Source organism: Streptomyces sp. NPDC050564, assembly GCF_044457265.1.
Lineage (GTDB): Bacteria > Actinomycetota > Actinomycetes > Streptomycetales > Streptomycetaceae > Streptomyces.
Map to the genome: position 1 here is coordinate 112,737 of NZ_JBITGS010000028.1, position 43,161 is coordinate 155,897.

General features: G+C 70.0%; 45 protein-coding genes and 2 pseudogenes (1 of these 47 cut by a window edge). 21 read left to right on the plus strand and 26 right to left on the minus strand.

Annotated features, from left to right (window positions below):
- A protein-coding gene (gene ilvA, locus ACIBK0_RS36050; protein ID WP_399089128.1) for a threonine ammonia-lyase crosses the window boundary here: on the minus strand, positions 1 to 1,053 show its 5' portion. Its footprint begins 177 nt before the window's first position; only the first 1,053 of its 1,230 coding nucleotides appear in the window; the start codon lies at positions 1,051 to 1,053; its stop codon lies off the left edge, out of view.
- Positions 1,054 to 1,217: 164 nt separating this feature from the next.
- Here ilvA and ACIBK0_RS36055 point away from each other — a divergent pair, with 164 nt between their 5' ends.
- The 3 genes from ACIBK0_RS36055 (at position 1,218) to ACIBK0_RS36065 (ending at position 2,680) form a co-directional block, all read left to right on the plus strand.
- Positions 1,218 to 1,724 (plus strand): MarR family winged helix-turn-helix transcriptional regulator, encoded by a 507-nt coding sequence (locus ACIBK0_RS36055; protein WP_399089255.1) that lies wholly within the window; start codon positions 1,218 to 1,220, stop codon positions 1,722 to 1,724.
- A 213-nt stretch (positions 1,725 to 1,937) separates the two neighbouring features.
- Entirely contained in the window at positions 1,938 to 2,435 is a 498-nt protein-coding gene (locus ACIBK0_RS36060) for a sigma factor-like helix-turn-helix DNA-binding protein (RefSeq protein WP_399089131.1), read from the plus strand.
- Positions 2,432 to 2,680: a hypothetical protein gene (locus ACIBK0_RS36065; protein ID WP_399089134.1), complete on the plus strand. Its 249-nt coding sequence runs from the start codon at positions 2,432 to 2,434 to the stop codon at positions 2,678 to 2,680. Before ACIBK0_RS36060 ends, ACIBK0_RS36065 begins: the two co-directional genes overlap by 4 nt.
- A gap of 5 nt (positions 2,681 to 2,685) precedes the next feature.
- Here ACIBK0_RS36065 and ACIBK0_RS36070 read toward each other — a convergent pair whose 3' ends face one another.
- Positions 2,686 to 3,840 carry a cystathionine gamma-synthase gene (locus ACIBK0_RS36070; RefSeq protein WP_399089137.1) on the minus strand — a complete coding sequence of 385 codons (1,155 nt, stop codon included), beginning with the start codon at positions 3,838 to 3,840 and terminating at the stop codon, positions 2,686 to 2,688.
- 278 nt (positions 3,841 to 4,118) lie between these two features.
- On the opposite strand from ACIBK0_RS36070, the gene ACIBK0_RS36075 reads away from it, so the two are divergent.
- From ACIBK0_RS36075 to ACIBK0_RS36100, 6 genes are all read left to right on the plus strand, one after another.
- Positions 4,119 to 5,237 carry a hypothetical protein gene (locus tag ACIBK0_RS36075; RefSeq protein WP_399089140.1) on the plus strand — a complete coding sequence of 373 codons (1,119 nt, stop codon included), beginning with the start codon at positions 4,119 to 4,121 and terminating at the stop codon, positions 5,235 to 5,237.
- A 147-nt stretch (positions 5,238 to 5,384) separates the two neighbouring features.
- The gene (msrA, locus tag ACIBK0_RS36080) at positions 5,385 to 6,053 is read left to right on the plus strand and encodes a peptide-methionine (S)-S-oxide reductase MsrA (RefSeq protein WP_399089143.1); all 669 of its coding nucleotides are present in this window, start codon (positions 5,385 to 5,387) and stop codon (positions 6,051 to 6,053) included.
- Positions 6,046 to 6,384 (plus strand): hypothetical protein, encoded by a 339-nt coding sequence (locus tag ACIBK0_RS36085; protein WP_399089146.1) that lies wholly within the window; start codon positions 6,046 to 6,048, stop codon positions 6,382 to 6,384. The genes msrA and ACIBK0_RS36085 overlap by 8 nt, the downstream gene beginning before the upstream one ends.
- Before the next feature lie 69 nt (positions 6,385 to 6,453).
- On the plus strand, positions 6,454 to 6,681 hold the full coding sequence (locus tag ACIBK0_RS36090; RefSeq protein ID WP_399089149.1) for a hypothetical protein: 228 nt from the start codon (positions 6,454 to 6,456) through the stop codon (positions 6,679 to 6,681).
- Between the two features lie 68 nt (positions 6,682 to 6,749).
- Entirely contained in the window at positions 6,750 to 6,881 is a 132-nt protein-coding gene (locus ACIBK0_RS36095) for a hypothetical protein (RefSeq protein ID WP_399089152.1), read from the plus strand.
- Entirely contained in the window at positions 6,878 to 7,297 is a 420-nt protein-coding gene (locus ACIBK0_RS36100; RefSeq protein WP_399089155.1) for a hypothetical protein, read from the plus strand. The genes ACIBK0_RS36095 and ACIBK0_RS36100 overlap by 4 nt, the downstream gene beginning before the upstream one ends.
- Here the strand turns inward: ACIBK0_RS36100 and ACIBK0_RS36105 are convergent.
- Positions 7,294 to 8,001 carry a CBS domain-containing protein gene (locus ACIBK0_RS36105; protein ID WP_399089158.1) on the minus strand — a complete coding sequence of 236 codons (708 nt, stop codon included), beginning with the start codon at positions 7,999 to 8,001 and terminating at the stop codon, positions 7,294 to 7,296. The genes ACIBK0_RS36100 and ACIBK0_RS36105 overlap by 4 nt on opposite strands.
- A 179-nt stretch (positions 8,002 to 8,180) precedes the next feature.
- Between ACIBK0_RS36105 and ACIBK0_RS36110 the strand changes: the two are divergent.
- Positions 8,181 to 8,285 (plus strand): annotated as a pseudogene (locus ACIBK0_RS36110) (peptide-methionine (S)-S-oxide reductase); the annotation flags it as partial.
- Between the two features lie 62 nt (positions 8,286 to 8,347).
- Here ACIBK0_RS36110 and ACIBK0_RS36115 read toward each other — a convergent pair.
- From ACIBK0_RS36115 to ACIBK0_RS36140, 6 genes and pseudogenes are all read right to left on the minus strand, one after another.
- Positions 8,348 to 9,562 (minus strand): cytochrome P450, encoded by a 1,215-nt coding sequence (locus ACIBK0_RS36115; protein WP_399089161.1) that lies wholly within the window; start codon positions 9,560 to 9,562, stop codon positions 8,348 to 8,350.
- Positions 9,563 to 9,574: 12 nt separating this feature from the next.
- The gene (locus ACIBK0_RS36120) at positions 9,575 to 10,966 is read right to left on the minus strand and encodes an NAD(P)/FAD-dependent oxidoreductase (RefSeq protein ID WP_399089164.1); all 1,392 of its coding nucleotides are present in this window, start codon (positions 10,964 to 10,966) and stop codon (positions 9,575 to 9,577) included.
- Entirely contained in the window at positions 10,963 to 11,190 is a 228-nt protein-coding gene (locus ACIBK0_RS36125) for a ferredoxin (protein ID WP_399089167.1), read from the minus strand. The genes ACIBK0_RS36120 and ACIBK0_RS36125 overlap by 4 nt, the downstream gene beginning before the upstream one ends.
- Before the next feature lie 349 nt (positions 11,191 to 11,539).
- Positions 11,540 to 12,217 (minus strand): GAP family protein, encoded by a 678-nt coding sequence (locus ACIBK0_RS36130; RefSeq protein WP_399089257.1) that lies wholly within the window; start codon positions 12,215 to 12,217, stop codon positions 11,540 to 11,542.
- A gap of 336 nt (positions 12,218 to 12,553) precedes the next feature.
- Positions 12,554 to 12,937, minus strand: a pseudogene (locus ACIBK0_RS36135) (nitrilase-related carbon-nitrogen hydrolase); the annotation flags it as partial.
- 24 nt (positions 12,938 to 12,961) lie between these two features.
- The gene (locus tag ACIBK0_RS36140; RefSeq protein ID WP_399089170.1) at positions 12,962 to 13,807 is read right to left on the minus strand and encodes a hypothetical protein; all 846 of its coding nucleotides are present in this window, start codon (positions 13,805 to 13,807) and stop codon (positions 12,962 to 12,964) included.
- 428 nt (positions 13,808 to 14,235) lie between these two features.
- Between ACIBK0_RS36140 and ACIBK0_RS36145 the strand changes: the two genes are divergently transcribed.
- Positions 14,236 to 15,057, plus strand: a complete 822-nt coding sequence (locus ACIBK0_RS36145) for a hypothetical protein (RefSeq protein WP_399089173.1) — start codon at positions 14,236 to 14,238, stop codon at positions 15,055 to 15,057.
- Positions 15,058 to 15,061: 4 nt separating this feature from the next.
- On the opposite strand, the gene ACIBK0_RS36150 is transcribed toward ACIBK0_RS36145, so the two are convergent.
- A complete protein-coding gene (locus ACIBK0_RS36150) occupies positions 15,062 to 15,448 on the minus strand; it encodes a VOC family protein (protein ID WP_399089176.1) in 387 nt (128 codons plus the stop codon).
- Positions 15,449 to 15,652: 204 nt separating this feature from the next.
- Between ACIBK0_RS36150 and ACIBK0_RS36155 the strand changes: the two genes are divergently transcribed.
- Positions 15,653 to 15,811 carry a hypothetical protein gene (locus ACIBK0_RS36155; RefSeq protein WP_399089179.1) on the plus strand — a complete coding sequence of 53 codons (159 nt, stop codon included), beginning with the start codon at positions 15,653 to 15,655 and terminating at the stop codon, positions 15,809 to 15,811.
- 226 nt (positions 15,812 to 16,037) lie between these two features.
- Here ACIBK0_RS36155 and ACIBK0_RS36160 read toward each other — a convergent pair whose 3' ends face one another.
- Positions 16,038 to 17,078 (minus strand): NAD(P)-dependent alcohol dehydrogenase, encoded by a 1,041-nt coding sequence (locus ACIBK0_RS36160; RefSeq protein WP_399089182.1) that lies wholly within the window; start codon positions 17,076 to 17,078, stop codon positions 16,038 to 16,040.
- Between the two features lie 174 nt (positions 17,079 to 17,252).
- On the opposite strand from ACIBK0_RS36160, the gene ACIBK0_RS36165 reads away from it, so the two are divergent.
- Positions 17,253 to 18,167: a helix-turn-helix transcriptional regulator gene (locus tag ACIBK0_RS36165; RefSeq protein WP_399089185.1), complete on the plus strand. Its 915-nt coding sequence runs from the start codon at positions 17,253 to 17,255 to the stop codon at positions 18,165 to 18,167.
- Between the two features lie 113 nt (positions 18,168 to 18,280).
- Here ACIBK0_RS36165 and ACIBK0_RS36170 read toward each other — a convergent pair whose 3' ends face one another.
- The 6 genes from ACIBK0_RS36170 to ACIBK0_RS36195 form a co-directional block, all read right to left on the minus strand.
- Positions 18,281 to 19,051 carry a group II truncated hemoglobin gene (locus tag ACIBK0_RS36170; RefSeq protein ID WP_399089188.1) on the minus strand — a complete coding sequence of 257 codons (771 nt, stop codon included), beginning with the start codon at positions 19,049 to 19,051 and terminating at the stop codon, positions 18,281 to 18,283.
- 101 nt (positions 19,052 to 19,152) lie between these two features.
- Positions 19,153 to 22,446: a S8 family peptidase gene (locus ACIBK0_RS36175; RefSeq protein WP_399089191.1), complete on the minus strand. Its 3,294-nt coding sequence runs from the start codon at positions 22,444 to 22,446 to the stop codon at positions 19,153 to 19,155.
- A gap of 205 nt (positions 22,447 to 22,651) precedes the next feature.
- Complete coding sequence (locus ACIBK0_RS36180) at positions 22,652 to 23,335, minus strand: ABC transporter ATP-binding protein (RefSeq protein WP_399089194.1); 684 nt, start codon at positions 23,333 to 23,335, stop codon at positions 22,652 to 22,654.
- 53 nt (positions 23,336 to 23,388) lie between these two features.
- On the minus strand, positions 23,389 to 24,852 hold the full coding sequence (locus tag ACIBK0_RS36185) for an ABC transporter permease (RefSeq protein ID WP_399089197.1): 1,464 nt from the start codon (positions 24,850 to 24,852) through the stop codon (positions 23,389 to 23,391).
- Positions 24,853 to 25,026: 174 nt separating this feature from the next.
- On the minus strand, positions 25,027 to 26,280 hold the full coding sequence (locus ACIBK0_RS36190) for an Ig-like domain-containing protein (protein WP_399089200.1): 1,254 nt from the start codon (positions 26,278 to 26,280) through the stop codon (positions 25,027 to 25,029).
- Positions 26,281 to 26,502: 222 nt separating this feature from the next.
- Positions 26,503 to 26,847, minus strand: a complete 345-nt coding sequence (locus ACIBK0_RS36195) for a hypothetical protein (RefSeq protein ID WP_399089203.1) — start codon at positions 26,845 to 26,847, stop codon at positions 26,503 to 26,505.
- Positions 26,848 to 26,957: 110 nt separating this feature from the next.
- On the opposite strand from ACIBK0_RS36195, the gene ACIBK0_RS36200 reads away from it, so the two are divergent.
- Together ACIBK0_RS36200 and ACIBK0_RS36205 are read left to right on the plus strand one after the other, a co-directional pair.
- Positions 26,958 to 27,266, plus strand: coding sequence for a hypothetical protein (locus ACIBK0_RS36200; protein ID WP_399089206.1), 309 nt, complete (start codon positions 26,958 to 26,960; stop codon positions 27,264 to 27,266).
- A gap of 37 nt (positions 27,267 to 27,303) precedes the next feature.
- The gene (locus ACIBK0_RS36205; protein WP_399089209.1) at positions 27,304 to 28,053 is read left to right on the plus strand and encodes a DUF2625 family protein; all 750 of its coding nucleotides are present in this window, start codon (positions 27,304 to 27,306) and stop codon (positions 28,051 to 28,053) included.
- Positions 28,054 to 28,199: 146 nt separating this feature from the next.
- On the opposite strand, the gene ACIBK0_RS36210 is transcribed toward ACIBK0_RS36205, so the two are convergent.
- The 5 genes from ACIBK0_RS36210 to ACIBK0_RS36230 all read right to left on the minus strand — a co-directional run bounded on the left by ACIBK0_RS36210 (position 28,200) and on the right by ACIBK0_RS36230 (position 34,130).
- Entirely contained in the window at positions 28,200 to 29,858 is a 1,659-nt protein-coding gene (locus tag ACIBK0_RS36210; RefSeq protein WP_399089212.1) for a DEAD/DEAH box helicase, read from the minus strand.
- A gap of 134 nt (positions 29,859 to 29,992) precedes the next feature.
- Entirely contained in the window at positions 29,993 to 30,196 is a 204-nt protein-coding gene (locus tag ACIBK0_RS36215; protein WP_168510673.1) for a cold-shock protein, read from the minus strand.
- A 239-nt stretch (positions 30,197 to 30,435) separates the two neighbouring features.
- Positions 30,436 to 31,974 carry a histidine ammonia-lyase gene (gene hutH, locus ACIBK0_RS36220; RefSeq protein ID WP_399089260.1) on the minus strand — a complete coding sequence of 513 codons (1,539 nt, stop codon included), beginning with the start codon at positions 31,972 to 31,974 and terminating at the stop codon, positions 30,436 to 30,438.
- Between the two features lie 116 nt (positions 31,975 to 32,090).
- Positions 32,091 to 33,242, minus strand: a complete 1,152-nt coding sequence (locus ACIBK0_RS36225; protein ID WP_399089216.1) for a diguanylate cyclase domain-containing protein — start codon at positions 33,240 to 33,242, stop codon at positions 32,091 to 32,093.
- An 81-nt stretch (positions 33,243 to 33,323) separates the two neighbouring features.
- Positions 33,324 to 34,130 carry an enoyl-CoA hydratase/isomerase family protein gene (locus tag ACIBK0_RS36230; protein WP_399089218.1) on the minus strand — a complete coding sequence of 269 codons (807 nt, stop codon included), beginning with the start codon at positions 34,128 to 34,130 and terminating at the stop codon, positions 33,324 to 33,326.
- A 212-nt stretch (positions 34,131 to 34,342) separates the two neighbouring features.
- On the opposite strand from ACIBK0_RS36230, the gene ACIBK0_RS36235 reads away from it, so the two are divergent.
- Positions 34,343 to 35,032, plus strand: a complete 690-nt coding sequence (locus ACIBK0_RS36235) for a hypothetical protein (protein ID WP_399089220.1) — start codon at positions 34,343 to 34,345, stop codon at positions 35,030 to 35,032.
- On the opposite strand, the gene ACIBK0_RS36240 is transcribed toward ACIBK0_RS36235, so the two are convergent.
- Together ACIBK0_RS36240 and ACIBK0_RS36245 are read right to left on the minus strand one after the other, a co-directional pair.
- Complete coding sequence (locus ACIBK0_RS36240; RefSeq protein WP_399089223.1) at positions 35,029 to 36,267, minus strand: adenylate/guanylate cyclase domain-containing protein; 1,239 nt, start codon at positions 36,265 to 36,267, stop codon at positions 35,029 to 35,031. The two genes, ACIBK0_RS36235 and ACIBK0_RS36240, sit on opposite strands and share 4 nt — an antisense overlap.
- A 241-nt stretch (positions 36,268 to 36,508) precedes the next feature.
- On the minus strand, positions 36,509 to 37,387 hold the full coding sequence (locus ACIBK0_RS36245; protein WP_399089226.1) for a biotin--[acetyl-CoA-carboxylase] ligase: 879 nt from the start codon (positions 37,385 to 37,387) through the stop codon (positions 36,509 to 36,511).
- A gap of 136 nt (positions 37,388 to 37,523) precedes the next feature.
- Here ACIBK0_RS36245 and ACIBK0_RS36250 point away from each other — a divergent pair, with 136 nt between their 5' ends.
- Both ACIBK0_RS36250 and ACIBK0_RS36255 read left to right on the plus strand, forming a co-directional pair.
- Positions 37,524 to 39,122 (plus strand): acyl-CoA carboxylase subunit beta, encoded by a 1,599-nt coding sequence (locus tag ACIBK0_RS36250; RefSeq protein WP_399089229.1) that lies wholly within the window; start codon positions 37,524 to 37,526, stop codon positions 39,120 to 39,122.
- A 36-nt stretch (positions 39,123 to 39,158) separates the two neighbouring features.
- Positions 39,159 to 39,368, plus strand: coding sequence for an acyl-CoA carboxylase epsilon subunit (locus ACIBK0_RS36255; protein ID WP_399089232.1), 210 nt, complete (start codon positions 39,159 to 39,161; stop codon positions 39,366 to 39,368).
- A 218-nt stretch (positions 39,369 to 39,586) separates the two neighbouring features.
- Here the strand turns inward: ACIBK0_RS36255 and ACIBK0_RS36260 are convergent, their stop codons facing one another.
- The gene (locus tag ACIBK0_RS36260; RefSeq protein ID WP_399089235.1) at positions 39,587 to 40,726 is read right to left on the minus strand and encodes an SGNH/GDSL hydrolase family protein; all 1,140 of its coding nucleotides are present in this window, start codon (positions 40,724 to 40,726) and stop codon (positions 39,587 to 39,589) included.
- 175 nt (positions 40,727 to 40,901) lie between these two features.
- Between ACIBK0_RS36260 and mmpB the strand changes: the two genes are divergently transcribed.
- The gene (gene mmpB, locus ACIBK0_RS36265; protein ID WP_399089238.1) at positions 40,902 to 41,030 is read left to right on the plus strand and encodes a morphogenic membrane protein MmpB; all 129 of its coding nucleotides are present in this window, start codon (positions 40,902 to 40,904) and stop codon (positions 41,028 to 41,030) included.
- Positions 41,031 to 41,052: 22 nt separating this feature from the next.
- Entirely contained in the window at positions 41,053 to 41,673 is a 621-nt protein-coding gene (locus tag ACIBK0_RS36270; RefSeq protein ID WP_399089240.1) for a Maf family protein, read from the plus strand.
- Here ACIBK0_RS36270 and ACIBK0_RS36275 read toward each other — a convergent pair whose 3' ends face one another.
- Positions 41,674 to 42,168, minus strand: a complete 495-nt coding sequence (locus ACIBK0_RS36275) for a hypothetical protein (protein ID WP_399089243.1) — start codon at positions 42,166 to 42,168, stop codon at positions 41,674 to 41,676. It abuts the gene before it with no gap.
- Between the two features lie 355 nt (positions 42,169 to 42,523).
- On the opposite strand from ACIBK0_RS36275, the gene ACIBK0_RS36280 reads away from it, so the two are divergent.
- Positions 42,524 to 43,161 (plus strand): biotin carboxylase N-terminal domain-containing protein (locus ACIBK0_RS36280; protein WP_399089246.1); only part of this gene is annotated, 638 nt, incomplete at its 3' end.

Here is a 43,161-nt window from a genome sequence, read left to right on the forward strand (position 1 = left end):
AAGTGTGGCCAGGGCCCCGGGACGATCGGTCAACCGCAGCGTGACCGCCAGGTAACGGCCACCCGCAGCCATGCCGTGGCGCAGGATGCGCTGCATCAGCAGCGGGTCCACGTTTCCGCCGGACAGCAGGGCCACGACCGGGCCCTCGAAGGCTCCGGGCTCGCGCAGCAGCGCCGCGACGGGGCTCGCGCCGGCCGGCTCGACGACCAGCTTGGCCCGCTCCAGGCAGAGCAGCAGAGCGCTGGAGAGATTGTTCTCCGAGACCGTGCGGACCTCGTCGACCAGTTCCTCGACCAGGCGGAACGGTACGTCGCCCGGCCGTCCGACCTTGATGCCGTCAGCCATCGTCGCCGGGTTCTCGATCGACACCGGGCGCCCGGCCGCCAGCGAGGGCGGGTACGCCGCGGCGCCCTCCGCCTGCACACCGACGACCCGTACGTCCGGACGAATGGACTTCACCGCGAGCGCGACGCCCGCGGCCAGCCCACCGCCGCCGATCCCGACGACGATCGTGCGCACCTCGGGGCACTGCTCCAGGATCTCCAGGCCGACCGTGCCCTGGCCCGCGATGATGTCGGGGTGGTCGAAGGGGTGGATGAACACGGCGCCCGTCTCGGCCGCGTACTCCTGCGCGGCCGCCAGCGTCTCGTCCACCACCTGTCCGTGCAGCCTCACCTCGGCGCCGTAGTCGCGCGTGGCCGCGACCTTCGGCAGCGGGGCGCCGGTCGGCATGAAGACCGTGGAACGCACGCCGAGCAGCGTGGAGGCCAGCGCGACGCCCTGGGCGTGGTTGCCCGCGCTGGCGGCGACGACACCCGCCGCACGCTCCTCGGGAAGCAGCCCCGCGATCCGCACATACGCGCCGCGCAGCTTGAACGACCCCGTGCGCTGGAGGTTCTCGCACTTGAAGTGGACCGGTGCGCCCACCAGCTGGGACAGGTACCTGCTGCCCTCCATCGCGGTCACCCGAGCCACTCCCGTGAGCATCTTCTGCGCACCACGTACGTCGTCGAGAGTCACGCTGGGCAAGGAGTCAGCCGTGCTGTAGCTCATGACCACCAGTCTCGCAGTTCACGCGGGCGCACTCCCGCCATGACCACGCTCCGAGACTGGTTTGCGCAGCGCCGGTACGGCCCGCGTCCCGGCCGCGTACCCTGTCCCCCAACCCAGCTCCCCACGCATGAATTGAGCCCCCGGCCATGCCCACAACACCTGAAATGTCGATGGACATGACGACCGTCGGTGACACCGGTCTTCTCGACACGCTGCAGCACGAGGTCGCGGTCTTCGCGCGCCGTGCCGAACAGACCCGGCTCGGCGGGGTGGGGCAGGTGCGCAACTCGATGGACCGCGCCGCGTACCTGCTGCTCAACCGCCTCGACAAGGAGGGCCCCATGGGCGTCAAGGCGCTCGCCGCGAGCATGGGCATCGACTCCTCGACGGTCACCCGGCAGGTGGCGCCGCTGGTCGACACCGGGCTCGTCAAGCGCACCTCGCACCCCGAGGACGGGCGTGCGGTGGTGCTCCAGCTGTCGCCGCGCGGGCAGTCCCGCCTCGACGAAGTGCGCGCCTCCAGGCGTCAGTTGATGGCCGAGCTGACACACGACTGGGCGCCGGAGGAGCGCGAGGCGTTCTGCACGCTCCTCACGCGCTTCAACAGCGCGCTCTCCGCGCGCCAGGCGGCACAGGGCCTGCCCGGCGCGGAGTCGCAGCCGACCTCCTGACCGCCCCGGGCGCTTCACCGCGTCCCCGGTCGACGCGCGCGTAGGCCGTTCTCGGGTCTCCCCGCTCTGCACGCGCGCGCATGTGCGTCGGACTCTTGACCGGAAGGCGGCGCCTGGCCTCATATGAGACCGGGTCCTTGTCGTACGCGGTGCGGCCTGTCGTACGCGGCCGGGGCCCCGTTTCCCTCAGGGTTGCCCTCAGGCGGAGGCGTGGTGCGAGAACGGCATGCGTCCCAAGGCGCCCGCCGGGCCCGGGAGTTCGAGGCGTTCGTCGCGGGCGCGGCAGGGCGGCTGCTGCATGCCGCCACGCTGCTGACGGCGGAGCCCCGGGACGCCAACCCGCGCGCCCGGCGCCTGCTGACGCTGGCCCTCGCCCACACGTACGCCTCCTGGGACCGGCTGCGCGGCGAGGACCCGTACGACCGTGCGCGCCAGCAGCTGGCCGTGCGCTTCGCGCGCTCGGCATGGCATCAGTACGGGAGCTTCGGGCGGCCGCGCCCCTCCGCCGACAACGTGCTGGCCCGGCTCACGCCCCAGGAGCGGCTGATTCTGGTCCTCAGGCTGTACGAGGGGGTCGCCGAGGAACAGACGGCGGCCCTGCTCGGGCTCCCCACGGAACGCGTACACACGATCTGCGCCCGCGCGATGGCGACGCTGCTGCACCCGCCGCGAGGTCCGGCACCGACCAGGGTGGAGGTGGCGCCGTCATGAACCTGCCCGAGCGCGAGGCGGCCGTACGGCGGATGCTGGAGCAGGCGCCGCCCCCGGTGCCACCCGACCTGTACGCGGACGCCGTACGCCGTGGCGGGCGCATGCTGCGCCGCTGGACGGCGGCCCGGCGCCTGATGTGGCTGGTGCTGTTCGCGGCAGCCGTCGCCTTCATCGTCTGGGCGAGCATGGCCCGCCCGTGGGTGGAGCCGCCGTCGGAGACGACTCCACCGCTGACGGGCTGGTGACTGGCCTAGCCGAGGGCCTGCTGGAGGTCCTGGAGCAGGTCGTCGACGTTCTCGATGCCCACGGAGAGGCGTACGAGATCGGCGGGAACCTCGAGCGCCGAACCGGCCGCCGAGGCGTGCGTCATGCGCCCCGGGTGCTCGATCAGGGACTCGACGCCGCCCAGGGACTCGCCGAGCGTGAACACCTTGGCGCGGTTGCAGACCTCGACGGCCGCCTCCTCGCCGCCCTCGACCTGGAAGGAGACCATGCCGCCGAACGCTCTCATCTGCTTGGCGGCGATCTCGTGACCGGGGTGCTCCGGAAGGCCCGGGTACAGCACACGCGTCACGCGCGCGTGCCGGGTGAGCATCTCGGCGACCTTGCCGGCGTTCTCGCTGTGCCGGTCCATGCGCACCGAGAGCGTCTTGGTGCCGCGCAGCACCAGCCAGGAGTCGAAGGGCCCGGCGACCGCGCCCATCGCGTTCTGGTGGTACGCCAGCTCCTCTCCGAGCTCCTGGTCGCTGACGATCAGGGCGCCGCCCACGACGTCCGAGTGGCCGCCCATGTACTTGGTCAGGGAGTGCACGACGACGTCCGCGCCGAGCGCGAGCGGCTGCTGGAGGTAGGGGGTCGCGAAGGTGTTGTCGACGACGAGCTTGGCGCCCGCCTCGCGCGCGATCTGCGCGACCGCGGCGATGTCGGTGATGCCGAGGAGGGGGTTGGAGGGCGTCTCGACCCAGACCGCCTTGGTCTTCGGGGTGAGAGCGGCTCGTACGGAGTCGGGGTCGCTGGTGTCGGCCACGGACCACTCCACGCCCCACCGGGAGACGACCTTCGCGAAGAGGCGGAACGTACCGCCGTACGCGTCGTTGGGGATGACCACGTGGTCGCCGGGGCTGAGCAGCGTACGCAACAGGCAGTCCTCGGCCGCCAGTCCGGACGCGAACGCGAGGCCGCGGCGACCGCCTTCGAGGGCGGCGAGGTTCTCTTCCAGGGCGGTCCTGGTGGGGTTGGCGCTGCGGCTGTACTCGTAACCGCCGCGCAGCCCGCCGACGCCGTCCTGCTTGTAGGTCGAGACCTGGTAGATCGGCGGGACGACCGCGCCGGTGAGGGGATCGGCGGTGTTGCCCGCGTGGATCGCGAGGGTCTCGAAGTGCTGACTGATGTGCCTGTCGCTCATGGGTCCCGAGCGTAGTGCGCCCGCGGGGCCCGTGACGGCCTTCGCCCCCCGAAGCGGAGCCGGAACGACTGCGTCGCGGCCGCCGCGACGGGTCTGTCCCGACCGGATCGGGGCCTCCGCGCGGGGTCCTGACCGGCCGGGTCAGGGTCACCGCGCGGGATCCTGACCGACCGGATCGGAGCCTCCGCGGGATCCCGACCGACCGGATCGGAGCCTCCGCGAACGGTCCGACCCGACCAGGTTGGCCAATTGTCGGACCCGTCTGGTTCGCTTGAGGCATGGAGATTCTCTGGGTCCTGATGGCGCTGGCCATGTTCAGCCTGGTCCTGCTGCCGGTATTCAGGCGCCGGCGCGCCGGTATTCAGCTGGTGTCGCCCGGCGACCCGGACGCGGCGGACCCGGCGAACTACGGGTTCCTGCGCCAAGAGGAGCTGGACATCCGCATGCCCGGCCCGGACCAGGACCTGCTGGACGTGCTGGACCTGGTCCAGCGCACGCAGGACTACCGCTCCGCCTCGCAGCTGCTCGCGGGCACCGAGGTGGACGGCGAGCGGCGCTGGCAGCGGGTGCAGGCCTTCGCGGGTGCCGCGTCGCTGGAGCTGCAGCAGCGCCCCGGCGGAGTCAGCGAGACGCCCGGCGGACAGTGGCTGCGGGTGTGGCGGGCCGAGCAGCCCAAGGACGCGGGCGGCGCGGTGGTGCACGCGGAGTTCCTGGTGCAGCAGGCGTGGCGTACGTCGACGCCGGGGACGGACGAGTTCCGGATCATCATGGAGGAGGCGAAGGCGGCCTGCGGCGAGGCGGCCCTCCTCTCCCCCGGTGACCCGGTCCCGTACATCATCGAGCTGTCGGTGGCCCGCGGACTCGGATACCCCCAGCCGGAGTTCGAGAAGCTCTGGCTGAAGATCCTGGACCGCGCGCCCTCCCACATGGGAGCGCACCTGGCGGCCCTGCACTACTGGTGCGAGAAGTGGCACGGCTCGCGCGAGGTGGCGTACTCGTTCGCGGAGGCCGCGGCCGCGCGTGCCCCGCAGGGGTCGCTGCTCGCCGCCATGCCGCTCTTCGCCGTCTTCGAGCACCTCCCCGAGGTGAATCTGGTCCGCAGCTTCTATCAGAGCGACGTCGTGACCAAGGCGGTCCACGGCGCGCTCTTCGCGGTGCACGCGGCCCGCTCGGACGACCCGATGCTGGCCCACGTACGCCACCTGCTGGTGCTCTTCCTGGTCCGCAGCGAGCGCTGGTCCGAGGCCATGGACCAGCTGGTGCACGTGGACGGCCACGTCGGCGCGCTCCCCTGGACGCTGACCTCCGATCCGGCGGCGGACTACGCGATATACCGGGCGCTGGCGGTGGCGGGGTACGAGGCGAACGGCGGGAGCCCGGCCACACTGCCCCACTGAGGCTCCGGACGGCTGCCGCACCGAGGCTCCGGACGGCTGCCGCCCTGTGGCGCCCGAGGGCTGCCGCACCGAGGCGTCGGAATGCCGGAGGCGGTTCACGCGTTGAGCAACACGTCCCCCCGGAACCCGTAACACCGTGGAGAGCGCATGTTCCTGCACAGCCGTACACCGCAGCTCCCGACCCGTGAGCAGGCCCTGCGCGGCCGCCCGGAGCCGATCTTCACGGTCCCCGAGCGCCACACGGTTCTCGGCACCCCGCTCCTTGGCCCCTACCCCGAGGGCCTGGAGATCGCCGACTTCGGCCTGGGCTGCTTCTGGGGCGCCGAGCGCAAGTTCTGGGAGCTCCCCGAGGGCGTGTACACGACCCTGGTCGGCTACCAGGGCGGCTCCACCGAGCACCCCACGTACGAAGAGGTCTGCTCGGGGCTGACCGGCCACACGGAGGCCGTCCGCGTGGTCTACGACCCCACGAAGATCACGTACGAGCGTCTGCTCCAGGTCTTCTGGGAGTCCCACAACCCGACCCAGGGCTTCCGCCAAGGCAACGACGTGGGCACCCAGTACCGCTCCGCCGTCTACACCCACACCCCGGCCCAGGCCGCCACCGCGGCCGCCTCCCGCGAGGCCTACCAGAAGGTCCTCACGGGCTCGGGCTACGGCACGATCACCACGGAGCTGCTCCCCGCGGAGGGGCGCACCTTCTACCCGGCCGAGGCCTACCACCAGCAGTATCTTGACCGCAACATTAACGGCTACTGCGGGATCGGCGGGACGGGCGTTTCGTGCCCGATCGGCGTGGCCAAGGCGGATGGCTGAGGCCCTCCCGCTGGAAGTCGCGGCGACGTTGAACGCGCTGCTGACCGGCTCCGATCCGGTGAGCAGCGCGCTGCGTGCTCAGCTTCCGTACACCCGGGTCGTCGGCAGGTGTGGTTGCGGCTGCGCCACGGTCGACCTGGCGGTGAACCACGCAGCGGTCCCACCGGCTCCCGCTCACGGCAATCCGGCCGCGGACGCCTGGTACGCCGAACCGGAGGACGCCGGAGCGATGGTCTTCACGAAGGACGGCTACCTCTCACTGCTGGAGATCTACTCGGCGTCCAGCGAGTCGATCACTGCGTGGCCAGAGTCCCGCTTCGTCGAACGCTGATCACCGAAGAGCTCAGGCGCGAACTGCTACGCCGAACGAGAGCAGCCAACGCCACTAGTAACCCGCGCGGTGAACCGGGGGAACCCGTCGTTCCCGGGCGACATCTGGCCAGATACCCCGGCCACCGACATACGCCAACACCGGTGGCAGAAGCTCAAGATGCTCCTGGTGCGGCGCCGCTTCCGAGAGTTCTGCTCCGGGCTGTTCTCTGACGGCAAAGCCACCATCGTCACCCTGGCCGGCATCGGCAACCTGCTCTCCGGACTAGTCGCCTTCATCCCCGGCCTCGCCGTATAACCGCACAGCACACGACGGCCCCCGTGGAGCACTCCACCAGAACCTGTTGGCAGGGGTAGCGGTGTCTGATGCGCAACGTCACAGGCGAGCGCAGACACCAGCAGTACCTTTCGGGCAGCAAAAACCCGGACGCGTACTGCGGGCTGGGCGGGACCGGCGTGTCGTGCTCGATCGGGGTCGCGGAGTTCACCGAAGAGTGAGTGACTCGCTTCCGGGAGATCAGGCGGTACGGCTTGATCTCCCGGATCTGCTGGCGGACATCCGGCGGCGCCCCGGCTCCTACGGCCTGGACGGCACCTTCTGGTGCTACGCGGCCTACCTCAACGGGTACCACGAGGGCAGCGGACGAACGGCGCTCGCCGGTTTCCGCGAGTGGCTGGCCGAAGAGCTGGGCCATGGCACCAACCTCAGCTGGGAAGCACTCGCCCTCCGCCTCGTACTGCCGGCGTTCGACGCATCGCGCTTCCGGTCGCTGACCGCAGACGACGACGCTGCCGCGGTGACCGGGCTCTTCAACCTGCTTGGGCAGTTCCGTGAGTCCAGGAGGTCGAGCGATCAAACAGGGACGTACAGCTCGACGCGCATCGCTCCGGCCCGCGAAGTCACCAACGACTAGTCCGCCCGGCCGGCCGCGAGGTGGGCTTCCACGGCGACGACACCGTCGACGCCCTGGCACAGGCCCACGACCACCGGGACGAGACGCGGTTCCGGGACGTGACCCCGCAGGGTAACGTCCCCGTCCCGGACCTCGACCGCGACGGTGCCCTCTTCCAGGCCGAGGATGCGCCCCAGGACGTCCCGCTCGACCTCGCCGCGGATCTCAACGTCGGAGCGGATGAAAGTGTCCAACAGGTCGCTGCGGCTGACGATGCCGGCGAGGAGCCCGTGGTCGCCGACCACCGGCAGCTGCTTGACGTGCCGCCTGCGGAGTTCCCGCGCGGCCCGGGGGATTGTCCAATCGGCACGGGCGGTGAAGACGGGGCTGCTCATGAGCGCGCTCGCGGTCCTGGCCCGGGCCTTGCCCCAGGCACGCTCGTCGTTCCCGTCCTGCCCCTGCGGATCGGGCATGCCGGTCTCGCGCCGTAGCACGTCGGACGCGGACACGACGCCGATGGGGGCGCCCTCGTCGTCGATGACCGGGGCCGCGACGATGTCGTTCGCGTCCAGCAGGGCGGCGATCTCGTGGAACGGTGTGTCGGGGCGGAGGGTGATGACCTCCTCGGTCATCACGTCACCGACCGTGCGGCGGTGCAGCATGGCATCGGCCTCCTCCGCTTCTCGACGGGGCGGCGCCCCGGCCTCCCGTGGCCGCTCGTCCACGCCCGTCTCCCTACCCATGACAGCACCGCGCCGCTCCGGCGGCCAGTGACGTTCGGCCTGACGGGAAGGGCCGGTGGTCCCACGGCGGCGTCCAGCGAGCCGATCACCGCATGGCCGACTCGCTTCGTCGAGCGCTGAGCAGCCGACAGCGCGGGCCAAAACACCCATCCTGGTCAAGCGAGAGCAGTCACCAGCAGTACCTGGACAAGAATCCGGCCGGGTACTGCGGAATCGGGGGCACGGGCGTGAGCTGCCCCATCGGCGTCGCCAAGGCCGACGGCTGAGCCTTCGGGCACTGCTCCACCCCATCGAGCCTTCGGGCCCTGCTTCAGTCTTCGACGGGCAGTCAGCTCTGCTCGACGGGGAGATGGATGGGACCTCGCAGGACGGGGCTGGGCCGGTACGGCGGCGGGTCGGCGACCAGCCGGGGCCGGTCCAGGCGACGTACCAGTTCGTTCAACGCGATCTGGGTCTCCAGCCGGGCCATCGGTCCACCGAAGCACAGGTGGATGCCGCGGCCGAACCCCAGATGCTGGTTGTCCTGCCGGTCGGGGTCGAAGCGGTCCGGATCGTCGAAGCGGTCCGGATCCCGGCTGCCTGAGGCGAGCATGAGCATGATCTGCGAGCCCTTGGGGATGACGGTGTCGGCGACGGTGATGTCGCTGTACGCCGCCCGCCACGGAATGATGTGCACAGGGGGCTCGTAGCGCAGTAGTTCCTCGACCAGCGGCACGACGAGGTCCGGATCGTCGCGCAGCCGCTGCAGCACCTGTGGGTGGCGCAGCAGCGTCAGCATGCCGTTGGTGATGAGGTTGACGGTGGTCTCGTGGCCGGCGATGAGCAGCAGGTTGGCGGTGCTGACGATCTCGTCGTCGGTCATCCGTCCGTCGGGCCCGTCATCGTTGGCCAGCCGTGTCAGCAGGTCGTCGCCCGGCCGGCCGTGGCGTTGTTCCAGCAACCCGCCGAGGTACTGGCGCAGGTCCTTGGTGGCCTGCACACCGTGTTCCAGTTTCTCCTTCGGATCGGTCTTGGGGTTGTAGGCGATCGACTCGATGATGGCGTTCACCCACAGGCGGAAGCGCGGTTCGTCCTCGCGTGGCACGCCGAGCAGGTGGCAGATCACGGTGACGGGGAACGGGTAGGCGAAGTCGTCGACGATGTCGATCTGCTGCTTGCCCGCGAAGTCGTCGATGAGGCTGCTGACGATGGTCGTCAGGTCGGGTTCCATACCGGTCACCAGCCCCGGGGTGTGCGGGGGGCCGAAGTGGCGCATGGCCAGGCGCCGCAGGCGGTCGTGCTCGGGCGGGTCGACGTTGATGAACGACGGCGTGGCCCGTGCCTCGGCCCCGGGCATCGGCTGCGACAGGTTGCGGACGTCGGAGCTCAGGTGCGGGTTGTGCAGGATGTCGGTGAGCTCGCGATAGGTGCTGATGACGTAGCTGCCGTCCTCCTGCAGGGCCACCGGCGTCTTGCGCAGCTCGGCGTACAGCGGGTACGGGTCGGCCCGGGAGGAGTAGTCGAGGATCCGGGGCAGGATGTCGGACGTCTCGGTCGTGGTCATGTCGCTTCCCTCCTACCGGTGTTGCCACATGGCGGTGACGCGCCGCTCGCCCGGGTCATGGCCGGTGACGACCACGGTGGCGCCCTGCGAGAGCAGAGCCGGGCCGGGGAAGTCGACGGGCACCGGTTTGGCGTCGGCGGGCTCGTCGGGCGTGGGGCAGGGGGGCGGGAAGGGCGCGGCCGTCTCGATCAGCCGCCGGTAGTGGTCCAGCCACTTCGCGTTGTTGAAGCTGACAGCCGCGGTGACGCGACCCTGGTAGCCATATGCGGCGACGAAGCGGTGGTCGGCAACGGATCCCTGGGTGACGACGACCTCGTCGGCGTAGGTCGGTACACCGACGGACTTGATGTTGACTCCGAACTGGATCGACCAGAACGTCGGGATGGACAGGTGCGGCCAACGGTCCGCCTGGGCGCTGACCATGTTGTGCGCCACGATCTCGGCCTGCTCCACGGCGTTGGCCCAGTGTTCCAGCGAGATGAACCGGTATTCGTAGATCGGGTTCGGGCAGCGTGCCACGTCTCCGGCGACGAAGATGTCGTCGGTGACCAGGCCGTTGAGGTCGAAGGCGCGGCAGCCCGCGTCGCAGGCGACTCCCCATACACCCACCGCCAGTCCCGAGTCGCGCAGCCACTCGGTGTTGCGGATGCCCCCGAGCGCCACCACCGTCACGTCGGCGTCGACCGTGCTGCCGTCGGAGAAGTGGGCACGGCGCAACCGCCCCTGCGCGTCGCCCTCCAGCTGGGTGACTTTGACACCGCAGCGCAGGTCGACGCCGTGGGCGCGCTGCATGTCCGCCGCGACCTCGCCGATCATGGCGCCGAGTCCCCCGACCAGCGGGGCCGGCGCGAGCTCGGCGACGGTCACCGGGATGTCCCGCTCGCGGCAGATGGAGGCGATCTCGGAGCCGGTGAAGCCCGCGCCGATGATCAGTACGCGGGAGGGCCCGGCGGCCATCGCCCGCTGCAGTCCGTCGGCGTCCTCGCGGGTGCGTACGACGAACACTCCTTCCAGGGCCGCCTCGGCCTCGATGGGCCAGGGCCGGGCCCGTACCCCGGTGGAGATCAGCATTCGGTCGAAGGGAACCCGGCGGCCATCGGCGAGTTGCACGTGGTTGGCCGCCAGGTCCAGCCCGTCGGCAGGGACGCCCAGAAGCCACTCCGCATCGACGTCACGACGCCGCGGCAGCGTGGTGCCGTCGGCCGGCACCCATCCGGTCAGCACCTGCTTGGACAGCGGAGGGCGGTCATAGGGCTCGCCCAGTTCGTCACCGATCATGGTCAATGACCCGGTGAAACCCTCGTCGCGCAGAGCCTCCGCGGTGCGCAGTCCCGCAAGTGAGGCACCGACGATGACGATGCGGCCGTCGCGCTTGAATCCCTGCAGGGTGTCGGCGCTGCTCATGACTGCGACGCCCCCAGCGGCGCGTCCCGCTCGTCCAACTGGTCGACCAGAATGGCCTGGAGCGGGCAGGCTGCCGCGGCGCGCAGCACCTGCTCGCGCTGCGCGTCGTCGGGCTTCGGGTTGTACATCAGCGCTTCCTCGCCGTGCATCCGGAAAGCGTCCGGAGCCAGGAACGCACACTGCGCATACCCCTGACACCGGGAAAGATCAACGACAACTTTCATCCCGAGCTCCATTTCAGGGATGCAAGGGTGCGGGCCCTTAGGCAGCACCACTACGGCGCCCAAAGCGTGAGGCACGCCCTCGAAGAGGGGAATCGGCTGTTGCTCACCCCTGCAGAATGTGAAAGGGGTGCACCAAGCACGTCAAAGGTCTCCGCAGGAAGAAAAAGGTCTCCGCAGGAAGAGTTGATCATCGCGAATGCGGCCTGGGCCTCTGCAAAACCGCCCGGCGACCTGACCTTGCCGTCAAAAGCCTATCCCGCGCGCACGTCGTCCGCACCCGGGGAAAGGGACATGCGGACGTCGGTCAGCCCAGCAAGAGGCGAGGTTGATGAAGTTGTTGTGGTCGCTTTCAGGGGGTGAGGATGCCGATGCCATCACCGATCAGTTTCAAGCCCAGGACGAAGAACAGGACTGCCATCACGGCGACGTTGTGCTGCGCGGCCCAGTCTTTCCAGTTGCCGAGCGTGGTCTTCGCTCGATCGCCCCCCATCAGGAAGACTCCCAGCGGGACCAGCAGTCCGAGCGAGCCGATCACTACGAAGACCGCCAGTGACGCGATCTGCTGCCCGACCGGAAGCCCGGCCGAAGCGATCGAGGCGCCTGCGGCGATGGTCAGCGGGGCGTTCTTGGCATTGAGCGCGGCCAGTGCCACTGCAAGCGCGAAGACCTTCAGCGGCGTGAGCCGGTCGAGCGTGGCCATCCACTTCGGCAGCTGCGCCTGCGAGGCATCCTTCGGGCGCCGACGCCACTGCCAAAGGCCGAAGAGGGCGAGCAGCACTCCCAGGGCAAGCTTGAGGCCGCCCACCCAACTGGCCGGCTGACTGTTGGCGGAGGTGCCGCCCGGACCGACGATCGCCAGCACTACCCCGCCCAGCGCCGAGAGCCCGAGAACCCAGCCGGCGGCGAACAGTAACCCGTTGAGCCGTCCCCGAGGTGTGGCGAGTACGAGAATCATCGCGATGATCGGGAGCGGGCTGACGGCGACGGCGGCCGCGAAACCCAGGACATCACCGAGAACTTGACCCATGGCGGCCTCCAGTAGGGGATCAGTGCGATCGGACTGGACAGGGCTCGGCAGGAGTCGACCCGGCAGCCCGTACGGAGAGCCGCCTGACTGCCCTGGCCGGAGCACGGGGCCACAGAACCTTCGGACATCTCCACACACATCGTCGACCGAACATCGCCCAGCCGCGCGATGCGGGCGCCCAAGGGGTGAGCCGCGCCGGACCACCGCGCGGCGGTCGGCCTCGCCCGCGGCGCTGCCGTCCAGGGCCTGCCGCCGGATGCACCGCCCTGCGGGGGCCTCGATGGTGAGGACACGATGGCGCAAGACGGGGAGGACGGAGTGGATCCGGGCAACTTGGGCCATGTCGAAATCCACCGTCACCGTCTCCTGTGCGGTGCGGGCCTCGCCCAGGACGGTTCCCCAGGGGGCGATGACCATGCTGTGTCCGGCCTGCCGCATCCCGCCATGGGCACCCGCCGCGCAACAGGCCAGGAGGAAGACCTGCTCCTCCAGGGCCCTCGTGCGAGTGAGGAGCTGCCCATGGCTGAGACGAGCCGCGGGCCATGCGGCGGGCACCACGATCAGCTCCGCGCCCGCATGGAGCGGGCCCCGGAAATGGAGCGGGCCCCGGAAAAGGACCCGCGCTCCCCCATAGGCTTCACCGAGGCCGATGGGGGAGCCCTCACGCCCGAGCGCCACTGTGCGGGACGCTGCTCGCCGCTCCTGACCGGCGAGCAGCACGCTGCGGGTAACCGCACGGTGCCGTCATCCCGTGCAGCCCTGTACGGCGCCCTGCGGGCGGCAGTTGTTGGGCACGTTGCCGGAGAAGCCCGTGGCGAGCGCGGTCACGGTGCTGCCGGGCTCCTCGTAGATGCCTCCGCCCAGGGCCGCGTTGGACGTGTTGCCCGTGACGCTGCCGCCGGCGAGGGTGGCCTGCCCCGCGAAGTTGGCGAGGCCGCCGCCCTGGAACTGGGCGGTATTGCCGCTGAGCGTGGTGTAGTTGACGAGCAGCGTCCCGGAATTGGAGATGCCACCGCCGCCGTGTGCGGTGGCCTTGTTGCCGCTGACCGTCGTCAGGTCGAGACTCGCGGTGGCACCGGCCGCGTTCTCGATACCGCCACCGTCCGAGTTGGCCTCGTTGTTCCTGATGGCCCCGAGCCTTACGTTGAGGGTGCCGTGGTTGCTGATACCGGCACCGCTCGCGTCGACGAGCTTTCCATTCCTGACCGTGATGTTGTTCAGTGACAGCTTGCCGCCCGATTCCACCGTGAAGATACGGAAGTTCGCGGACGCTGACGTGGACCGCTCGATCGTCGCGCCGGGGTACGCACTGACCGTGACATCGCCGGTGATCTCCGGCAGTCCGTCCGGAGAGATCGGATCCGACTCCGACGGATCCACGTCGGTCAGGGTGTAGACGCAGTTCGAGGCGAGGACGATATCCCCTCGACCGGCTGTATTGGCATTGTTGATCGCGGTTCTGAGAAGGGCTACGCGATTGCTGCTGCAGGGCACGACGGTGGATTGGGCCTGGGCTTGCGTTGCGGGGACAAGGGCCAGGCACAGGCCCGCGGCGGCGCTCATTCCGCTGAGGCGCAGGATGGAGGTCATGGTCTCTCCTCGACGTGAGTGACGGTGGACTCGCCGCCCCCGACGTTCAGTGGCCGTCAGCCACGCGAGGTGCTCGGGGCAGCCCCACCAGCCAAACCGCGAGTCAAACCACCACGCGACACGGACTGCTCCGACCGGACGCGGGATTCACCCCTCGACGGGGCACACCCCACCGGCGCACTAGTGCCCCGGCAGGCAACGTTTGCCCGTCAAGGAGCGGCGTCCGGTGCGTGCTCTGGGGGTCCCCCCGGCCGAAGGCTGGGGGAGTGCCGGCCGGAAGTCCTCGTACTGGACGTACTTGGGCTTTCGGCCGGTGCGGCGAGTGGGGGCACCTCCCACGCCCTTAAGGCAGTGGGGGAGCGTGCCGGGCGTCGCGACGGGGCGAACGTTGCCTGCTGGGGCACTAGTTTGCGAGCATGTGCGTCTCCATGGATCAGGCCGAGTTCTCCGGTACCACCCTGTACGGCGGGCGCCTGCGGCATCCCGTGCACGGCTTGATTCACGTGCTGGGCTACCAGAACACCGCGGTGAATCTGGCCGACGGGCCCAATGCCATGGTGCTGCACCTGCCGACATACCGGATGGGGCCGGGCAACTTCCTGTCCCTCGGGACCAGTTCGGACGTTCTCGAGCGAATGGTGGAAGCCGTGCGACCCGTCGCGGTGGCGGCAGCCGGCGGTATGGACTGGATGGAGTGGGATGCCACCCCGGAGGTTCAGGTCTTCGAGCACGACATCTATACGGTGCTGCTCGCTCATACTCCGACCGCGCTGCCGATGGCCCTCGCGGAGGTGCCCGAGCACGAGCGGCCCCGGCTGAGTGAGCCGCTGCTGCGGTTCTACGAGGAGCGGTATCCGGGGCGTGCGCTCGCCGTGTGCTGCTTCGACAACGCGCAGGCCGCGCAGGCCGAACCGCTGTTGATGTGGTACCCGCCCATCGACGCGGACGTGCTGACGCTGCCGGCCCTGGACTGCCATACGGGAGATGTTCCCGCCCTCAACTCCGAGGTCCCGGTGGATCACTGGGTGCTGCTCGGCACGGACGAGGCGCCGGAGAAGTGGGGCTTTCCCGTCGACTATGGCGAGGACATGCGCCACGACCTGCGGCAGTTCCTTCCCGGTGCGGTGGTCGGGCGGTACTTCGACGGCACTCTGCCCAACGGGGACTTCTGCATCAGGCACGAGGACCTGCTCGCCGGCGATCCCGATGGCCTTCCCGGCCTGGATCTCCTCACGAGGACCGCGCTCTGATCGTTCAGTCGTCGCCGCTTCCGTACGGTCGGGTCAGTATCTCCAGGTTGTGGCCGTTCGGATCGTCGAAGTAGGTGCCGCGGCCGCCGTCATTGGTGTTGATCTCGTTGACACGGCGGTGGGCCGGGTCCGCCCAGTAGGTGAGGCCGGCCGCCCTGATGCGGGCGAAGATCTTGTCGAAGTCCTCGTCCGAGACGAGGAAGGCGTAGTGCTGCGGGGTGATCGTCGCGCTCGTGTCCATGTAGTCGAGGGTGACGCCGTTGGGGATCGGGACCGGGATGAACGGGCCGTACTGCGGGCTCACCTGGAGGCCCAGGATGTCCGCGAGGAACTGGGCCGAGGCCTTCTTGTCGTGGGCGGCGACGATCGTGTGGTTCAACTCGACGGACATCGCGATGACCTCCCCGTGCGTGCCTGTACGTCGTTGTGTGCCTCGTGATTCCTTCTCCGTCCTTCCACAGTAGGCATCCCGGCTCCCTGGTCCCAGACCCCTCCAGGAAAGCAAGGCAAGCCTTCCCTTAGTTATGGATCGGAGTCCTCGCGAGATGGGAGCCGGGAGCGCCGAGGACGGGGAGTTCCCGCGGAGCGTGGGACATTGGCCGGGAGCGTGCTCGCCGGACCGCTGTGGAAGTCGATGCGGGCCGTCGAGGCCGGGCACGCGGTGAAGGTCGACGACGGCCCCTGGTGCCTCAACGCCGGTCCGACCGCCGCACGGCTGGTCGTACGACGGCTCGCGGACACCCTCGGCAAGTGATACGTCACACGTGAGACGTCATACGTCTGCCACGGGCCGTACGTCCATCACAGGACGTACGGCCTGGCTGGTCGTCGCCCTCCCGCTCGCCGTCACCGCCGCGGCCCTCACGGTCCCCCGGATCCCCGAGTCCTACGACGGGAACGCCGAGGGCGTCGACCGGCCGTACGACCCGTCGGCGCCCTCTGTGCACAGGAACCAGCGCTCAGGAACCAGCGCTCAAGAACTAGATCGTGGCGGTGTCGATCACGAAGCGGTAGCGCACGTCGCTCGCCAGTACGCGCTCGTACGCGTCGTTGATCTCGGAGGCGCTGATCAGCTCGATCTCGGCGCCGAAGCCGTGCTCGGCGCAGAAGTCGAGCATCTCCTGGGTTTCCCGGATGCCGCCGATGCCGGAGCCCGCGAGGGTCTTGCGGCCGCCGATCACCGAGAAGAGGTTGAGCTTGACGGGCTCCTCGGGCGCGCCCACGTTCACGAAGGCGCCGTCGGTCTTGAGGAGGGACAGGTAGGCGTCCAGGTCCAGTGGGGCCGAGACCGTGGACAGGATCAGATCGAAGGTGCCGCGCAGTTCCTGGAAGGTCTTCGGGTCGCTGGTGGCGTAGTAGTGGTCGGCGCCCAGCTTCAGTCCGTCGTCCTTCTTGCGGAGCGACTGGGAGAGGACCGTGACCTCGGCGCCCAGCGCGTGCGCGATCTTGACGCCCATGTGGCCGAGGCCGCCCATGCCGAGGACGGCGACCTTCTTGCCGGGGCCGGCGTTCCAGTGCTTGAGCGGGGAGTACGTGGTGATGCCGGCGCAGAGCAGCGGCGCGGCCTCGTCGAGGGAGATGCCGTCGGGGATGCGGACGGTGAAGTTCTCGTCCACGACGATCTTCTCGGAGTAGCCGCCGTAGGTGGGTTCGCCGTCCTTGCCGACGGCGTTGTACGTGCCCACGTTGCCCTTGAGGCAGTACTGCTCCAGGCCCGCCTCGCAGTTCTCGCACTCGCGGCAGGAGTCGACCATGCAGCCGACGCCCACGCGGTCGCCGACCTTGAACTTGGTGACACCGGAGCCGACCTCGGAGACGATGCCGGCGATCTCGTGGCCCGGCACCATCGGGAAGATCGCCTCGCCCCAGCCCTCACGGGCCTGGTGGATGTCGGAGTGGCAGATACCGGCGAACTTGATGTCGATCAGGACGTCGAACTCGCCGACCTCGCGACGCTCGATGGTGGTGCGCTCCAGCGGAGCCTTGGCGGCGGGGGCGGCGTACGCAGCAACAGTGGTCATGCCGGGGTTCTCCTAAGGAGTGGTCTGTCCTGTGCCCGGCTGCCTTCCGTCGGGCACGCGATCCAGCTTGCCCCGGCTCACAGCTTTCACCCAGGCCACAGTTCTGCGTACGTCCGCTGGTCCTACTACTGGCGGGGTCAGGCTTCTCTGCGTACGACCGTGAATACTGGACGTATGGATGAACATCCCTCTCCGGGTCCCGCGGGCGGAATGGGGCAGTCGCTGGACCGGCGTGCCGAGCTCAGCGAGTTCCTGCGCACCCGCCGGGCCCGGCTGAAGCCGGAGGACGTCGGGCTGCCGGACTTCGGCCGACACCGTCGGGTGCCCGGGCTGCGCCGCGAGGAGCTGGCACAGCTGGCCGGGGTGTCCGTCGCCTACTACACGCGCCTGGAGCAGGGAAACGGGCGCAACGTGTCGCCCGAGGTGCTCGACGCGATCGCCCGCGCGCTGCGGCTCTCCGACGCCGAGCACGCGCATCTGACCCACCTCGCGAAGCCCAAGCAGCACAAGAAGAAGCAGACGGCTCGGCCGCAGCAGGTGCGGGGGGCCTTGCGGCAACTGCTCGACACGTTGGACGGCGTCCCGGCGTACATCACCGGGCGGCGCTCGGACATCCTCGTCTGGAACCGGATGGCCGCGGCCGTGTTCGGGGACTGGTCGGAGCTGCCGCCGCAGGAGCGGAACTGGGCACGGATGGTGTTCCTGAAGCCCGAGTACCGCGATCTGTTCGTCGAGTGGGAGCAGAAGGCGATCGACATCGTCTGTCTTCTGCGCATGGACGCGGGCTGTCATCCTGACGATCCGCAGCTCTCGGCCCTGGTCGGCGAGCTCTCCGTGAAGAGCGAGGACTTTCGGCGGCTGTGGGCCACGCACGATGTCAAGGAGAAGACCTACGGCGTGAAGCGGCTGCGGCATCCGCTGGTGGGTGACCTGGCGTTGCAGTTCGAGTCGTTCCGGTTGTCGGGCGACGGTGAGCAGGTACTGATCACGTATCACGCGGAGCCGGGGTCCGCCTCGGCGGAGGCGCTGCGCCTGCTGGCGTCCTGGGGCACGGACGCGACCCGCGCGGGCGCCGCGACCCCACCGTAGGCTTTTCGCCCCTCCGCCCCTGCCCGACCCGTACCCGGGGCTGCGCCCCGGACCTCGTTCGCGCAGTTCCCCGCGTCGCCGAAAAGGGCGCGGGGAACTGCGCGAACCCACCCTCACCCCTGGTACGGCGGGGCCGCCCCCCATGTCCACTTCGGGATCGGCTGCTCCCCCGGAGGCACCGCGTCCGGCCCCGAGAAGTACACGGCCAGCCGCGTCCCCCACTCCGCGTACGCGACGAACGCCGAGCGGAACTCGGCATCGGTCGGCAGCCCCGCGTCGTCCGCCGCGTCCTGGAGGAGGTTCACCCAGCGGCGCCGCTGGGGCTCCGTGATCCCCTTGCCCAGGTGCTTGGCGACCATGTGGCCGTGCCCGCCCTGGGTTTCGGAGTACGCCGGCGGGCCGCCGAAGACCTCGCCGAGCCAGAGGGCGACATGCGCGGCGTGCTCGGGGGCGAGGTCCGCGAACAGCGGCGCGAGGAGGTCGTCCTTGACGACCTTGTCGTAGAAGACCTCCGTCAGTCGTGTGAAGGCCTCGGCGCCCCCCGCCCAGGCATAGAGCGTGGGTACGGACGCGCCCGTGCCCCGCACCGTTGTCGGCTTGTAGTGGCGCATCTCCTCGATGTTGCCGATGTAGGGGCGGATCTCGGCGAGGAAGTCGGGGAAGAGCTCGGACTTGCGGAAGCCCTCGACGTGGTCCTCGGTCGACGTCCATGTGATCCGCAGGATGAAGTGCTCGAAGTCCTCCTCGCAGCGCGTCAGTTCGTAGTCGACGCACTGCGGGGCCGCGGCCAGCTGGGCGGCGGCCCGGGTGTAGGCGGCCAGGAACTCCGCCGACTGCTGCTCGGGAATCCGGTACCGGATGTATTCGACAGTCGAAACGGTCATGCCCCCACACAAACACGGAAGGCCCGCCGGAAGCGCTCCTTCCGACGGGCCGTCCGGTCGTGTCAGCGGTCAGCGAAACCCGGCCGCCGACACCTCACGCCTCACTTGCCGTAGTACGCGTTGTAGATCGAGATCGTCGACTTGTTCCCCTTCTTGTCGGCGATCTTGGCGTGGAACGAGATGCCCTTGCCCTTCGCCGGATTCTTGAAGGTGATCTTGCCGTTTCTGACGTCCAGCTTGGTCCACGTCTGGCCGTAGTCGTACGAGACGTACACGGACAGCGACTGGAGGTTGGAGCCCGCGGCCGCGCCCTGGACGGTGACCGGGATGGTGACCTTCCGGTCGGCAGCACCACGGCTGTCCAGACCGAGGGATGCGCCGAAGCGGGCCGTGGAGACCGGCAGCTTCGCCGTGTCGACCTTCTTGGAGCGGAACGTCCAGCTCGCGTCGATCCGCGTGGAGGCCGCGGCCACCTTCACGGAACGCTTGATGGACGTGGTCAGCTTGTAGGCCGCGTCCGCGTCCGGCACCTTGAACTGGCCGCTGCCGTCCAGCGGATCGTCGGTCTCGGCGACCTTGGTGCCGTTGCGGTACAGGGTCGTCCTGACCGAGGTGTAGAGCGAGGCCCCGGCGTGCGACTGGCCGTCGGCGAACATCGGCAGATAGCCGCTGAGGTACTTGCCGTCGCGGTAGACGCCGTACAGACCGCCGATCTTCGGGCCGAAGACGCCGGTGTTGAACGTCTTCGTGTAGCTGTTGCCCGCCTTGAAGGTCTGCGGGTCGCCCAGGGTGTAGAAGGCCTCGCTGATCGGGAAGCCCTCGGCGTCCTTGCCGCCGTACTGCTCGAAGTCGAGCCCCCACTGGACATGGTCACCGGTGGAGACGTGCAGCGTGCGCGTGCCCGGCAGCTTCTGCTCGACGGCGGTCCCGAAGGAGAAGTCGGCGGGCAGGAACCCGTACGCGGTAACCGCACCCGTCTTGCCGGAGGACGCCGCCCCCAGGTTCGTCCTCACCGTGGCCAGGTCGCTCGCCTTGTAGTGCTTGACGTGCGCGCCCTGCAGCTTGGTGACCTTGCTGCCGGTGAACACGTCGTACTCGGTGTTCTCGCCCTTGGTCCACGTACCCGACCAGCTCTGGGACAGACCGGAGGAGACCGCCGGGCCGATGTGGCCGACCCGCAGGTCCTGGAAGGACTCCAGGCCCAGGCCGACGCCGACGCCCGCCGGGTCGAACATGTACGAGACCATCGCGGACACCGGCTTGGCCTGGGCGTCCGGCACCGTGATGTCGGCAGCCTTGGCCGTGCGCTGGTCGACGGTCACCGTGGTGTTCCTGGTGACGCTCAGCCTGGGCTGGACCAGCCAGTCCACGCCGCCCTCGATGGTCGTGAGGTCCTTCACCAGCTGGGAGTCGAGGATGTAGGTGCCCTTGGGCACGCGGATGGTTTCCGTGGCCCCGGTGCCCTGCGAGAAGAAGTCCCGCCCGTTGGCCAGGCCCGAGTAGGCGTAGAGGTCGGTGAGGTGGATGGGCTGCTGCCCGTCACGCACGAGGTACTTCACCTTGACGTCGTACGACTCCACCTCGCGCTGCACCGCGGCCGCGGTCCGCACCGACTGGCCGCCGCCCGTGGCCGTCACGTACGCCGAGTACGCGCCGTTCGTGGTGCCGCCCAGCTTGGTGTTGACGGTGACGTCCACCGAGGCCTTGCCGCCCGCCGGGACCTTGACCGTCTTCGACGCGAGCGTGAAGAAGCCCGAAGGAGCCGCCTGGCCCTTGGGGTTGGTGGCGGTCGCCGAGAGGGTCAGGGTGACGTCGGTCTTGCCGAGGTTGCGGTAGGTGAGCTGCTTGGTCACCGGCTTGTCGTCGGTGTGCGGCCACTGCTGGACGCCGAAGCTCACCGAGTTCGGGTCGGCGACCACGGACTGCTTGATCGCCTTGTCGACGGCGATACGGCCCGAACCCTGCTGGAACGGCGTGTACTTGCCACCCTTGGCGGAGCCGGTCAGCGCGCCCTTGAGCTCGGCGAACGTCCAGTCCGGGTGCTCCTGCTTGAGGATTGCCGCCGCGCCCGCGACATGCGGGGTCGCCATCGACGTACCGGAGATCGTCAGATAGCCCGGGGGCTTCTCACCGACCTCCTTGTCGATGAGACTGCCCGGAGCCGCGGCCGCCGTGATGTTGACGCCGGGGGCGGTCACGTCGGGCTTGATGGCGCCGTCGAGGCCGGGACCGCGGCTGGAGAAGGACGCCAGCTTGTCGTTGTCGTCGACGGCGCCGACGGTGAGCGCGTCGGCCGCGCTGCCCGGGGAGCCGATGGTCTGCTCGCCGAAGTCGCCGTCGTTGCCGGCGGCGATCGCGAAGAGGATGCCCTTCTGCTCGGAGAGCTTGTTGACCTCGGCTTCGAGCGGGTCGATCTCGGGGGTGTCGCCACCGCCCAGGCTGAGGTTGACGACGTCGGCGCCCTGGTCGGCGGCCCACTCCATGCCCGCGATGATGCTGGAGTCGTCTCCGTAGCCGTCGTCGCTGAGGACCTTGCCGTTGAGGATCTTCGCGCCGGGCGCGACACCCTTGTACTTGCCGTTCGACTTGGCGCCGGTGCCCGCCGCGATCGAGGCGACATGCGTGCCATGGCCGAACTTGTCGGTCGCGTCGGCGGAGGTGGAGAAGTTCTTGGCCGCGATCACCTGGTCCTTGAGGTCCGGGTGGGTCGAGTCGACGCCCGTATCCAGAACGGCGATCTCGACGCCCTTGCCGTCGTAGCCGGCCGCCCACGCCTTCGGGGCGCCGATCTGCGGCACCGACTTGTCCAGGCTCGCCTTGCGGACGCCGTCCAGCCAGACGTGCGCGATGCCGGAGGCCGCGCTGCCGCCGTTGGTGACCGCCGACCAGAGCTGAGCCGCGTCCTGCTTCGGCGTCAGCACCGCGTCCGCGTTCAGAGACTTCAGGGTCCGGCGGAGCGTACCCGCCTCGCGGACGTCGGCCTTGGCGGCGGTCGCGGCTCCCTTGTAACCGACGATCAGCTTCAGGCCCTGCTTCTGGGCCTTGCGCGTGGCCGCCTTGTTCAACTCGGTGACATCGAAGAGCCGCTGGTCGAGCTTGCCGCCGGCTATCAGACGCTGGGCGTCGGCCGGCACCACGAGCGTATGACCGTCCGCCTTGCGGATCGACACGGGTATGTGGGCGCGGCCCTTGGCCCGTTCGAAGCCGACGACGCGGCCCTTGGCGTCGACGGCCACCCGGTCGCCGGTGATCAGCGTGATGTGGTGCCGGGCCGCGAGTCCGGCCCTGGACGCGCTGCTCGCGTGCTCCTGCTTCGCGGACGCCGGGCTGGTCATTCCCGCCGCCAGAGCCACGGCGGCCGCCGTGGCGATGGTCGCCGCGCACGCTCTTTTCACTTGTCTGCGCAAGTCTCCCCCTGGAGATGAGGTCCGGGCGAATTCCCCATTCGTCCGGCCGGGGGACGTCCCGTACGCATGCGCGTGCACCCCCCGGAAAGCGCAAGTATGCCCGGGGGGTGATCGGCCGCTCAATAGAGAGGGAGCCATGAAGAGTTGACGGACTTGTTCCGCCGGGCTCCCGCACTCCCCCCTTTGTGCTTCCTCATGCTCCGGCGTTCTCCTTGACCGTGATCCGGCCCTTGCGGATCGTCGCAAGCCGCGGGGCCTTCTTCGCGATCGCGGAGTCGTGGGTGACCATGATGAAAGTGAGCCCGTGCTCCTTCCACATGGCTTCCAGTACGTCCATGATCTCGTCGCGCATGGATTCGTCGAGGTTTCCGGTGGGTTCGTCGGCGAGCAGCACCTTCGGCTGCTTGACCAGGGCGCGGGCGATGGCGACGCGCTGCTGCTGGCCTCCGGACAGCTCGGCGGGCAGATGCCCGAGCCGCTCGGCCAGTCCCACCGACTCCAGTGCCGCGGCGGCCCGTTCGCGCCGTTCCTTCGTCTTCGCACCGAGGGGTACGAGGGCGGTCTCCACGTTCTCCTGGGCGGTGAGCGTGGGAATCAGGTTGAAGCTTTGAAAGACGAAGCCGATGTTCTCGCTGCGCACCTTGGTGAGCCTCGCCTCGGACAGTTTCGCCATGTCCGTGCCGTCGAGTTCGACACTGCCCGCGGTGGGGCGGTCGAGCCCGCCGAGCATCTGAAGAAGGGTGGACTTTCCGCCACCGGTGGGGCCCTGGATGACGAGCCGGTCGCCGTCCCCGATGGTCAGATCGATACCGGCGAGCGCGTCGACCGTTTCCTTGCCCCGCACATAGCGCTTGGTGACGCCTCTGAGTTCGTACATGGTGCAACTCCTGGGATACGTAAGTACGACACCCCCTCAGGGGGGCGCGGGGCTTATTCGACGCGGCGCAGGGCGTCCGCGGGCCGCAGCCGGGAGGCGCGCCAGCCGCCGAAGGCGCCGGCGATCAGACCGCCGGTGACGGCGAGGGCGACCGCGACGACGATGGTGTCGAGGCTGACGGGGGCGGTGAGCGCGACGTCGAGGGCCTTGGAAGCGGTCTGCCGGGCGGGACCGCCGAAGCCACCGGCACCGCCGCCGGGACCGCCGCCCGGGCCACCGCCCGAACTCCCCACCTGTGCCTGCAGGGTGGGGCTGATCTCGGTGACGGCATAGGCGCCCGCGAGGCCGAGCGCGATACCGAGGGCGCCGCCGACCAGACCGTTGACGACGGCCTCACCGACGACCTGACGGGTCACCCGGCCCGACTTCCAGCCGAGCGCCTTGAGAGTGCCGAACTCGCGCACCCGGCGGGAGACGGCCGAGGAGGTCAGCAGACCCGCGACCAGGAACGCGGCCACGAGCACCGCGATGGAAAGCCACTTGCCGACGTTCGAAGCGAGGCTGGAGGCGGTCGACAGGGAACCGGAGACGGTGTCGGCGAGGTCGGCGGAGGTGGTGACCGTCGTACCCGAGATGTTCTTCTGGATGGTGCTCTTGACGCTGCTGATCTGCTGCGAGTCGGACGCCTTGACGTAGATCGTGGTGACCTTGTCCTTGGAGTCGCTGAGCGTCTGCGCCTGCTTGAGCGGGATGTAGAGGTTGGCCGCCGCGTCACCGCTGTCCGGCGTCGCGATGCCGATGACCTTGTACTTGACGCTCTTGATGGTGACCGTGCTGCCGAGCTTGAGCTTCTTCTCCTTGGCGTACGACTTGTCGGCGACGACGACCTTGGCGTCGGTCTCGGACGTCTTGAACGTACGACCGCTGCTGATCTTCGACGAGGTCAGCGGGCCCAGGGCCGGCTTGGTGACGTCGGTGCCGTAGACCGAGTAGTTGTTGACGTCGAAGTCGGCGCCGCCGCCCTTGATGGTGCCCTGGGGCGAGGGCTGGGCGCCGCCGCGGCCGCCCTGCTGGTTGCCGCCGTTCTGGTTCTGCTGGAACTGACCCCGGGTGAACTGACCGTTGACGCGGATGACCTGGAGGCTCAGTCCGCCGACGGAGTCCGCGACGCCCTTCTGGGAGTCGACCTTGGAGACCGTCGAGGCTGCCAGGGTCTGGAAGCCCTGGACCATGACGCGGTCGCTGCTCTGCTCCTTGTCGGAGCCGTTGTCCTGGGCGTCGAAGTTGAAGCGAGGGCGGTCGCTGCTGCTCGACGTGGGCGCCGCCGCCTTGGTGACCGTCATGTCCGTACCCAGCCCGTACAGCGACTGGAGGACCTTGCCCTGGGCCTTCTCCATGCCCGAGGACACGGAGCTGACCACGATGACCAGGGCGATGCCCAGGGCGAGTCCGGAGGCGACGACGAGGGCCGCCTTTCTGCGGCGGCGCAGTTCGCGCCTCAGGTAGGTGAAGAACATGGGCCGCAAGCTAGGTACGGCGCGTGATGAAGGGATAAGGCCGAAATAAGAGAACGATGAGAAGGCTGTGGCGGGCGGCGAATTCACCTGTGCGCCACCGAGGAACGCTGTGCGCCCGCCAAGACGAACGGCCCGCGCTCCTGGTGGAGTGCGGGCCGTCGTGTGGAGGGTGGGTCAGACTGCCGAACCGGCCTTCCAGGCCGCCCAGCCCAGGTTCCAGCCGTTGAGACCGTTGTCCGGAGCGATCGTCTTGTCGCCGGTGTTCTTGACGACCACGACGTCACCGATCAGCGAGTGGTTGTAGAACCACGAGGCGGGCGTGTTCGGGTCGCCCGCGCCCTTGGTGTCGGACAGGCCGACACAGCCGTGGCTGGTGTTCACCGCGCCGAAGATGGACTTGGCGCCCCAGTAGTTGCCGTGGATGAAGGTGCCGGAGTTCGACAGACGCATGGCGTGCGGCACGTCCTTGATGTCGTACTCGCCCTTGCCGTCGTCGTTCGTGAAGCCGACCGTCGAGCCGTCCATCCGGGTCTCCTTGAACTTCTCGGAGATCACCATCTGGCCCTGGTACGTCGTGTGGTCCGGAGCGCCCGCGGAGATCGGGATGGTCTTGATGACCTTGCCGTCCTGGGTGACCTTCATCGTCTTGGTCTGGGCGTCGACGATGGAGACCTGGTTGCGGCCGATCTTGAAGGTGACCGTCTTCTGCTGCACGCCGTACACGCCGCTCGCGCCCTCGACGCCGTCGAGGTTCAGCTTGAGGGTGACGGTGGAGCCGCCGGTCCAGTAGTTCTCGGGGCGGAAGTCCAGGCGGTTGGCGTTGAACCAGTGCCCGACGACCTCCTGGCCGCTGCTGGAGGAGACGGTGATCCCCTTCTGCACCGCGGCCTTGTTCGTGATCGCCTTGTCGAAGTTGATCGACACCGGCATGCCGACGCCGACGGTGGAGCCGTCCTCCGGCGTGAAGTTGCCTATGAAGCTGTTGGCCGGGGAGACCGTGGTGAACGAGGTGTTCTCATGGGCCGTGCGGCCCGCGGAGTCGGTGGCCTCGGCGGCGATCTTGTACGTGGTGGCCCGCGCGAGCTGGCCGGAGGGCTTCCAGCTCTTCTTGTCGGCGGATATCTGACCGGCGACGGCTGTGCCGGACGCGGTCTGCATCGTGACGGACGTCAGCGTGCCCTTGCTCACTGTGACCGCCGCGCCGTTGTTGATCGAGGCGTTGTCGGAGCCGTCCTTGGGCGTGATCTTGATCTGGGCCTCGGAGGTCTTCTTGGCCGCGGCCTCGTCGACCTTGGCCTGCGACGTGCTGTCGCCGCCGTCCGATGCGCTGGTCTTGTCGCCACCTCCGCTGCACGCAGAGAGCACCAGCACCCCGCCGAGCAGTGCGGACGCGGCCATCAGACCCTTGCGCCGCTTACTGTCCGTCATCACACGCTTCTCCATCGTCGCCGAATCACCAAAAGACACGAGGCCCCGTCGAAACCCTCAACGCTACGGCCGTTTCGTCCCGTTCCACATCCCGCGAAGGTGTGGGGCACACCACGTCCGGACAAGTGGACCGCGTGGTGCGGAGGTGGCCAGTGCGTCTGCTGAGACGACGAAACCCCGGACGGCGGTTGCCGCCCGGGGTCACGTTTTCCCCAAGCCGCGTCAGCCGACTGCGTCTTCTTCGTCGTCCTCGGCAGCATCATCCTCGTCGAGGTCCCAATCCGGCGAATCGGGGTCGTAGTCGATGGGCTCGCTGCTCCAGGAGGCCTGGGCGAGGTCGATCCCCGGCACCTGGCTGACCAGGTCGAACGGATCCACCAGATACGCGAGGGCCTCGGCGGTGTCTTCCGTCACTGCGCTCTCGGCGTGCGTGCGCTCGTCGGCCGGCATGCCGGCGTCGTCGGCGATCCGGCGCAGCGCGGACTTGGTGACGGCGTCGGCGTCGTCGACTTCCAGCACCAGTTCGACACGAAGCCGCACAAACTGTGATGTCTCAGGAGTACTCATGGGACGGAGCGTACGACCCATGGGTTGCTCGACTTTCCCACGACCCGCGCCTTTCATTAGCATCGCCCCACACGGCCAATTCGCCAGCGCCACAAGGGGATCGATATTTCGTGTCCGCCGCACGTCGATCGTTGTTGACCGCCACCGCCGCGGGGACCCTCCTGGGGGCCCTGTGGTTCGTCCCGTCCGCCAACGCGAGCCAGGACGAACCCACTCCGAGCGTCTCGGCGTCAACCTCCGCGACGACCACCACCAACGCGGTGCAGATGTCCACGGAGTCCGGCGAGGAGCACGCCCAGCTCGCCGACACCGGAAGCGTCGACACGACGCCGTACATCGTCGGCGGCACGCTCTTCCTCGGCCTGGGCGCCGGATTCATCACCTATTCGGTGCGCCGCGAGCGCACGATGGCCTACTGAGCACGGTGCTCCGGCCCGGACAATCCACGGGGAATCCATGCGAGACCTGACCGAGCTGACCGACGTCGAGGAACCTGCCTGGCCGGTGCTGTCCGAGGCACTCGACACCAGCGGAGTGTCCATGGACGTGCTGCCCGGCGACCCGGGACAGGGCCGCTCCACCCTGCTCCAACTACAGGTCACCGCGCGGTCCTGGCTCGGCGGGATGGTGCTCAACTGCGGTGGGGTGGTGCTGGACAGCGGGTGGCTACGGATCTACGGGAGCCCGGGCGCCGGTGTATCCACGGGGCTGCCGGGGGCGTCCACGCACCTGCCGAGCCTCGCCGAGGTCAACGCATTCCCCGCGCGGTTCGATCCCGCCTGGCGGCCCTTCAACGGGCTCGTCGTCGGCCACGACGTGCTGGGCGGGGTCTTCGTCATGAACGGGCCCGACCCGGAGGCGGCGGGCCGGCCCGGACGTCCCGGCGAGATCGTGTACTTCGCGCCGGACTCCCTGCGCTGGGAGTCCCTCGAAGTGGGCCACGGAGCCTGGCTCCACTGGCTCCTCAGCGAGGGCACGGACCACTTCTACGACACACTGCGGTGGCCCGGCTGGCGCGCCGAGTCCGGAGCGCTGACCGGACGGCAGGGGCTGTCCGTCGTGCCCTTCCTCTGGTCGGCCGAGGCCCGCCGGGACCTGCACTCGACCAGCCGCCGCGCCGTGCCGCTGGCCGAAATCCTCAGCCTGCACCGGGACTTCGCCCTGAAGCTCGACTCCGTCGATCCGGGGTTCCTGGGCAACTTGTGATGCCCAGGGGGCGACGGGACGTCCCCCATCCGCAGTCGGTTCATGGCTGGTCGTGTTCACGCGGCGGAGCCGCAGATGTCGCGGCCCCGCGCGCCCTACGATGCGCGGCCCCGCGCCCCTGACGGGGCGCGGTTCACCGGATGCGCTCAGGCCGCCCTGCGTCCGCCGCCCTGTCCGCCACGCTCCGTGCGGCGCTGCGGGGCACGCCCGCGCCCGCCCGTGTCGTCACGGCGACCGGCAGCACCACCGGCACTGCCGCTACGGCGACCGGTGGCCGTGCCACCCGCCGTGCCCGCCGCGGGCCGAGCACCACGGCGCGGCGGGCGGCCCTGGGCCTCCGTACCCGCGCCCGTGCCGGACGGCCGCCGGGCCCCGCCCCCGGCCCCACGCCGGGAGTTGGACCGCTGCTTCGGCTGCTCGGCGGGCTGCGGCACCTCGATGACCACCGGCACGCCGGAGGGCTCACGTGCGCCGGTGAGGCGGGCCAGCTCCTCGTCGCTGGACTTGATACGGGCGGTGCGCGGGCTGATGCCGGCGTCCGCCATCAGACGGGTCATCTCCCGCTTCTGCTCGGGCAGTACGAGGGTGACGACGCTGCCGGACTCCCCGGCACGGGCCGTACGGCCGCCGCGGTGCAGATAGTCCTTGTGGTCAGTCGGCGGATCGACGTTGACGACCAGGTCCAGGTCGTCGATGTGGATGCCGCGGGCGGCCACGTTGGTGGCGACGAGCGCGGTTACCTGACCGTTCTTGAACCGGTCGAGGGTGCGGTTGCGCTGCGGCTGGCTGCGCCCGCCGTGCAGCGCGGACGCCCGTACGCCGCTCGCGAGCAGCCGCTTGGTGAACCGGTCGGCGCCCCGCTTGGTGTCCACGAAGAGGATGACCCGGCCGTCGCGCGCCGCGATCCGCAGGGCGACGGCCTTCTTGTCGGTCTCGTCGGCGACATGCAGCACGTGGTGCTCCATGGTGGTCACAGCACCCGCCGACGGGTCGACGGAGTGCACCACGGGGTCCGTGAGGAACATCCGCACGAGCCGGTCGATGTTCTTGTCCAGCGTCGCCGAGAACAGCAGCCGCTGTCCGTCCGGCTCGACCTGCTGGAGCAGCGCCGTGACCTGCGGCATGAAGCCCATGTCGGCCATCTGGTCGGCCTCGTCGAGCACGGTGATCGCGACCTGGCCCAGCGAGCAGTCGCCCCGCTCGATGAGGTCCTTGAGCCGCCCGGGAGTGGCCACCAGCACCTCGGTGCCGCGGCGCAGCGCACCGGCCTGCCGGCCGATCGACATTCCGCCGACGGCCGTGGCGATGCGCAGGTTGACGGCGGTGGCGTACGGCGTCAGCGCGTCGTTGACCTGCTGCGCGAGCTCACGCGTGGGCACCAGGACGAGGGCGAGCGGAGCCTTGGGCTCGGCCCGGCGGCCCGCGGTGCGCGCCAGCAGGGCGAGCCCGAAGGCGAGCGTCTTGCCGGAGCCGGTGCGGCCCCGGCCGAGAACGTCGCGCCCGGCAAGGGAGTTGGGCAGGGTGGCGCCCTGGATCGGGAAGGGCTCGGTGACGCCCTGGGCGGCGAGGGTCTTGGTCAGCGCGGCCGGCATGTCCAGCGCGTCGAAGGAGTCGACGGCGGGCAGCGCGGGCGTGATCGTTTCGGGCAGCGAGAACTCCTGCGGCGGCGCGACCTTGCGGCCGGCGCCCCGGCCGGTGTTCCGGCCCGCGCTCCTCGCGGAGCCGCCGGTCTTCGCGGAGCCGCCGGTCTGGGCGCCGCGTCCGTTTGCCGGCCGCTTACGGACGGGACGTTCGGATCGAGTCATGCTGGATCTGGATTTCCTTCCTGGGCCCCACGGACTGCACGCACCGCGCTCACCACTCGCATGAGCATTCACAGCACGAGCCGGGACCCGCACCCGAAGGTGCGGGTCCCGGCTCTGGAAAAGCGCGTCCCGAATCAGGCGGGGACGATGTTCTCGGCCTGCAGGCCCTTCTGGCCCTGCGCGACGTCGAACGAGACCTTCTGGCCCTCCAGCAGCTCACGGAAGCCGGAGCTGGCGATGTTGGAGTAGTGGGCGAAGACGTCGGGGCCGCCGCCGTCCTGCTCGATGAAGCCGAAGCCCTTTTCCGAGTTGAACCACTTCACGGTGCCTGTAGCCATTGTTTTCTCCTGAACAGGTAGAGGCCCCATCCGGAGATGCACCGGGAAAAGCCGGAGATGCCGGTAAAACAAAACGCGCCTGCGGAAGATTCCGATCAGGCGCACAAAGTAAATGGGTACCAAAAACGTATCAACGCGACAGTAGCACACCTCGGGCCGCCCTCCGGCACCGAGAGGGGCCGATGTGACGGGGGCCACCGTAGCCGACGGCGACCCCCTCCACGTACGACGGACTGCCGCTAGGCCAGCGGACCCGTCACCGGCTCCACCGCGGTGACCACGTGGCCACCGCGCACGAACGCGTCCGCGGCCTCCAGGTCGGGGGCGAGGAAGCGGTCCGGGCCGGGGCCCTGGACGCCGGCCGCGCGGACGGCCTCGATGACCGCCTGCGACGCCGGGGCAGGGGTCAGGCCCTCGCGCAGTTCGATCGCGCGGGTGGCGGCGTACAGCTCGATCGCGACGATCCGGGTCAGGTTGTCCACGGTCGTACGCAGCTTGCGCGCGGCCGACCAGCCCATGGAGACGTGGTCCTCCTGCATCGCGGAGGACGGGATGGAGTCCGCGGACGCCGGTACGGCGAGCCGCTTCATCTCGCTGACCAGCGCGGCCTGCGTGTACTGGGCGATCATCAGGCCCGAGTCGACACCGGCGTCGTCCGCGAGGAACGGCGGCAGACCGTGCGAACGGTTCTTGTCGAGGAGGCGGTCGGTGCGGCGCTCGGCGATGGAGCCGAGGTCGGCGGCCGCGATGGCGAGGAAGTCGAGGACGTACGCGACCGGGGCGCCGTGGAAGTTGCCGTTCGACTCGACCCGGCCGTCGGGCAGCACTACCGGGTTGTCGACGGCGGAGGCGAGCTCGCGCTCGGCGACCGTACGGGCGTGGGCGAGGGTGTCGCGTCCGGCGCCCGCGACCTGCGGGGCGCAGCGCACTGAGTAGGCGTCCTGGACGCGCGGGGCGCCGTCCTGGTGGTGCCCGGTGAGCTCCGAACCCTTCAGCACCGCCAGCATGTTGGCGGCGCTGGCGCCCTGTCCGGGGTGCGGGCGGATGGCGTGCAGCTCGGGCGCGAGGACCTTGTCCGTCCCGAGGAGGGCTTCGAGGGAGAGGGCAGCGGTCACGTCCGCCGACTTGTAGAGCGTCTCCAGGTCGGCGAGGGCCATGACCAGCATGCCGAGCATGCCGTCGGTGCCGTTGAGGAGGGCGAGGCCTTCCTTCTCGCGCAGTTCGACGGGCGCGATGCCGGCCTCGGCGAGCAGCTCGCCCGCGGGCCGTACGACACCGTCCGGGCCCTCCGCGTCCCCCTCACCCATGAGCGTGAGCGCACAGTGGGACAGCGGCGCCAGGTCGCCGGAGCAGCCGAGCGAGCCGTACTCGTGCACGACCGGGGTGATACCGGCGTTGAGGACGTCCGCCATGGTCTGCGCGACCTCGGGCCGCACGCCCGTGTGCCCCGAGCAGACGGTCTTGAGCCGCAGGAACATCAGCGCGCGGACGACCTCGCGCTCCACGCGCGGGCCCATGCCGGCGGCGTGCGAGCGGACGATGTTGCGCTGCAGCTGGGCGCGCAGCTCCGGGCTGATGTGCCGGGTCGCGAGGGCGCCGAAACCGGTGGAGACGCCGTAGACGGGCTCCGGCTTGGCCGCCAGCGCGTCGACGATCTCGCGGGCCGCGGCAAGGGCCGCCACCGCCTCGTCGGAGAGCTCGATCCGGGCGCCGTGGCGCGCCACGGCGAGAACGTCGGACGCGGTCACCCCGGACGTCCCCACCACCACAGTGTGCATATCCATATTCAGGAGCGTACGCAGTGAATTCGATGATGTCACTAGTGGGTCGTCGGTTTACCCCTTACTTCGACGTACGTCACAACGGGCGCCCGGGAGCGGGGCGCCGGCCAAGGTCACGGACGGGGCTCGTGGCGTCCGCGGAAGCGGCGGCGCTCCCCTTCCGTGGGCGACGGCGCGTCCGCGAGGCGCACGACCGGGTCGTCGGGGCCCTCGCGCCCGGCGACGACGGGCTTCGCCGCGCGCACGGCCTTGGCCCGGTACTGGGCGGCGTCGGCCAGCCGGAACAGCCGCCGCGCCGAGTGCACCGGCCCGATCGGATCCTCGGTCGAGGCGACCCCGCACGCCACTCCTTCCCCCAGCTCCATCTCGGCGGCGCGGCGGCACAGTTCGTCGGCGATACGGACGACCTCGTCCGCCGCCGGGCCCACCGCCAGCAGGCAGAACTCGTCACCGCCGAGACGGGCCGCGAGGGTGCCCGGGAGCATCGCCCCGCACAGGGAGAGCACCGATCCGAACCGCTCCAGGAGCCGGTCGCCGACCGCGTGCCCGCGGGTGTCGTTGACCCGCTTGAGCCCGTTGAGGTCACAGACGACGAGACTGACCACGACCCCGTCGCCCCTGTGCCGCTCGACGGCCTCGTCGAGGCGGACGTCCACGGCACGGCGATTGGCGAGCCCGGTGAGGGCGTCCGTGAACGCCAGCCGCCGAGCCTCCTCCAGACGCTCGGTCTGGGCGATCCCGGCCGCGACGACGGAGGCGAGGACGGTCGCGAAGTCGGCGTCGGCCCGGTCGAAGGCGGGGGCCGCGGCCGGGCGCGCCACATACAGCTCACCCCATGCGCGGCCGTGCAGGACGATCGGCGCGACGACGCAGCAGCCGCGACCGCGGCGGCGCAGGGCGGCGACGCGTTGATGGCAGTACCCGGCGTGGCCGCCCGCCGGGCCGTCCGCCGTCTCCACCCAGGCGTTGGGCCCGCCGCCCCCGGCCCAGCGTTCGTGCAGGAACTCGGTGATCTCCGGGAACTGGTGCACGGGGTAGGCCTCCCCGTCGGGGAACTCGTCCTCGCCCTCGGTCCGCTCGCCCACATTGACGAGCACCCGCAGCCTGCCGAGTTCGCGCTCCCACACCGAGAGCGCGGCGAAGCTTCCGGCCAGCGCGTGACATGCGCCGAGCGCCGCGGCTCGCCACGAGTCGCGCGGGGTGTGTGCCGCCGCCATCCCCTGCGCCAGCGCCACCACGGCCCTCAGCCGTCTGTCCTCACCCATCACCCCAGGCTAGGTAAAACTGCAGCATTTCGGGACATTGATACGGCGAACAGGGGTCCGGGGCGGCGGTTCGGGCGGGTTCTACTCCCCCGGCCACTGCGGCTTGCGCTTCTCGTTGAAGGCGGCGACGCCCTCCGCCCGGTCCCCCGAGAAGGCGACGGACCGCCAGGCGGCGTCCTCGACCTCGAGCCCCGCACGGAGGTCGAGGCCCTGCCCGAGACGCAGCGCACGCTTGGCCGCCCGCAGCCCAACGGGCGAGTTCTGTGCGATGCGCGCGGCAAGCGCGAGGGCTTCCGCCCTGTCCCGCCCCTCGTCCACGAGCTCATCCACCAACCCCAACTCCCGCGCCTCGACCGCCTCCAGCCGCCGCGCCGAGAAGATGAGCTCGGCCGCCCGCGCGGCCCCGACCCGGCGGGGCAGCAGCTGCGTACCGCCCCCTCCGGGGATCACCCCGACGGACACCTCGGGCAGCCCGACGACCGCCGTACGGTCGGCCACGATCAGGTCGCACGACAGCGCCAACTCGAACCCGCCGCCCAGCGCGAATCCGTGCACGGCCGCGACGGTCGGCATCGGCAGCTCCAGGACCCCGGTGTACGCGCCCCGCGCGACCGGGCGCTGCCGCACCAGGTCGGCGTCGGTGAACGAGTTGCGCTCCTTCAGATCGGCGCCGACGCAGAAGGCGCGCTCATGGGTGGAGGTCAGCACGACCACGCGCACGTCGCGGTCGGCGGCGAGCTCCGCGCAGGCACCGGCGATGGAACGGGCCATGTCCGTGGACACGGCGTTCATGGCCTTGGGCCGGTCGAGGGCGAGCTCCGCGACGTACGCGTGCCGCCGTACGACGACGAACTCCCCGAACCGCCGCTCGTCCCCTTGCTCCGCCATGACACCCTCCCGGTTAACGCGGGTTAACAAACCGACGCCCCGATCATCGCAGCCGACGTCGTCCGACGAAAGCCGTCCCCCGCACCCCCGTCTCCCCGTCTCCCCGTTCGAGTGACATCCCGCCCAACTTCCGCCCGCCGCCCCGAATCGGCACATAACCTGCGCACCGCCGGCGTATTCGGGGGACGCGGGCACATTGGGGAGGGACGACCATGACGAACCGAGAGACGACGCAGGTCACCAAGACCCGACCGGAGCCGCGACGCACGCCTCCAACGGCGCGGCCGACGGCTCCCCGGGCGGCCGCCGGCACAGCGGCGCAGCACGCGGCCGACGACAGCGCACCGGTCCGCACCGTCCGAGGGCGGCACCGCAGGCCCCGGCCGCGGCGGGTGGTCTTCGCCGTGGGTGGACTCGCGCTCGCCGCGGGGGTGTTGAGCTTTGTGCGGATGACGCCGGAGTCGGTGATCGGCGGTGGGGGCAGCGCGGAGGCGGAGCCGACAGGGGCGACCGTCACGGACACCGCGGGCAACGCTGTCACCACCGTCGAGGCCGTGCCCTCCGCACACCCCAAGGCCGCCACGGCGACCACCACGATGGGCGCGTCGAGCGCGACGCCCACCGCGGGCGTGAGCGTCGTACCGACACCGTCGCCGACCACGCCCGCGTCGCTCCCGTCACCGCACGGGAGTGCCCCCGCGACCAGCGCACCGGACACCACGGGCATTCCGACCGCCCCGATGACCACACCGCCCCCGGCCGCGACCACTCCGGCGGCTCCGCAGCCCGCCCCGAGTGCGACGACCCATGGTCCGACCCCGCACCCGGATCCCCCGGGCGTGTGTGTGCCGATCGTCGGGATCTGTGTGAACGGTCTGGCGGCGCCGATCGGCCCTCGTTAGGACTCGGCGTCCCGGCGGGCGAGCAGCCAGGGTTCGATCACACCGAGGCCACGGACCGGGCGCTGCCACATCGGCTGGAGGGCGAAGCGGTAGGAGGGCGGTTCCTCGCCCTCCTTCTCCGCCGCGGCAGCGGCCTCCGCGGCGTCCGCCTCGGAGGCGGGCGCGTCCCCGGTGCGGATCAGTTCCTCCGCGAAGGCGCCGTCCACCAGGACAGCGTCACGGGGCGCTATGGACGTGAGGCGGCTCGCCAGGTTCACGGTGGTGCCGAACACGTCACCCATCCGTGTGGTCACCGTGCCGAAGGCGATGCCGACGCGCAGTTCCGGCATCGTCTCGTCGTTCGCCATCGTCTCGATGAGCCGCAGCGCGATCTCGGCGGCGATGCCGGCGTCGTCGGCGGCGTACAGCACCTCGTCGCCGAGCGTCTTGATGAGCCGCCCGCCGTGCGCGGCGACCAGGTCCGCGGCGGTCGTCTCGAAGGCCTCGACGAGTTCGCCGAGTTCCTCCTCCTCCATGCGGCGGGTCAGCCGAGTGAACCCGACGAGGTCGGCGAAACCGACGGCGAGGCGCCGGTCGACCATCTCCTCGTCGTCGGCGGCCTGGATGACGCGGCCGGCCGAGGCGGCGAGCTGGCGCCGCCAGACGTAGACGAGGAACTCCTCCAACTCGGGCAGGAGCAGCTCGATGATCGGGTACGTGACCTCGGTGCGCGTCATCCCGGGTTCCGGCGGCTCGGTCAGTCCCTCCAGGAAGGAATCGATCTGCCACTCGGCCAGCCGGGCGGTGGTCTGCCCCGTGGAGCGCGCCACCTGGACGGCCATCGCCTCGCTGAGCAGGCCCGCCTCGACGAGGCCGGAGAGTCGACGCAGCGCGAGCACGTCGGCCTCCGTGAGCGCCTTGGCCTGCCCGATGTCGGCGAAGCCCATCGCCCGCCAGAAGCGGGTGGCCAGCTCGACGGAGACGCCCGCGCTGCGGGCCGCCTGGAAGGGGGTGTAACGGCGCTCGGCACCGAGGATGAGCCCCTCCAGGCGCAGCGCCAGCGGGTCACCTCCGGAGTCCGGGTCGAGGTGCACATCCACCCGTTCGTCCGCGCCGGACCGTGCGTCGGGCCCCGCTTCGGCGCCTGCTTCAACCCCTGCGGGGGATGCGTCGGTGACCGACTCGGCGGTACGGCCCGGCTCGCCGTCGGGGGCGGGGTGGGCACCCGTGTCGGAGCCGGTGTCGTCGACGGTCACGCCTGCTGCCCTTCCGATCTGCCGCGGTCAGGTATCGACCGCGCTCAACTCTACGGCAGGTGTGCGCTGGCTCACTCCTGACGCCGGGGCCGAGACCGGGAGGTTTCTCGCCCTCTCCACCCCTGCCCGTCCCGTCCCTGGGCGCTGCTGCCCCCAACCTCGCGCCAAAAGATCGCGCAGCCCCCCGCGCCGCTGAACGGGGGTCGGGACGGGCAGGCGCGACGGGGGCGGGAAACCACCCCTACACCGCCCGCAGGTGCACCACGTCCCCCGCCCCCACCGGCTCCTGCACACCCTCCTCGGTGGCGATGACCAGCCGCCCGTCCCCGTCCACGGCCACCGCCTCCCCGGTGATCGACCGCCCCCCGGGCAGCTCGGCCCGGACAGAGCGGCCGAGCGTCGCGCATCCGGCGGCGTACGTCTCCTGGAGGCCGGAAGCGGCGGGGTCGCCCCCGACGCCGCGCCAGCGCTCGTACCACTGCTCCAGGGAGCGGAGCACGGCCCGCAACACGGTGTCACGGTCCGTGGACACCGCGCCCGCCAGGGCGAGGGAGCCGGCCCCGGGCACGGGGAGTTCGTCCTCGCGGAGCGTGACGTTGATGCCGATGCCGATCACCACCGCGTCGGTACCCGCCCGCTCCGCGAGGATGCCTCCGGTCTTCCGCTCCTCCTCGCCGACGATTACCAGGATGTCGTTGGGCCACTTGAGTGCCGTGTCGACGCCGACGGCGCGCGAGAGACCCGTCGCGACGGCGACGCCGGTGAGCAGCGGCAGCCAGCCCCAGCGTTCGACGGGGACCTGGGTGGGCTTGAGCAGGACGGAGAAGAAGAGTCCGGAGCGGGCGGGCGCGGTCCACTGGCGGTCGAGGCGACCGCGCCCGGCGTTCTGTTCCTCGGCGACGAGGACGGCGCCCTCCTCGGCCTTCCCCTCGGTGGCCCGGGCGACGAGGTCGGAGTTGGTGGACCCGGTGCGCTGGACCACCTCGACATCGCGCCAGAGCCCGTCCCCGCGGACCAGCGCCCGGCGCAGTGAGGCCTCGTTCAGCGGTGGACGGTCCAGGTCGGACCACCGATTCCCGTTCGCGTTGTCGTTCGCGTCTGATGCATCTCGCGGCGTCATGCAACCCACCCTAGGTGTGGTAAACGCCGCACTGCCGAACGGTAGGCACCCCACTACGCTACGGATGAGTAGCAAGCCCCCCTTCTGAGCACCTCACCCTCACGTCCCCCTAGAGCAGGCAGGGAGCCGCATCCCGATGTCCGAGCCGGAAGAGCTGCAACACCCCGACATCCACACCACCGCGGGCAAGCTCGCGGATTTGCAGCGCCGCATCCAAGAGGCGACGCACGCCGGCTCGGAGCGCGCCGTCGAAAAGCAGCACTCCAAGGGCAAGTTGACGGCCCGTGAGCGCATCGAGCTGCTGATGGACGAGGGTTCGTTCGTCGAGTTCGACGAGTTCGCACGGCACCGGTCGACCGACTTCGGGCTGGAGAAGAACCGCCCGTACGGCGACGGTGTCGTCACCGGGTACGGCACCGTCGACGGCCGCCCGGTCGCCGTGTTCTCGCAGGACTTCACCGTCTTCGGCGGCGCCCTCGGCGAGGTCTTCGGCCAGAAGATCATGAAGGTCATGGACTTCGCGCTGAAGACCGGCTGCCCGGTCATCGGCATCAACGACTCCGGCGGCGCCCGCATCCAGGAGGGCGTCAGCGCGCTGGGCATGTACGGCGAGATCTTCCGCCGGAACACCCACGCCTCGGGCGTGATCCCGCAGATCTCGCTCGTCGTCGGGCCCTGCGCGGGCGGCGCCGTCTACTCCCCCGCGATCACCGACTTCACGATCATGGTCGACCAGACCTCGCACATGTTCATCACCGGCCCGGACGTCATCAAGACGGTCACCGGCGAGGACGTCGGCTTCGAGGAGCTCGGCGGCGCGCGCACGCACAACGCGGTCTCGGGCGTCGCCCACCACATGGCGGGCGACGAGAAGGACGCCATCGACTACGTCAAGCAGCTGCTGTCGTACCTGCCGTCCAACAACCTCAGCGAACCCCCGGTGTTCCCGGAGGAGGCGGACCTCGCCCTCACCGACGAGGACCGCGAGCTGGACACGATCGTGCCGGACAGCGCGAACCAGCCCTACGACATGCACGCGGTGATCGAGCACGTCCTGGACGACGCCGAGTTCTTCGAGACGCAGCCGCTGTTCGCGCCGAACATCCTCACCGGTTTCGGGCGGGTGGAGGGCCACCCCGTCGGCATCGTCGCCAACCAGCCGATGCAGTTCGCCGGCTGCCTCGACATCGACGCCTCCGAGAAGGCCGCGCGGTTCGTGCGGACCTGCGACGCCTTCAACGTTCCCGTCCTCACCTTCGTCGACGTGCCCGGCTTCCTCCCGGGCGTCGACCAGGAGCACACGGGCATCATCCGCCGCGGCGCCAAGCTGATCTACGCGTACGCCGAGGCCACCGTCCCCCTGATCACGGTCATCACCCGCAAGGCCTTCGGCGGCGCCTACGACGTCATGGGCTCCAAGCACCTGGGCGCCGACCTCAACCTCGCCTGGCCGACCGCCCAGATCGCCGTCATGGGCGCGCAGGGCGCGGTGAACATCCTGCACCGCCGCACCATCGCGGCAGCGCCGGAAGCCGAGCAGGAGGCGACCCGGGCCCGGCTGATCCAGGAGTACGAGGACACCCTGCTGAACCCGTACACGGCGGCCGAGCGCGGCTACATCGACGGCGTGATCATGCCGTCCCAGACCCGCTCCCACGTCGTACGCGGCCTGCGTCAGCTGCGCACCAAGCGGGAATCACTCCCTCCGAAGAAGCACGGCAACATCCCCCTCTGAGCCCCCTGTGGACCCGGATCATTCTTGGGAGCAGACATGACGATCAAGGTCGTACGGGGCAATCCGACCCCGGAGGAGCTGGCCGCCGCACTCGCGGTGGTCAGGGCGCGCGCCGCGGCGGCGGCCTCCACCCCGTCCGGCGCGCCCGGCCCGCGGGACTCCTGGGCCGACCCGGCCCGCATCGCCGCGCACCGGCTACGCCGGCCGGGCCCGACGGCGTGGGGCCGCACGTACTGGCCCGACTAGTGCGGCGTCAGCCAAGGTTTGCCCGTTGAGGAGCGGCGTCCGGTGCGTGCTCTGGGGGCCCCGCGGCCGAAGGCTGGGGGAGTGCCGGCCGGAAGTCCTCGTACTGGACGTACTTGGGCTTTCGGCCGGTGCGGCGAGTGGGGGCACCTCTCACGCCCTTAAGGCAGTGGGGGAGCGTGCCGGGCGTCGCGACGGGGCGAACGTTGCCTGCTGGGGCACTAGTTGCGCAGCAGGTTCGCCACGGCTTCGGCCATCACCGCGTATCCCGCGTCGTTCGGGTGCAGGTGATCGCCGAAGTCGTACGCGGGGTGCAGCCGGTCCGGATCGGCCGGATCGGCCGGCACACGGTTCAGGTCCACCACCGCGTCCCACTCCCCCGAGCGGCGGATCCACTCGTTCACCTCGTGGCTCACCTTCGCGGCGTGCTCGCCCCAGTGGTCGGAACCGCCGAAGGGCAGCAGGGTCGCGCCGATCACGCGTAGCCCCCGAACGCGGGCCTGGCGTATCAACTCCCGGTAGCCGTCTATGAGTTCATCGGTCTCGACGACCGGAGCGGGCCGGTACGTCGGCTGCTCGTCCGTCTCACTGAAGCCGACGTCGTTGAGGCCCTGGAGCACGACGAGCGTGTCCACACCCAGGTGGTCGAGGACGTCGCGTCCGAGGCGATGGACGCCCTTCTCGCCGTACCAGGCGGAGTCGTTGAGGAGCAGGTTTCCACCGATGCCCGCGTTCAGCACGGGCCGGCCGGTGCGTTCGGCGAGCGCGTCGGACCAGCGGCGGTTCGCGCCCGGGGTCGAGCCGAAGCCGTCGGTGATGGAGTCCCCGAAGAGCGCCACGGCGTCCGTACGCCCGCCCGCCTCGACCTCGACGGCCGAGAGGAAGTACCAGGACTCGGTCGCCTCGCCGAAGCCCTGACCGTCGATGTCGTCGAGGCGGTTCCCCGCACCCCGGTAGCTGGTCGCGAACGCTTGCGCATGGAAGGTCGCGGGCCCCGTGACGGCGTCGAGGTGGAGGGTGACGGCCACCGACTCCAGGGATTCCAGGGCGAGTTCGACGGGATCGCTGACGACGAGCCCGCGCGCCGCGATCTCGACGCCGGTGGCCCCCTGGAAGGTGAGCCGGCGCACCGAGCCCGCCTCGACGGCGGCCCCCTCGCCCGCACGCGCCACGGTGGCGCCGGCGATCCGCAGCGCCGAGGTTCCGTACGCGTTCGAGAGCCGGACTCGGATCCGGTCGCCGCCGACAGTGAGACGTACGGCCTGACGCAGCGACTGACGCCAGAAACCCTCCCGCGACCAGTTGGGAGTGAAGCCTTCGCTGGGGAGCTGGGGCGATGCGGTCCAGGCGGTGGTGAACACGGCAGTTGCCTCCCGAAGATCCCACTAAAGGGGACCAGAGTTCCTTTAGCAATGCTCACGACCGTAGCAGGCGCTCGACCACTAAAGAAACCCCAGCCCCATTTACACACGGCGTACGCAAGTTGAGTACGCGTACTCAGGCGCCCGGGGCCACCGCCGCCGCACGATCGAGGACATGCTGTGGTCCGACCCGGAGGACGAACCTCCCAAGGAACTCCGCGACATGCAGAACATGTTGCGGCGCCTGGGCGTTCTCATGGCGCTGGCCATGGTGCTCGCGATGATCGTCCTCGGCATCAGGTGAGGTACGCCGATACCCTGACCGCATGACCGATCAGCCGCGCCGCCGCCTCGTGCTCGCCTCGCAATCCCCCGCCCGGCTCAACCTGCTGCGGCAGGCCGGACTCGCTCCCGAGGTGATCGTGAGCGGAGTCGACGAGGACGCCGTGAGCGCGCCCACCCCCGCCGAACTCGCGCTCGCGCTGGCCGAGGCGAAGGCCTCCGTCGTGGCGGCCAAGCCCGAGGTCCAGGGCGCGCTGGTGATCGGCTGCGACTCGGTGCTCGACCTGGACGGCGAGGCACTCGGCAAGCCCGCGGACGCCGAGGAGGCCACCGCCCGCTGGAAGTCGATGCGCGGCCGGGCCGGGACCCTCCAGACGGGTCACTGCATCTACGACACGGCGGCCAAGCGCTACGCCTCCGCGACAGCGTCCACCGTGGTCCGCTTCGGCGACCCGACCGACGCCGAGATCGCCGCGTACGTCGCCTCGGGCGAACCCCTCTACGTGGCGGGTGCGTTCACGCTCGACGGCCGCTCGGCGCCGTTCATCGAGGGCATCGACGGCGACCACGGCAACGTCATCGGGATCTCGCTGCCGCTGGTGCGCCACCTGCTGGCCGAACTGGGCGTCGGCATCACGGAGTTGTGGACGCCGCGGGAGAAGTGATCAGGAGGCCGACGGGGCCGGCGGAGCGGCGACCGGAGCTCCACCTCCGTTGTCGCCGTTCTTGCCGTCCTCAGGCGCGGCATCGGCGGGACTGTCGGCGCCCTCCCGGCGGTCGTACGCCATGAGGGTGAACACGACCAGCCCGAGCACGACCATCATGAAGGCGAACGCACCCCAGCCCACCAGGCCCACCGTGAAGGCGCCGAGCAGGGCGTGCACGACGGCGGCGCTGATCAGCAGGATGCGGCCGAAGACGCGCGGGGCGCGGTCGCGGAGGGCGACCAGCAGGACCGCGAAGCCGGACGCCGCGAAGTAGAGACCGAAGACCAGCCCCCCGACCTTCGACGACACGGACATCATGTCCGAGTCGAGGCCCGCCAAGGACATGTCCTGACGGTCGACGACGACGCCGAGGAACCAGTTCAGCAGCGCGATTCCGATCGCTTCCACGAAGAGCACGATCGCCGCCACCCACGCCACCGGTCTGCGCACCACCGGTCCCCACCCACTTCCGAGTGCTGTTACCCCAAGTACGTTCGGCACATCCCGAACGCTACTAACGGGTAAACCCCCGGACAAGGGTTCTGCCGAAGGCAAAGAATCGTTGGGCCATTCGTAGGGACTCCACAAAGAAACGTTGTGGGCCGCAGCACGGAGTCACAGAGACCTTGACCACATTGGAGGGCTAGGGTTCAGGGAAGGATTCCTGCGTGCCACGGTGCGACAAGGGATTTTGAGGGTCGGGCGAGCCTCGCATCACGCTCCGTGTGGGCAAGCTCACCATTGGGGACGGGTCGAGAAGCCGTGTCGGCAGTCCCTAAACTCGGCTTGTTTCAAGGAGGGAGCCATCGTGCGCAAGGTGCTCATCGCCAACCGTGGCGAAATCGCTGTCCGCGTGGCCCGGGCATGCCGGGATGCCGGGATCGCGAGCGTTGCCGTTTATGCGGAACCGGACCGGGACGCTCTGCATGTCCGTGCGGCGGACGAAGCGTTCGCGTTGGGCGGTGACACCCCGGCCACCAGTTACCTGGACATCGCCAAGGTGCTGCAGGCCGCCAAGGACTCCGGCGCGGATGCCATTCATCCGGGCTACGGCTTCCTTTCCGAGAACGCGGACTTCGCGCAGGCCGTTCTCGACGCGGACCTGATCTGGATCGGCCCGCCGCCGCAGGCCATCCGCGACCTGGGTGACAAGGTCGCCGCCCGCCACATCGCGCAGCGCGCGGGTGCCCCGCTGGTGGCCGGCACCCCCGACCCGGTGAGCGGGGCGGCGGAGGTCGTCGCGTTCGCCGAACAGCACGGCCTGCCCATCGCGATCAAGGCCGCCTTCGGCGGCGGCGGACGCGGTCTGAAGGTCGCCCGCACCCTCGAAGAGGTGCCCGAGCTGTATGAGTCCGCGGTCCGTGAAGCGGTCGCAGCCTTCGGGCGCGGCGAATGCTTCGTGGAGCGCTACCTGGACAAGCCCCGGCACGTGGAGACCCAGTGCCT

Bases quoted from the DNA above. Each gene is read 5' to 3' on its own strand.
- ACIBK0_RS36055 (WP_399089255.1), top strand. From the start codon at position 1,218: ATGTCGATGGACATGACGACCGTCGGTGACACCGGTCTTCTCGACACG.
- ACIBK0_RS36065 (WP_399089134.1), top strand. From the start codon at position 2,432: ATGAACCTGCCCGAGCGCGAGGCGGCCGTACGGCGGATGCTGGAGCAG.
- ACIBK0_RS36070 (WP_399089137.1), bottom strand. From the start codon at position 3,840: ATGAGCGACAGGCACATCAGTCAGCACTTCGAGACCCTCGCGATCCAC.
- ACIBK0_RS36075 (WP_399089140.1), top strand. From the start codon at position 4,119: ATGGAGATTCTCTGGGTCCTGATGGCGCTGGCCATGTTCAGCCTGGTC.
- msrA (WP_399089143.1), top strand. From the start codon at position 5,385: ATGTTCCTGCACAGCCGTACACCGCAGCTCCCGACCCGTGAGCAGGCC.
- ACIBK0_RS36085 (WP_399089146.1), top strand. From the start codon at position 6,046: ATGGCTGAGGCCCTCCCGCTGGAAGTCGCGGCGACGTTGAACGCGCTG.
- ACIBK0_RS36095 (WP_399089152.1), top strand. From the start codon at position 6,750: ATGCGCAACGTCACAGGCGAGCGCAGACACCAGCAGTACCTTTCGGGC.
- ACIBK0_RS36115 (WP_399089161.1), bottom strand. From the start codon at position 9,562: ATGACCACGACCGAGACGTCCGACATCCTGCCCCGGATCCTCGACTAC.
- ACIBK0_RS36120 (WP_399089164.1), bottom strand. From the start codon at position 10,966: ATGAGCAGCGCCGACACCCTGCAGGGATTCAAGCGCGACGGCCGCATC.
- ACIBK0_RS36125 (WP_399089167.1), bottom strand. From the start codon at position 11,190: ATGAAAGTTGTCGTTGATCTTTCCCGGTGTCAGGGGTATGCGCAGTGT.
- ACIBK0_RS36130 (WP_399089257.1), bottom strand. From the start codon at position 12,217: ATGGGTCAAGTTCTCGGTGATGTCCTGGGTTTCGCGGCCGCCGTCGCC.
- ACIBK0_RS36140 (WP_399089170.1), bottom strand. From the start codon at position 13,807: ATGACCTCCATCCTGCGCCTCAGCGGAATGAGCGCCGCCGCGGGCCTG.
- ACIBK0_RS36145 (WP_399089173.1), top strand. From the start codon at position 14,236: ATGGATCAGGCCGAGTTCTCCGGTACCACCCTGTACGGCGGGCGCCTG.
- ACIBK0_RS36150 (WP_399089176.1), bottom strand. From the start codon at position 15,448: ATGTCCGTCGAGTTGAACCACACGATCGTCGCCGCCCACGACAAGAAG.
- ACIBK0_RS36160 (WP_399089182.1), bottom strand. From the start codon at position 17,078: ATGACCACTGTTGCTGCGTACGCCGCCCCCGCCGCCAAGGCTCCGCTG.
- ACIBK0_RS36165 (WP_399089185.1), top strand. From the start codon at position 17,253: ATGGATGAACATCCCTCTCCGGGTCCCGCGGGCGGAATGGGGCAGTCG.
- ACIBK0_RS36170 (WP_399089188.1), bottom strand. From the start codon at position 19,051: ATGACCGTTTCGACTGTCGAATACATCCGGTACCGGATTCCCGAGCAG.
- ACIBK0_RS36180 (WP_399089194.1), bottom strand. From the start codon at position 23,335: ATGTACGAACTCAGAGGCGTCACCAAGCGCTATGTGCGGGGCAAGGAA.
- ACIBK0_RS36185 (WP_399089197.1), bottom strand. From the start codon at position 24,852: ATGTTCTTCACCTACCTGAGGCGCGAACTGCGCCGCCGCAGAAAGGCG.
- ACIBK0_RS36190 (WP_399089200.1), bottom strand. From the start codon at position 26,280: ATGACGGACAGTAAGCGGCGCAAGGGTCTGATGGCCGCGTCCGCACTG.
- ACIBK0_RS36195 (WP_399089203.1), bottom strand. From the start codon at position 26,847: ATGAGTACTCCTGAGACATCACAGTTTGTGCGGCTTCGTGTCGAACTG.
- ACIBK0_RS36205 (WP_399089209.1), top strand. From the start codon at position 27,304: ATGCGAGACCTGACCGAGCTGACCGACGTCGAGGAACCTGCCTGGCCG.
- ACIBK0_RS36210 (WP_399089212.1), bottom strand. From the start codon at position 29,858: ATGACTCGATCCGAACGTCCCGTCCGTAAGCGGCCGGCAAACGGACGC.
- ACIBK0_RS36215 (WP_168510673.1), bottom strand. From the start codon at position 30,196: ATGGCTACAGGCACCGTGAAGTGGTTCAACTCGGAAAAGGGCTTCGGC.
- hutH (WP_399089260.1), bottom strand. From the start codon at position 31,974: ATGCACACTGTGGTGGTGGGGACGTCCGGGGTGACCGCGTCCGACGTT.
- ACIBK0_RS36225 (WP_399089216.1), bottom strand. From the start codon at position 33,242: ATGGGTGAGGACAGACGGCTGAGGGCCGTGGTGGCGCTGGCGCAGGGG.
- ACIBK0_RS36230 (WP_399089218.1), bottom strand. From the start codon at position 34,130: ATGGCGGAGCAAGGGGACGAGCGGCGGTTCGGGGAGTTCGTCGTCGTA.
- ACIBK0_RS36235 (WP_399089220.1), top strand. From the start codon at position 34,343: ATGACGAACCGAGAGACGACGCAGGTCACCAAGACCCGACCGGAGCCG.
- ACIBK0_RS36245 (WP_399089226.1), bottom strand. From the start codon at position 37,387: ATGACGCCGCGAGATGCATCAGACGCGAACGACAACGCGAACGGGAAT.
- ACIBK0_RS36250 (WP_399089229.1), top strand. From the start codon at position 37,524: ATGTCCGAGCCGGAAGAGCTGCAACACCCCGACATCCACACCACCGCG.
- ACIBK0_RS36255 (WP_399089232.1), top strand. From the start codon at position 39,159: ATGACGATCAAGGTCGTACGGGGCAATCCGACCCCGGAGGAGCTGGCC.
- mmpB (WP_399089238.1), top strand. From the start codon at position 40,902: ATGCTGTGGTCCGACCCGGAGGACGAACCTCCCAAGGAACTCCGCGAC.
- ACIBK0_RS36270 (WP_399089240.1), top strand. From the start codon at position 41,053: ATGACCGATCAGCCGCGCCGCCGCCTCGTGCTCGCCTCGCAATCCCCC.